The organism is Duganella guangzhouensis (assembly GCF_009674535.1).
In the GTDB taxonomy this organism is placed as follows: Bacteria; Pseudomonadota; Gammaproteobacteria; order Burkholderiales; family Burkholderiaceae_D; genus Rugamonas; species Rugamonas guangzhouensis.
The window spans coordinates 1-56,208 of sequence record NZ_WKJK01000018.1 but is presented as its reverse complement, the minus strand read 5'-3'; the positions used below and the strand labels follow the sequence as shown (position 1 = coordinate 56,208).

Sequence of the window (56,208 nt, the reverse complement as noted above, 5' to 3'; positions counted from 1 at the left end):
ACAAAGACCTGCTCGCGGGTCAGGCCGAAACGGCGCGCCACCGCATCCTTCAGCGCTGCGTTGGACGGGTCCGAATACTTGCGCAGGCCATCGCCGGCCGCTTCATGCATCGCTGCCAGCGCCTTCGGCGACGGGCCGTACGGATTTTCGTTGGTATTCAGCTTGATCAGGCCAGGCATCTGCACCTGTTCACCAGGAGTGTACGGCGTCAGGCCGTGTACCACTTCGCTCCAGAACTTACTCATTACATTTCCCCAAAGGCTCGCTCGATATCGGCGATTAAATCATCCACGTCTTCCAGGCCGACGTTAAAGCGTACCAGGATGCCCTGGTCCTGCCAGTTCTTGCGCATATGCTGTATGCGGTAAGGCATGACCAGACTGTTGGCGCCACCCCAGCTGTAACCGATCTTGAACAGCTTGAGCGAATCGACAAAGCGGTCGGTCTGCTGTTCGGTATAGCGTTCGTCGAAAATCACCGAGAACAGGCCGCCGGCACCGGTAAAATCGCGCTTCCAGGTCTCGTGACCCGGGCAGTCCGGCAGCGCCGGATGCAGCACGCGCTTGATTTCCGGCCGTGCTTTCAGCCAGAGTGCCAGCTTGCGCGCCGCCGCGTCGTGCGCGTCGAAGCGCAAACGCATGGTCGGCAGGCCGCGCGACACCAGATAGGCATCGTCCGCGCCCACGCCCATGCCCAGCCGCATATGCGCCATGGCGACACGGTCATGCAGCGCGCGGTCGCGCGTGATGACGGCGCCCATCAGCACATCTGAACCACCGGATTGGTACTTGGTCAGCGCCTGCATGACGATGTCCACACCCAGATCGAAACCGCGCAGCGCCAGGCCGGCCGACCAGGTGTTATCCAGCGCCACCAGCACGCCGTGTTCGCGCGCCACCTTGCAAATGGCCGGCAGATCCGGCACCTCCATCGACACCGAACCCGGCGCCTCGGTCCAGATCAGCTTTGTATTCGGCTGGATCAGCGCCGCAATGCCTTCGCCGATCAGCGGATCGTAGTAGCGCGCGGTGACGCCGAAATCTGCCGACAGCCAGCGTCCCAGCTCGCGATTCGGGTTGTAGACGTTATCCGGCAACAGCACATCGTCGCCGGACTTGAGCAACGCGAAATTAATCATGGCGATCGCCGCCAACCCGCTAGGGGCCAGCAAGCACTGCTCGCCGCCCTCGATTTCGGCCAGCCGCGCCTCCAGCGTGAACGTGGTGGGCGTGCCGTGCAGGCCGTAGGTATAGGCGTTCTTCTCTTTCCAGTCGCCCGAGCGCATGGCCGCCACGTTTTTGAACAGCACCGTGGACGCGTGATGAATCGCGCTCGGGAAGGCGGCGAAGCCTTCCGGCGCCTGATAATCCGGATGGATCAGCGCCGTCTGTGGAGACTTCTTTGTGCTCATCGCATATTGCCGGTATGGCCCAGCGAGTAGCGGCCCGGCTGCGGCCACACGGTCAGACCATGCGGCTCCTGCCCCACCTTGATCTGTTTGACGTCGCCGTTGCCGGTGTCGATGCGGTACACCACATCGTCAAAGCGGCCCGACAGCCACAGATACTTGCCATCGGCGCTGACGTTGCCCATATCCGGGCTACCGCCACCGGGAATCGCCCATTGCGCCACCACTTTTTCGGAGGCGAAGTCGATCACCGTCACGCGGCCCTTGCCTTTGCGCTTGCCGTGGATGGCATGGGTACCACGGTTGGCGACATACAGCTTGGTACCGTCGCGGCTCGGATACAGGCCGTGCGCACCAACGCCGGTCGGAATGAAGCCGACTTTGGTGAAGGTGGCGGCATCGACGATGTGCACGCCGTCGGCATCCATGTCGGCGATGTAGTAACGCTTGCCGTCCGGGGACACGCGTATGTCCTGCGGCATGCCCTTCTTCTTGCTGCACACCTCACTGGCCAGCAGCTGGTCGATCGGATCTTTTTCCGAGAAGCGCGTGGCCGGCATCGACAGTTTCAGATAGCCGTCCACCTTGCGTTCCTTCAGATCGATGCGCGCCACCGCGCCATCGAATTCGCAGGTGAACATGGCGTAGCGGCCATCCGGCGAGAAGTCGGCGTGGTTGATGCCGCCGCACTGCGGCACATCAATAGCGTACTGCACCTGCATGGTCTTCGGATCGCGGAAGTCCAGGCGGTGCAAGGCTTCCGCCACCACGATGGCCGATTTGCCGTCCGGTGAGAAGTACATATTGTAAGGATCGTCCACCGGCACCTGCGGGCCCGGCTTGCCGGTGCGTGGGTCAATCGGCGTCAGGCTGCCTTTGTTGGTACGCTCGGCGTTATTGGCCACCCACAGGGTTTGCAAATCCCAGGCCGGCACCACGTGCTGCGGGCCAACGCCCACCTTGAACTTGTCGACTACTTTCAGCGTTTCCGGGTCGATCACGTAAACGTCGTTGGAGCGCAGATTCGGCACATACACGCGCGTCAGCTGGTCGCGCACCGCCGGGCTCATATTGGCCGGGCCGATGCCGGCGTAGACGTTGGCTGGCGCGGTGGCCGCCGCAGCGGCGGCAGTCGGTGCGGCTTGCGCCGCCTGCGCGGTCTGCGAGTAGCCGACAGCCAGCAGGCTGCCCGCGCCGATCAGGCCAGCGGCGGCCAGCGCCGCGAATACGATGCGATTGTTAGCAGTTTTCATTTGGAGTCTTTGGTAGGGTTGGACGGCGCGCCATGCGCCGCAAAAGCAGTAATCGCGGCCACCGAGGCATCGACGATGCGTTGTACGCCCAGCTTGCCCAATTCAGCGGTGGCGCGGCGGGCGTCGCCGCGCACGCCTTCGGCCGGCGTCGGCGACGGGCCGCGCGCCAGTGCTTCGGTGCGCACCAGGGATTTATCGGTGGCCAGCATCAGCGCGGCGTCGGCCAGGCCGGCGTGCAGGCCGATTTCAGCCTTGCTGTAGCCGCGCTTTTCCAGATCGGCGATATAGGGTTCCTGCGTGACGTCGTAGTAAGCCAGCAGCGCCAGCGCGCTGGCCTTGCCGTCCTTGGCCCAGGCCTTGTTCAGCTTTTGCGCCACGCGGGTTTCGGACTTCTGGTAGCCGCCATGGTCGCCGATCAGGACGATGTGGCGGAAGCCGTGCTGGCGCAGGCTTTGCGCGGTGGCGGCCAGCAGGTCTTCAAACGTCGATTCAGGGATGGACAGGGTGCCGGCGAACTTCATGTGCCCGGCCGGCGGCGTGATGCTGCCCTCGGGGACGTAGGCCACCACCGGCGCCACCACCGCGTTGCCCAGCTTTTGCGCGATGATCCGCGCCAGCACGGTGGCGCGCACATTGTGCTTGCCGAGCGCGATATACGGACCGCTTTGTTCGGTGCCACCGATGGGAATGATGGCGGTGGTCGCGCCGGCGTCGATGCGGGCGCGCAGTTCGGTGCTGGTCATTTCTTCCAGCATCACCGGGGCTTCGGCAGCGGCTACGGGGCGCGCCAGCACGCCGATTAGCAGGCAGGCGGCCAGCGCCGCCGGGAATTTCAAATCACGCATAAGCATCAGTCGTAAAAAAAGGCGGACCGCGTAGAACGCTGGCCCGCCTTTATTATAGTAGACGAATGGCTTAAAGTGCCTCTCCCCACAGATCATGAGCGTCGGATGTCGTAATCTTCACATCGACGAACTGGCCAACCACCAGCTTTTTATGCGGTTCGAACGGCGGTTTGACGTACACCACGCCGTCGATTTCCGGCGCATCCGCAGCCGAGCGGCCGACGCCACCGGTACGGTTGACTTCATCGATCAGCACGCGCACGGTTTTACCGACTTTGGCTTTCAGGCGGCTTTTCGAGATTTCTTCCTGCAGCAGCATGACGCGGCCACGACGCTCTTCGCGCACTTCTTCCGGCACCGGGTTGGCCAGCTCGTTGGCGGTAGCGCCTTCCACCGGCGAGTAGGCGAAGCAGCCCAGGCGGTCGATCTGGGCTTCTTTCAGGAAGTCCAGCAGGTATTCGAATTCCGCTTCGGTCTCGCCCGGGAAGCCGGCGATGAAGGTCGAACGGATGGTCAGGTCCGGATTCATCTTGCGCCAGGCCAGGATGCGGTCCAGGTTCTTTTCGCCGCTGGCCGGACGCTTCATGCGCTTCAGCACATCCGGATGCGCGTGCTGCATCGGGATATCCAGGTAAGGCAGCACGTGCTCGCCCATCATCGGGATCACTTGATCCACGTGCGGATACGGATACACATAGTGCATGCGCACCCAGGCGCCGTAGGACTTGGCCAGCTCGCCCAGCGCTTCCATCAGCTGGGTCATGTGGGTCTTGATCGGACGGCCGTTCCAGAAACCAGTGCGGAACTTGACGTCGACGCCGTAGGCCGAGGTGTCCTGCGAGATCACCAGCAGTTCCTTGACGCCGGACTTGAACAGGTTTTCCGCTTCCAGCATCAGCTCACCGATAGGACGCGACACCAGGTCGCCGCGCATCGACGGGATGATGCAGAACGAGCAGCGGTGGTTGCAGCCTTCGGAGATTTTCAGGTAAGCGTAGTGCTTCGGCGTCAGCTTGATGCCCTGCGCCGGAATCAGGTCGATGAACGGCTCGTGCGGTTTCGGCAAGTGGTGGTGCACCGAGTCCATCACCTCAGCCAGCGCGTGCGGGCCGGTCACGGCCAGCACTTTCGGGTGCACTTTGGTGATCAGGTCCGAACCGTCGCTATCTTTTTTGGCGCCCAGGCAGCCGGTGACAATCACCCGGCCATTTTCGGCCAGCGCTTCGCCGATGGCGTCCAGCGATTCCTGCACGGCGGCGTCAATGAAGCCGCAGGTATTGACGATCACCAGATCGGCGCCGTCATAGGATTTGGCGGTCTCATAACCTTCGGCGCGCAGCTGCGTCAGGATTTGTTCGGAGTCCACCAGCGCTTTAGGGCAGCCGAGCGAAACGAAGCCCACTTTCGGTGCTGGCGCGCCGGCGGCTGGCTTGGGAAGACGGGAGAGTGGTTGCGATTGCATATGGTTGCTTAATACGTCACAAGAATGTCGAGCAATCGAGCATTATACCATGCTACGATACAGGCTTGAAGCGGCTTACCAGAGGAGATTGTGTGGCAACACTGAAAGACGTCGCAATACTTGCCGGCGTCGGCATGTCGACGGCATCGCGCGCCATCTCGGGCGCCGGCCCGGTGTCCGCCGAGTCGTTGAAAAAGGTGCAAGCCGCAATCGAACAGCTGAACTTCCGCCCGTCCTCCCTCGGCCGCGCACTGTCGGCCCAATCGCTGGGCATGATCGGCATCTTCGTCCCCTCCTTCTTCGGCGCCTACTACGGCACCATACTCAAACAGACTGACATCGAATTACGCGCCATGCGCCGCCATGTGGTGGTGGCCACCGGCTGCGGCGACGGCACGCCGCGCGAGGAAGCCATCGAGGCGGTGAAGTTCCTGATCGGCCGCGATTGCGACGGTATCGTGGTGCTGGGCCACGATCTGCTGGATGAGGACATGCAGATGCTGCACAAGATGCATCCCAAGCTGGCGTTTCTGAATCGGCGCAGCGCAACGCTGGAGGCGTCGTCGTTCTACCCGGATCATTATCATGGCGGCGAGCTGGCGGCGCAAACGCTGCTGGAAGCTGGACATCGCAAGCTGGCGGTGATTTCGGGGCCGGCCGGCACCTCCGACAACGAGGCGCGGCTGAATGGCTTTTTCGATGCGCTGGCGCGGCATGGCGTCGCGCGCGACGAGGTGCGGCTGGTTGCGTCGGACTTCTCGCGTGAAGGCGGTTTTGCCGCCGCCCAGCAGTTGCTCGACGACGGCGTCGATTTTACGGGCCTGTTCTGCGCCAATGACGAGATGGCGGTGGCGGCGATGGCTTGCTTGCATCGCGCCGGTTTGCGGGTGCCGGAGCAGGTGTCGATCGTCGGTTACGACGACGATTATTCGGCCGAGTATTCATCGCCCGGCCTGACCTCGGTGCATATCCCGATGCAGCAGCTGACGCAGAATGCGGTGCGCTGGTTGCTCAATCTTTGCTATGGCACCCAGCATGAAATCAGCCGCGATTTCCCGGTGACGGTGACGCGGCGCGGCTCGGTGGCCGCGCCGGCCCGCTAGTTGGCCCGCTACTCGGCCAGCTACTCGGCCCAGCCGCCCCCCAGCGCCTGGAACAGCGCGACCGTGTCGGCGTAGCGCGCCGTTTGCGCCTGCGCCAATCCCATCACCGCCTGGCGGTACGCTTGTTCGGCCTGCAGCACTGCGGGATGCCCCACCGCCCCCAGCTGCCACTGGCGTTGAGCGATCGCCAGGCTGCGCGCTGCGGCCTGCTCGGCGTTGGCAGAGGCGCGCAGGCCGCGCGCGTCAGCGTCGATGGCGTGCAGCGTGTCGGCCACGTTCTGGAATGCGGTCAGCACGGTGCAGCGGTACTGCGCGGCCGACTGTTCATAGCTGGCTTCCGCCGCACGCTGCTGATGCATCAAGGCGCCGCCATGGAATAGCGGCTGCACCAGGTTCGCGCCGATGCTCCAGAAGCCGGTGCCGGCGTTGAACAGCGTGCCGGTGGTCAGCGCGGAGCTACCCAGTGTCGCGTTCAGCGAGATGTCGGGCAGGCGCGCGGCCTGCGCGATGCCGATCGCCGCGCTGGCCGCGTGCAGTTGAGCCTCGGCGGCGCGGATATCCGGCCGCTGCTCGACCAGCCGCGCCGGCAGACTAAGTGGCAGTTGCTCCGGTAGACGCAGGCTGGCGAAGTCCAGGCGCAGGGCGGCGTGGCCGCCGTCGACCGCGTGCCTCGCTTCGCCTCCCGCTTCGCGCCCCGCTCCGTGCTCTGGGCTGCCCCCGTGGTCGCCCGCGCCCTCGCGGATAGCGTCCGCCTTGCTGCTGCGGTGCGCGGCGCCGTTGCCATCGTCATCGCCAGGCAGACGCCCGGTCAGCACGGCCAGCAGATTGCGCTGCTGCGCCAATTGCTTCTCCAGCGGCGGCAGGCCGGCTTCGGCTTGTGCCAGCAAGGCTTCTTGCGCCGCCACGTCGGCCGCGCCGAGCTGGCCGGCTTGTTGCTGCTTGCGGACCGCATCCATCTGCTGGCGAGCGCTGTCCGTCAGGCTACGCTGCAGGTCGAGCTGCGCGTGCAGCGAGGCCTCATTAATGGCGGCCAGCACCAGGTTCGAGACCAATGTCAGCCGGGCTGCATCGCGCTGGGCGCGGGCGACATCGGCTTGCGCATCGCCCTGCTCCACCGCCCGGCGCGTGCCGCCGAAGACATCCGGCGCGTAACCGATGTTCAGCTGCGCCGTGTGCAGCGTGTACAGATTGGTGCCGGACGCGGTGGGGCTGGACAGCGAATCGGCCACCTGCTGACGGCTCGGCGTCAATTGCAGATCGACGCTGGGAGCATACGCGCCCCGCTGCGCCGCTGCCAGTTCGCGCGCCGCTCGCAGGCCAGCTTCCGCCGCCTGCAAATCAGGATTGGCAGCCAGCGCGGCATCCACCAGCGCATTCAGCTCGTCGGAGCCGAACAGCGTCCACCAGCGGGACGGCACGTCCTGCCCGGCCACCAGCCGCTGCGCACCGCTATCGCCAGTCAGCGGCTCGACGGTGTAGCGCGCCACCGACGGCGCGGCGGGATGGACGAAATCCGGGCCAGCCGCACAGCCGCTCAACAGCACAGCTACAGCAATAGCGGAAAAATTCAGTTTCATCATGCGTGCTCTCCATCGACCGCATCCAGCGTCACCTTGCCTTCAACCGGCTGGCGACGCGCGTGGCGGTCTTCTATCAGATAGTACAGGGCAGGCAGCAGCACCAGCGTCAGCACGGTGGCGGTAACCAGACCGCCCACCACCACCGTCGCCAGCGGCCGTTGCACATCGCTGCCCAAGCCGTGCGCCAGCGCCGCCGGCACCAGTCCCAGCGCGGCCACGGTCGCGGTGGTCAACACCGGACGCACGCGCTCACGCGCACCGTTGATGACCGCCGAGCGCAAATCCTCAGGCAGCAGCTTGCGCCAGCGGTTCAAGTTCGCCAGCATCACCACCGCATTCAGCACCGATACGCCAAACAGCGCGATAAAGCCCACCGCCGACGACACATTCAGCGTCATGCCGCGCATCTGCAGCGCCACCAGCCCGCCCAGCAGCGACAGCGGCACCGCCAGCAAAATCAGGCCAGGCTGACGCAGATTGCCGAACTCCGAGAACAGCATCACAAACATCAGCGCCAGCACCGCCGGCACGATCACCGCCAGCCGCGCCTGCGCGCGCTGCTGATTCTCGAACTGCCCGCCCCAGGTAATCTGGTAGCGCGCATGGTCATACGGCACCTCATGCTCGATGCGCGACTGCGCCTCCGCCAGGAACGACGACAGGTCGCGGCCACGCAAATTGGTCCGCACCGTCAGGTGACGCCGGTTCATCTCGCGCGTGATGGTGGTCTCGCCCTCGGCCAGGCTGATATGCGCCACCTGCGCCAACGCCACATGCGCGCCGTTCGCCGCGTTCAATACCAGATCGCCGATGGCCTGCGGATTGTTGCGGGTATTGCCGCTGAAGCGCGCCGCCACATCGTAGCTGCGGTCATCCACGAACACTTGCGCCACCGGACTGCCGCCGATGCCGGTCTGGATCAGTGCCATCACGTCCGCCACATTGATGCCCAGCCGCGCGGCGGCGGCGCGATCAACGTCGATACGCACCTGCGGCAGCGGCGGCTCCTGGTCGATAATCACATCCTCGGCACCCGGTACGGTGCGCAACAGATGCTCCACCGCGCTGGCCAGCTTGCGAGTCTGGTGGAAGTCCTCGCCATACACCTTCACCACCAGATCGCTGTGCGCGCCGGCCAGCTTGTCCAGCACACCGTCGATCATCGGCTGCGAGAAACCGACATCGGTGCGTGGCAGCTCGCGGAAGCGCGCCGCCAGCTTGTCGATCAGATCCTGCTTGCTCATGCCCGACGGCCATTCGCTGTACGGATGCAGCGTCACCGCACATTCGATATGCGACGGCGTGAACGGATCGGTGCCCTCGTCATTGCGGCCCAGCTGCGTCACCACATGCGCCACCTGCGGCTCCTTCAGCGTTTCCTCGCGCAGCGCGTCGGCCATCTGGGTCGCCTTGGTCAACGAAATCCCCGGCGGCAGCGTCACCTGCAGCCAGATCGAGCCTTCGTCCAGCGTCGGCAGGAAGTCGCGGCCGATGGCACCGCCCAGCAGCACCACGCCGACCAGCGTGGCGACGGCCAGTGCCAGCACCAGCCGCGACTTGCCGACCAGCCGTTGCAGCAGGCTTTCGTAACGCGGCATCAGCCACTCCAGCAGCGGATTGTGGAAGATCTTGCGCGGCTTGCGGAATGCCCAGAAAGCCATGCCCGGTATCAGCATCATGGTCATCAGCAGCGCGCCAAGCAGGGCAAAGCCCACCGCGAACGCCATCGGTGAAAACAGCTTGTACTCGATGCGTTGGAACGCGAACAGCGGCAGATAAGCGATCATAATCACCAGCATGCCGAAGAACGTCGGCCGCATCACCTGCAGCGTCGCCTGCATGGCGGACTTGGCGGACATCAGACCATCCGGCTGTTCCTCGCGCTTGCGCAGGATCGCCTCCAGCACAAAGATCGCACCATCGACAATGATGCCGAAGTCGATCGCGCCCAGCGACAGCAGATTGGCCGGGATTTTAAAGTGATGCATCAGGATGAAGGCGATCATCAACGACACCGGAATCGCCGCCGCCGCGATCAGCGCCGCGCGCGGGCTGCCGAGGAACAGCACCAGCACCAGCGTCACCAGCACCACGCCTTCCACCAAAGTCTTGCCAACCGTGTGCACAGTGGCGTCCACCAGCGTGCTGCGGTCCATGTAGGGCACCACTTTCACATCCTTGGGCAGCAGATGATCGTTCAGATCCTGTACCGCCTCGTGCACGCCAGCGATCACGCGCGATGGATTCTCGTTCTTCAGCAGCAGCACGATGCCGGATACGGTGTCGGACACATGATCCTTGCCCAGCACACCGTGGCGCTCCTGCTGCCCCAGCGTGACGTTGCCCAGATCCTTGACCAATACCGGCACGCCATCCTTCTGCGTGACCACGATGTTACCCAGATCGTCCAGGTTATGAATCAGGCCGACGCCGCGCACCACCAGCCCCTGCTCGCCGCGCGTCAGCACACTGCCGCCGGCATTGGCGTTATTGGCGGAGATGGCCTGCGTGATCTGCGTCAGCGACAGGTTGTACTTGGACAGTTTGGCCGGATCGAACTCCAGCAGGAACTGGGTGGTGATGCCGCCGAAATTGCTGACATCGACCACACCGGCCGCCTGTTTCAGGCGCGGGATCACCTTCCAGCGCTGCAGCTCCGACAACTCGCGCAGGTCGCGCGTCTTCGATTCCAGCGTATAGCGGTAGATTTCACCGATCGGCGAGGTCAGAGGGTCCAGCGACGGCTGCGCGCCATACGGCAGGCTGACGCCGGCGATGCGTTCCTGCAGCCGCTGGCGCGACCAGTAATCCTCGGCGCCATCCTGGAACACCACGGTAATCAGCGACAGGCCGAAGGTCGACTTCGAGCGCATCACATGCATGCCGGGCGTGCCCATGATCTCGCGCTCCAGCGGAATGGTGATCTGCTGTTCGACTTCCTCGGCGGCCAGGCCGTTGACCTGGGTGACCACCTGCGAGGTGGTGTCGGCGATATCCGGATAGGCTTCCAGCGGCAGCTGGGTCCAGCAATAGCCGCCATACAGCGCCACCATCAGGAAGATCAGCGAGACAATGCCGCGCCGGTTAAAGCACAGGGTGACGAGACGTTCAATCATTCAGCAGCACTCCATCCTTGACCACCACGCGCTCGCCCGGCTTCAGGCCAGACAGCACTTCCACTTGCTCACCGATCTGCGCGCCCAGCTTCAGGTCGCGCGGCGCGAACTGCCACGGCTTGACCTCGACAAAGGCACGGCTGGAGAAACCGCTCTGTATCACCGCCGACATCGGCACCACAATGCCCGCATGCGGGCGCGCCTCGAGCGTGGCCTCGGCAAACATGCCGGGCTTGAGGCGGCCATCGCGGTTATCGAAAGGCAGGCGCACCTTGACCGTGCGGGTGTCCGCATCCAGCATCTCGCCCACGTAAGCCACCTGGCCTTTCAGTGGCGCGGGATAGGCGTCCAGCCGCACCGACGCCTGCTGACCGACGTACAGCTGCGCCAAATCCTTTTCCTGCGCATTGGCGCTGATATAGACTTTGGACAGATCGGCCACCGTCATCAGCGGCGCGGTGGCGTCGTTCCAGTAAGCGCCTTCGGTGGCAGCCAATGCCACCACGCGACCGGAGAGCGGCGAGCGCACCGCCAACTGGCCACCGCCCGCCGTGCGGCCGTCGGCTGCGGCACCGGCCCCAACGCCACCCGAGCCGCCGTGCGCTGCGCCGCCGGCCTGTGCCAGCCGTGCCGTCGCGCGGGCGGCCTCGCTGGCGGCCTGCTCGTAATCGCTCTGCGCCTGCTCGACATCGCGGCCGGCCGCGATATCGGAACGCGCCAGCTCGCGCTGACGCTCCAGATTACGGCGCGCCAGCAACAGCGCCGATTGCGCCTTGGCCGCATCCGCATTCGCCTGCGCGAAATCCGGTGCATCGATCACGAACAGCACCTCGCCCGCCCTGACCGCGTCGCCCAATTGCTTGTTGAGGCGGACGATGCGCCCGGCCAGCGGCGGCAGCACACGCGCCAGCCGCGCCGGATCGGCCTCCACCACCGCCGGCAGCGTAAACGGCACCGACACGCTTTGCTCAGGCATGGCCGCCACCACCAGCGACCGCCGCAACGGCGACCGCTCCGGTATGCGCAGCACTTCGCCGTCGTGCACCAGCGCGGCCACCGGTTCCGGCGCCGGCGCTTCCTTGGCGTGCAGGCCCACCAGACTCCAGCCGGTCAGCGCGACAGCGGCAATGGCAACGAGGCTGGGCAGATAAAAATTCTTCAGCGGGGTCTTGTTCATGGCAGTCCTCTCTTTTTACACAGCCGAGATGTTAAATTTTTATGCTGCACCGCATCCTGAATTCTTCTTCAGGAAAGGCCCGACGCGACGCTGCTATACTCGGGCCATGCACATTCTGTTGGTAGAAGACGATCACAAGGCAGCGCGGCTGCTGGCGCGGGGGCTGGAAGAAGAAGGCTTCGTGGTGACGGTCGCCCATTCGGCGCAGGAGGCGGCGCCGCTGCCGCTAGCGCAGTTCGACATGGCCATCCTGGACTGGATGATGCCCGGTAAGGACGGCGTGACGCTGTGCGCCGAATGGCGCCAGGCCGGCCACAACCTGCCAGTGCTGATGCTGACCGCGCGCGACGCCGTCACCGACCGCATTACCGGCCTGAATACCGGCGCCGACGACTACCTGACCAAGCCCTTCGTCTTCGATGAACTGCTGGCACGCGTGCGCGCCCTGCTGCGCCGCGCCGAACGCCTGCAGCCAGCGGCGTTGCAGGTGGCCGACCTGGTGCTGGACCCAGCCAGCCGCGCCGTCAATCGCGGCCGCGTAAAGCTCGACCTCACGCCCAAGGAATACGCCATCCTGGAACTGTTCATGCGCCACACCGGCGCGGTGGTCAGCCGCCAACAGCTGGCGGAACACGTCTGGCACGCCGACCTGATCGCCATCGACAACCTGATGGACGTGCATATCAAGAACCTGCGCCGCAAAGTCGATGAACCAGGCATGCCGGCGCTGATCGCTACCGTGCGCGGACGCGGCTTCCGCCTGGCGCTGCCGGAGGACGGCGATGCTTAGCCTGCGCCAGCGACTGATGCTGGTGCATTTGCTGGCGATCCTGCTCACGGTCGGCGCCACCGCCGCTGCCGGCTGGTGGTTGCTGTCGCAATCCGTGCATCGCCAGCTAGATGCCGCCCTGCTGGCGGTGGCGGAAGCCGAAGTGGCCATGCTGGCCGATGGCGACGGCGGCCCGGTAAGGGTGCACGAAGCGCCCACCGGCAGCGCGCCGCCATCGCTGACGCGCATCGACCGGCTGGTGCAGATCATCGATGGCAACGGCCACGCGCTGGCACGCAGCAGCAATCTCGGCTCGGAAAACCTGCCTGCGCCAGCGGCGCTGTTGGCACAACTGGCGGCCGGCGCCACCATCTTCGACACGCTGCCGGACACCAGCGAGGAGCCGCTGCGCATGGTGTCGGTGCCAACGCATGCGCACGGGCGCAGCTACGCGGTGCAGGTGGCTGGCTCGCTGGATGACGTCAACCATACATTGCAATCGGCCGCCTTCCTGTTCACCGGCATGGCGGTGGCACTGCTGGCGGCGCTGGGTTGGGCCGGATCGCGGTTGTCCAGAAAATTGTTTGTGGCGATCGAAAACATCGTCGACCAGGCACACCGCATCGGCGACAGCAATCTCCATCAACGCTTGCCGCACCCCGGCGACGACGATGAAATCGGCCACCTGGTGAATACCCTGAACGCCATGCTGGAGCGACTGGAACAGGGATTCGAGATGCAGCGCCGCTTCACCGCCGACGCCTCGCACGAACTGCGCTCTCCGCTATCCAGGCTACGCGCCGAAATCGAAATCACGCTGCGCCGGCCGCGCGAAAACAGCGATTATGTAGCCGCGCTGCGCTCCTGCCTGGACGAGGTCGAGCGCCTGACGACGCTGGTGGAAGAGCTGCTGATGTTGGCCCGCATCGATGGCGGCCAGGAACGCCCACAAGCCGAGCTGGCGTCGCTGGACAGTCTGGCCGCCGACGCGGTCAGCCGCATGGCGCCGGTGGCGCAGGATAAACAGGTTGCGCTGATGCTGGTGAATGAGCTGGTCGCTCCGGTGCAAGTGGATCGCGGCCCGCTGTCACTGGTGCTGCGCAACCTGCTGGACAACGCCATCAAGTTCTCGCCTGCCGGCGGCTGCGTCACGCTGCGCATGCTGGCGGACCACGACGGCACGCGCCTGACCATCACCGATCAGGGGCCGGGCATCGATGAAGCGGAAATGCCGTTCGTGTTCGACCGCTTCTTCCGTGGCAGCCGCCCACGCGCCGGCGAAGTGGATGGCTTCGGCCTTGGCCTGGCGCTGTCGCAGGCCATCATGCACGCCTATGGCGGCAAACTGGAAGCCGCCAACCAGCCTGGCGGCGGCGCCCTGTTCATCATGCGCTTGCCATCGCTTAGTACCGTTTGACGATCAGCGACACATTGCTGCCGCCAAAAGCGAAGGAATTCGACATCACCGCCTGCAGCGCCTGACCATGGCGCGCGTGCTGCGGCACATAATCCAGATCGCATGCAGGGTCGGTTTGATCAAGGAAGGCTGTCGGTGGAATCGAACCGCTGGTCAGCGCCTGCACCGCCAGCGTGAATTCCAGCGCGCCGGCCGCGCCCAGCGTGTGGCCGTGTACCGACTTGGTCGAACTGACCGCCAGCCGCCCGGCCGCCGCGCCAAAGGTCTGACGGATCGACTGCGTCTCCACCAGATCACCGGCCGCCGTGCCGGCGCCGTGCGCGTTGATGTAGCCGATGTCTGCATGCGCCAAACCAGAGTCACGCAAAGCCATGCTCATGGCACGTACCTGGCCATCCACATCCGGCTTGGTGATATGGCTGGCGTCATTGCTGGCGCCATAGCCCACCAATTCGGCCAGAATGGTGGCGCCGCGCCGTTGTGCCGATTCCAGCGATTCCAGCATCACCGCTGCCGATGCCTCGCCCAATACCAGGCCATTGCGGCCCAGCGAAAACGGCAGGCACGAGCGCGCCGGATCGTCACCGGCACTGGCCAGCACGCGCAAGGCATCCCATGCGCTGACCACGCCATAGCTCAGCATCGCTTCCGAGCCGCCAGCCAGCACCCGCTCGGCATAGCCATGGCGGATGTGACGATAAGCTTCACCGATGGCCTGCGCCGACGACACGCACGCGCTGCTGTAATTGTTGACGGTGCCCTTGAAATGCGCACGCAGCGCGATCTGCGCCGCCGCCGCGTTGCTCATGGTGGCCACCACGGTCATTGGACGCAAGCGATTTTTCCCGTCGGCGAACAGGTCGACATAGCCCGCTTCCAGCGTCAGCGCGCCGCCCATGCCGGTGCCCCAGAACACGCCGCTGTCCTCCGCCTGCGCCGGGTCCACTTCAATGCCGGCCTGCTGCAGCGCTTCGCTGGCGGCAGTCCAGGCCAGCAAAGCGTGACGATCGAACTGCGCCTGCTCCGACGTTTTGATCAAGTCCGGCAGCGGGAAGCGGATCTGTGCCGCCGGTATCCCCGGCCGCTGCCAGCGGCCGCCCAGTTCCAGCATGCCGATGCCGCTACTGCCAGCCAATGCGCGTTCGAAGTTGTTGCGGGCACCGAGGCCCAGCGCGGAAACCGTGCCCAGGCCGGTGATGACGACGCGCCGCTGGTTCATGGCGTCACGCCGCTGGCCGCCAGGTGGCGGTCGATCTGATCGGCGATGTCCTGCACCACCACCAGACTCGGACGCTCGTCGCCGACCTGAATGTTGAACTCTTCTTCCAGGTCGAAGATCAGTTCAACCACGGTCAGCGAATCGGCGCCCAGCGACTCCAGTTCGGTTTGGCCGGTGATCGATTCTTCCGATACTTCCAGGCTCTTGGCCAACAGTTTGATGACGGTAGGTAGCGAATTTGTCATGATATATCTCTCTTGATTAAGCAATTTTCAGTTTGATGCCGTAGCTGGCGGCGTGTTTGCCCAGGAAGGCAATCGTCTCGTCCGCGACGGTCTCTTTTTCGTTATCGAGGGTGATGATGTGGTAGCAGTCGTGCAGAATCAGCTTGCGCACGTAGTCCGAGCCGATGTTCTGCTCGACGAAATCAGCGCTGTGGGTGCTGGCGACATCGTCCTCCTGCGCATGCACGATCAGCGCCGGCGTGCGCACTTTCGGCAGGCCGCGCCGCACTTCCTTGATCAGCCGGTGCGCCTGGAAGATGCCTTCGGCCGACAGCCGCGAGGCGCCGGCCGCCGACGAACCGCTGTGCTTCATTTCGCGCGCGATCCAGCGTTGCAGGTTCTCGTTCTTCAGGCCATAGGGATGGCGCTCCTGGTAGGCATACAGATAGCGCGCCGGCGTGTAGTAGGCCAGCGGCAGCAGAAAGCGATACCAGGGCAGGCTCCAGCCGTCATAGGCCAGCGTGGTCGAGAGCAGCGACAAGGCGGCGATCTGGTCGCCACGATCCATCGCCAGCCGCAGCGCCAGCACCGCGCCGATGCACAGCCCCGCCACCGATACCGTTTTGTGGGTGGCGCGCAGTTGGTCGAAATGGCGCAGTACCTCGGCGTACCATGCCTGATAGTCGGTGGTGCGGTAGGACTGGCCGGCGCCGGTGGCATAGCCGTAGCCGGGAATCAGCGGGATCACCACCGTATAGCCGGCGCGTTGCAGACGCTTGCCGATGTACTGCATCTCCAGCGGATTGCCCAACAGGCCATGCAGTGCCAGTACGGCGTGCTCACCGCCCGGCAGGATGATTGTTTTCATGCTCTTTCTCACATCTCATTTAAAGCGGTAGCTCACGGCTACCAGGTTGGCGTCCAGCGTGGCGCGCCGCACCAGAGGACTACTGCGTATCGTCCGATCCAGCCAGGTACGGCGCAGATTGGCGTTCAAGTACCAGCTGCCGCCGAGGTGGCATTCGGCAAACAGCGCCGCATACGGATTGGTGGCGGCGTGACCGCTGACGCCATCGTAGTAGCGCACATAAGCCGACGAGCGGTATTCCGCCCCCAGTTGCGGGTACAGCGTCAGTTCGCCGGCGGGCAGCTCGGCGCCGTACATCAGGTCCGCCAGATTACCCCCCGATTTGCCAACGTCGTGATAGACGTTGGCCATCAGCGCGCCAAATGACGTCACTTGCAGCGTCCCCAGGCCCAAAGGCAGCGAATCACGGCGGTGCCCGCCGGCCGCCGCGCTGGCCGGCGTGTAACCATCCGACAGCACGCGCGTCAGCAGTTCGATGCTGCCAGCGCCGGCCGGCGCCAGCTTGACGCCGAAGGTATCGATGCGGGCAAACAACGGCCCCGCGTCAAAGTTCAGATAAGGGATCGCTGTGGTGCCATTGCCGCGCGCGTGCGCCGCCGTCGGTGTCGCGTTCACGCCGGCGCCGATATCGCCGTCGATGCGCCAGCCGGTATCGGCGCTTTGCTGCGCGTGCAGAGCGGCCGCCGGCGCCATCAGGCACACGACCGCGAGCTGCCGCAATGGACCAGCTGTCTTCATGGGCGCATTGCCTGCGGCGGTGTGCCGTCAATGTGTGCCAGCTTGCCGGCGGCGCAATCGGCCGGCCATACTTCGACCTGCTCGCCGTCGCGCAACGCTGCGCCAGCTGGCAGCTCGACCACCACCTCATGCTGCAATCGCGCCTGACTGTAGCGCACCCGGACAAAGTGGTGCGATGCCAGCTCGTTGGCGGGCAACCGGGCCATGCAGGCTGGCAGCGTATCGACCGGCTGTCCAGCCGCGTACTCGCCCACTACCCAACCGTGCCGCGCGCCCTGCTCCCAGTCGGCGCGGTTGACGAATGTCTTGCTGGCGCAACCGGATAGCAGCAACAGCGCCGCCAGCATCAGCTTAATGTTATTCATACTTTTCTCCTTCACTTCGATGCCACCAGCCGCCACCCAGCGCCTGGTACAAGGCGGCAGCGTCTTCCAGTTGGCCGGCCTTGGCCTGGGCCAGCGTCAACTCGGCCTGACGCTTGTTCTGTTCCGCCGCGATCAGTTCCATCCGGTCCACGGCGCCGTGTGCGTGCTGGCGCAACGCCAGTTCCAATGCGGTGCCGGCGGCGGTATCGGCTTCCTGTGCCGCCGCCAATACGGCGGCGTCGCTGTCGATCGCGTGCAGCACGTCCGCCACATTCTGGAACGCCGCTGCCACTGTCGAGCGATAGGTGGCGACGGCGCCTTGCAGCGCCTGGTCCGCCGCCTTTTCGCGGTGCTTCAGGGTGCCGCCGTCAAACAGGGTTTGCGTGACGTTGGCGGTCAGCTCGAAGAATTTACCGCTGTTCCAGAACATCTGACCAAACTGGCTGGCGGTGCCGCCGGCAGTGCCTGTGATGGCGAACTGCGGCAACCGCGCGGCGCGCGCCACGCCGACATCGGCGCTGGCGGAACGCAGCAGCGCTTCCGCAGCCCGCACATCGGGACGCTGCTCAACCAGCTGCGACGGCAATGTCAACGGCAGCTGTTCCGGCAGTTGGAAGCGCGCCAGCTCAAACGCCGGCACCTGCTGGTCGCTGCGGATACCGGCCAGCACCCGCAGCAGGTCGCGATTTTGCTCCAGCTGCTTTTGCAGTGGCGGCAACAGCTGGCGCGCCTGCGCCAGTGCGCCCTGCTGTGTCGCCAGCTCCTGGCGCGAAATGTATCCAGCGCGATGCTGGCGCTCGGCCAGCTCCAGCGCGGTCTGACTGCTGGCGATGATGTGCCGGGTGAGGTCGATCTGCTGGCGCAGCAAACCGTCCTGGAAGGCGGCGGCCACGATATTGGAAGCCAGCGTGATATACGCCGCCTCCAGCTGCAAGCCCTGCGCCTGGCGCTGCGCCTCCAGCGACTCCACCTGACGGCGGTTGGCGCCGAATACGTCCGGCGTATAACCCACCGTCACCTGGGCGGTGTGGAAGTTGTAGATCACCGGCGTGGCCTCTCCGGTACTAATCACCGAGCCATTGCCCTGAAGGCCAGGTGAGTTGCCACCCTGGTTGCCGGCCAGCTTGGTGCGTTGCGGCGTGTAACCCGCCTGCACCGTCGGCAGGAAGTAGCCCTGCTGCGCATAGACATTTTCCTGCGCCGCCCGCAGTGCCGCTTCGGCCGAGGCGATGCTCGGGTTGGCGCGCCATGCCTGTTCGATCAGGGCGTTCAGCTCATCCGAGTGAAACACCGTCCACCAGTTGTTCTGTATGTCCTGCAGCTGATAGTGCTGCTCCGGTTGCGCCACATAAGTTTGCGGCAGGTCCAGCGCTGGCCGGCTGTAGTCAGGGCCAACGGCACAACCGGTCAGCAGAAGCAGCATGGCGCCGCAGTAGATAGAATCACGCTTCATGGCTGCACCACGGCGCTATCGGCCGGCTCCGAGAAATTGGCGAATTGGCGCAATGCCAGCGGCAGCACCATCAGGGTAAACAAAGTGCCGGTGACAATGCCGCCAACGATCACGCAGGCGAACGGCCGCTGCGTCTCGCTGCCGATACCATGCGAAAGTGCCGCCGGCAGTAGTCCCATGCCCGCCATCAGCGCGGTCATCAGGATCGGACGCAGGCGCATGGCCGCGCCGTCCACCACCGCGCGCACCACCGTTGCTCCTTCACGCACGCGCTGCATCACCTCTTCCACCATGATCACGCCGTTTTGCACCGAGATGCCGGCCACCGCGATAAAGCCCACCGCCGCCGATACCGACAGATGCAGGCCGGCCAGGGCCAGCGCCGCCAACCCACCGATCATGGTAAATGGCACCATGCCCAGCACCAGCGCCGCCAGTCGCACCGAACGGAAGGCCCAGAACAACAGCGAGAACATCAACAGCACGGTCAGCGGAATGATCACCGCCAGCCGGCGCGCGGCGCGCTGCGAATTCTCGAATTGTCCGCCCCAGCTGATCTCATATCCCGGCGGTAGTTTGACCGACTGCTGCACCAGCCGCTGTGCCTCGTCGATAAAGCTGCCCTGATCACGCCCCAGCAGATTCATTTTCACGATCACGCTGCGCGAACCGGATTCGCGCTGAATGCGCGACACGCCCTGGCGTAGCTCGATGTTGGCGACGTCGCGCAGCGCCACGCTGCCGGAACCATTGCCGACCTGGGTGCCGGGCACCGACAGCCGCAGGCTGCCGATGGCATCGATGCTCTGGCGGTTTTGTGGATTCACTTTCAGCACCACATCGAAACGCTGATTCTGTTCGTAGTAACTGGTGACGGCGTTGCCGGCCAGCGCCTCGTTCACCAGCGTATTCACGTCAGCGATACTGATGCCGTAGCGCGCCAGCCGGCCACGGTCTGGCGTCACCACCACTTCGCTCTGGCCGCCGATGCGGGTGGCCTCAACGTCGGTGGCGCCGGGGATACCCTGGATCACGTCCACCAGTTGTTGCGCCTTGCTCTCCAGGATAGACAGGTCATCGCCGCTGATCTTGGCGACGATCTCGCCACGGAAGCCGGACAGCGACTCCTCCACGTTATCCTGGATCACCTGCGAAAAATTGGTGTTCACGCCGGGGATCGAGGCCAGGCTGGAAGACATGCTGGCCACCAGCGCCTCCTTGTCGGCGAAGCGCCACTCCTTGCGCGGCTTCAGGTCGACCAGGGTTTCAAGATTGTTCGGTCCCTTGGGGTCGGAGCCATCGTCGGGACGGCCGGCCTGGCTGATGATGTGGGCCACTTCCGGATACTCCAGCAGTTTCGCGCGCATCAGGCGCTCCACCGATTTGGTGGTTTCCAGCGATGCCGATGTCGGCAAGGTGATGGTCAGCCAGATATTCCCTTCATCCAGCTTGGGCATGAATTCGCTGCCCAGCTGCGGCGCCAGCGTAAAGGCCACCACCAGCGGCAGCAGCGACAGCGACAGCACCGGTGTGGCGTGCCGCAGCGACCAGTCCAGCATTGCGTGGTAACGGTGCTGCAGCCCCTCCAGCCAGGCGCGTGGCGTTTCCACCAGCGGCCGGCGCTGGATCGCCCACGACAGCATGGATGGCACCAGCGTAAAAGTCAGCAGCACAGCCCCCAGCAGGGCAAACGACAGGGTCAGCGCCACTGGCGTGAAGATCTTGCCCTCCACCCGCTGGAAGGTGAAGATCGGCACAAACGCCAAAATGATGATGGCCTTGGAGAACAGCACCGGGTGCGACATGTCGCCCATGGTCCGGTGCAGCACGTGCATGCGCGCCGCCAGCGGGTTGGCGTCCTGAGTCGGCATCAACGCCATGCGCACCATCAGCGCCTCGACGATCACCACCGCGCTATCGATGATGATGCCGAAATCCACCGCGCCCAGCGAAATCAGGTTGGCGGAGACGCCGCGCGCGTTCATCAGGATGAAGGCAAACAGCAACGCCAGCGGAATCACCGTCGCCACGATCAGCGCCGCGCGCCAGCTGGACAGGAACACAACCAGAATCACAATCACCAGCAAAGCGCCGATCACCAGGTTTTCCACCACCGTGGTGACGGTGTGATGCACCAGCACCGTGCGGTCATAAATAGGCACGATGCTGACGCCGGCCGGCAGATGCTTTTGCAAAGCGGCGATACGGTCCTTCAGATCGGCGTTGATGCTGGACGGATTGCCGCCCTTGGTCATGGAGACGATGCCTTCGACCACACTGTCGCGCCGGTCGAAGCCGACGATGCCGAAGCGCGGGCGCTCGCCGACGTGTACCTGCGCCACGTCGCCAACCGTGATGGCGCGGCCGTCGCGGGCGCTGATCACCACACGGCGGATGTCGTCCAGACTGGCGTACAAGCCGGCCGAGCGGACCACCAGCGATGCATCGCCCAATTTCATCAAGCCACCGCCGGCGCTGCCCGAGCCATTGTTGATGGCCTGGCTCACCTGATCCAGCGTGACCTGGTATTTACCGAGCAGGAAAGGATCGGCATCGATCTGGTATTCCTTGATCGCGCCGCCGAAGCTGACCACATCCGCCACGCCCGGCGTCATGCGCAACGCCGGACGGATGGTCCAGTCCTGCAGCGTGCGCAGATCGGCTTCCGCCATGCCCGGCGCCTCCACCGCATAGCGATAGACCTCGCCCACCGCGGTCGACAGCGGCGCCAGTTGCGGCTGCACGCCGGTCGGCAGCGTGACGGTGGAGAGCTTCTCCGTCACCTGCTGGCGTGCGAAATAATTATCGGTGTCATCGTCGAAGGTCAGCGTGACGATGGACAGCCCGGTCATGGTGACCGAGCGCACGTTGATCAGGTGCGGAATGCCGGCTACCTCACGCTCGATCGGCAAGGTCACGGTACGCTCCATGTCTTCCGGCGCCTGGCCGGTCAACTGCGAAATCACCCGCACCTGCACGTCCTGCACATCCGGGAAGGCTTCGATCGGCAGATTGGACAGCGCATACAGTCCAAAGCCGATCAGCGCGCACACCAGCACCATCACAAACACGCGCTGGCGCAGCGCAAACACAATCACACGGTCAATCATTGCGCGCCACCGCTCATCTCTGCATCCAGCAGCAACGCGCCGGTGGTGACAATATTCTCGCCGCCACTCACCCCCTCACCCAGATAGCTGGCATCTTCGCCATGGGTCAACATGCGCACCTGGCGCCGCTGGAAATGGCCCGGCGCCGACTGCACGAACACATAGGTGTAGACACCGCGATTGACCAGCGCGCTGTTGGGCACCTTCACCGCCTGGCCGTGTTGCTGCAACAGCGTGCTGCGCACATACATTTCCGGCAGCAGCTTGCGCTCCGGGTTATCCAGCCGCGCGCGCACCAGCACCCGGCGGGTGTTCGGATCGACCACCTGTCCCAGCTGGGTGATCGTGGCCTTGAAATGCTGGCCGGGGAAAGCATCGCTTTCGACATCGACAGCGGCACCCAGCGTCACTTGCGCCAGCATGGTTTCCGGCACATCGATCAACAACCAAAGCTTGTTCGGATTGGTCAGCACGAATAGCGGCGTCGCCATGCCAGACGTGACTTCCAGTGATGGCGTCAGCGCGCGCTCGGCCACCACGCCATCAATAGGGCTGACAAGACTGATGCGCTGTCCCTGCACGCGGTCGCCATGTGGATTGATGTTGCGCACGCGCTGTTCGGCGCGCACGGTTTCGGCATGCGCCTGTGTGTAGTCGGCCTGCGCGGCCTCCTGGTCCTTGCCGGCGATGCCCTCGCCCGCTCCGAGCTGTTTGGCACGGGCCAGCGCCAGCCGCTTCAATTCTTCGTCGGCGCGTGCCTTGCTCACGTCGGCCAGCGCCGCGCCGAAATCGGGCGAATCGATTTCCGCCAGCGTCTGTCCGGCGCGCACACGGTCGCCCGGCGCCGCCTTGATTGCCGCCACGCGGCCAGCCACGCTGACGCCAAGCCGCACCGTCGCGTCTTCGTCATAAGCCACGCGCGCGTTCAGCGTTTCGCCAGCCGGCAGCGCTACCGATGGCAGTTGCTGCGCGCGGATCAGTGCCAGTTGCGCCGCGCCCTGCGGGTACTGCAAATCGTTCGGATGCGCCGGCGCGGCCGGCGCGGGCGGCGCCACGGCTGCCGTTGCAGCCTCCTGACGGAGCAATTGCGCGGCCGCGAACGCGGCTCCCGCCGCCAACAATACCGCTACAAAGACAGACTTGTTTTTCATATTCAGGTCGCTTACTGTGTCAGTTACAATTCCTGAACTGATCATACTCAGTCAACCTTGCCTGAACCTTGCCATGTCTATTTTGCTTGTAGAGGATGACCGCGAACTGGCGCACGGACTGCGCAGCTCACTGGCGCAATCCGACTATCGTACCGAGGTGGTGTTCGACGGCCAGTCGGCCATCGCCGCCTGCCGCCAGGACAGCTACGATCTGGTGATACTCGATCTTGGCCTGCCCGATATGGATGGCCTGGAAGTGCTACGCCGCCTGCGCAAGACCGGCCTGCGCGCGCCGGTGCTGATTCTGACCGCGCGCTTCGACCTCGATGACCGCGTGTCCGGTCTGGACGCCGGCGGCGACGACTACCTGGCCAAGCCATTCGCGCTGCCAGAACTGGAAGCACGCATCCGCGCGCTGCTGCGGCGCGGCGCGCCGCTGGAATCGCAGGTGCAGTTCTGCGACGTGGTGTTCGAGCCGACCGACAAGCACGCCAGCGTGCACGGCAAGGATCTGACGCTGACCGCAGCTGAAGCCTCGGTACTGGGACTGCTGCTGCGGCGGCCGGGCCGCGTGGTCAGCAAGTCGCAATTCGTCGATGAGCTGTACGACCACGCCGACGAAAAAAACCCGGCCATGATCGAAGTCTTTGTCAGCCGCCTGCGGCGCAAGCTGGCCGACGCCGAATCGCAGGTATCGATCCGCGCCTTGCGCGGCCTGGGCTACCGGCTCGAGGCACCGCAACATGAATAAGCCTCAACCAACCAGTCTGCGGCGGCAACTGCTGCTGCATCTGACCATCCCGCTGTTGGTGGTGCTGGCCTTGGGCGCGATCGGCGGCATCATCATCGCGCGCCAGGTCGGCCACGAAGTGCACGACCAGTGGATACTCGACTCGGCGCTGACGCTGTCCTCGCAGGTACGCTCCAACGACGGCCGGGTGACGCTGGAGCTGGCACCCGCCTCGGTGCAGATGTTCGAATGGGATGGCTACGACCATATTTACTGGGAAGCGTCGTCAACGCGCCAGGGGCGGCTGGCCAGCAACGCCGTACTGCCCTCACCGCCGGAGCGGTTGACGATCGGCCAGCCGCTGTTCTATGACACCGAACTCGATGGCGAAGCAGTACGCGTGGTCGCCATCGAGAAGCGTGCCCCCGGCAACGCGGCCGACACGGTGCGCATCCAGGTGGCGGAAACCAAGCATAAACGAGCACTGGTCGCCAGCAAAATCTTCTCGCGCTGGACGCCGCTGCAGATCGCGGTGATGGTGCTGGCCGGCGCCTTTATCTGGCTGGCCGTGACGCGCACACTGCGCAAGGTGGACAGCGTGGCGGCCCGTCTTGGCGCCTATGAGACCGATCGTTTGCAGCCGATCGCGGATGCGGAACAGATGCCGACCGAAATCGCACCGCTGATCAGCGCCATCAATCGCCTGCTGGCCAAGCTCAGTGCCGAGCAGGATACGCAGAAGCGCTTTATCGCCAATGCCGCGCACCAGTTGCGCACCCCGCTGGCCACACTGCAGGTGCAAACCCACCGCGTGCTGCGCGAGCGCGATCCGCTCAAGCACGACCAGGCATTGGGCGATGTGCACCGCGCCGTCACCCGCCTGCACCACGTCACCCAGCAGCTATTGACGCTGATGCGTTCGGAGCAGCAAAGCGAGAAGCATCTCAAGCTGGCACCGCTCGACCTGGCGCCGCTGGCGCGCGAGGAAGTCGAACGCTGGGCCGACGCCGCACTCGCCAAGGAAATCGATTTGGGATACGAAGGCCCGGAACACGGCATTACCGTCAATGGCGACGCCAGCCTGCTGCGCGAGTTGATGGGTAATCTGATCGACAATGCGATCCGCTACAACAGCCATGGCGGCACCGTGACGCTGACACTGGACAGCGCACCACTACGGATTCAGGTCGACGATGATGGTCCCGGCATCCCCGTGCACGAGCGCGAACTGGTGCTGGAGCGTTTTTATCGCGGCAGCAGCAGCGAGCAGGCCAGCGGCTGTGGTCTGGGTCTGTCCATCGCCTATGAAATCGCCGCCCGCCATGGTGCTCGGCTAAGCATCGAGCCGGGACAACCAGGCACCAGGATCTGCATCACCTTCGAGTAAGCGCCTAAAGCCGCTGTTCGCTGGCGCCGTCGAACAGGGAGATGCGGCCGGTGCGCAGCGAGAAGTCGATGCTGGCACCGCTCTCGATAGGCAGCGCCTGCTGCACAATGCCGGCCAGCTGTACGCCATGGAAGTCCAGCCACACCACACGATGTGCCCCCATGGCTTCGATCAGCGACACGTTCGCCCGCAGCGCGCCGTCGCCATGGCCGATTGCGACATCCTCCGGCCGCACGCCCAGCACGCATTCGCGCTTGCCCGTCAGCGGCTGCTGGAAGGCATAGCCGCTGACGTCCAGCGTCATGTGCGCGTTGCTGAATATGGCGCGGCCGTCCTGCTGCTCCAGCGTCCCCCGGAACAGATTCATGCCCGGCGAGCCGAGGAAGGTCGCCACGAACAGATTGGCCGGCCGGTTGTAGATCACGTCCGGGGTATCGAACTGCTGCACCACACCGCCCTTCATCACCGCCATGCGCTGCGCCAGCGTCATCGCCTCCACCTGATCGTGGGTCACGTAGATCATGGTGGCGCCCAGTTGCTGGTGCAGTTGTTTCAGCTCGCGCCGCAGTTCGGTGCGCAGCTTGGCGTCGAGATTGGACAACGGCTCGTCGAACAGCATCACATCCGCCTCGCGCACGATGGCGCGGCCGATCGCCACCCGCTGCCGTTGGCCGCCAGACAGATTGGCTGGCTTGCGCTTCAACAGCGGCCCCAGTTGCAGCATGTCCGAGGCGCGCGTGACGCGGCGCGCGATTTCCGCCTTCGGCGTGCCGCTGATGCGCAGGCCAAACGACATATTGGCTTCCACATTCATGGTCGGGTACAGCGCGTACGACTGGAACACCAGCGCGATGCCACGATCCTTGGGATCGGCCCAGGTCATGTCCCTGCCGCCGATTTCGATCTGGCCGCCGCTGGTATCGATCAGGCCCGCAATACTGTGCAGCAGCGTCGATTTGCCGCAGCCCGAAGGCCCGAGCAGCACCACGAACTCCCCTGCCTTCACATCCAGGTCCAGCGACTCGATTACCTTGTTGCCGCCCAACTGAATCTGCAAATTACGAATAGCTACGTTAGACATGTTTAACCCTTCACTGCGCCGGAGGCGATGCCGCGCACGAACCAGCGGCCGGAGATAAAGTAAAGCGCCAGCGGCACCATCGACGTCAAAATGGTCGCCGCCATATTGACGTTGTACAGGCGCTCGCCGGTGGTGGTGTTGATGATGTTATTCAGCTGCACCGTCATCGGCAGATGCTCGGAGCCGGCAAACACCAGCCCAAGCAGGAAGTCGTTCCAGATGCCGGTGACCTGCATGATGACGGCCACCACGATCACCGGCGTCGACATCGGCAGCATCAGCTGCAGGAAGATGCGCCAGAAGCCACCGCCATCGATGCGCGCCGCCTTGAACAGCTCCATCGGCAGCGCCGCGTAGTAATTGCGGAACAATAGCGTCATCACCGGCATGCCGAAGATGGTGTGGATCAGGATGATGCCCGGCAGGGAGCTGAATAAATTCACCGCCGCCAGCCCCCGCACCAATGGATAGATCATCACCTGCACCGGAATGAAAGCGCCCATCATCAGGATCGCGAACAACAAGCCGGCACCGCGTGGACGCCAGAACGACAGCGCATAACCGTTCACGGCACCGATCGCGATCGACAGCACGGTGCTCGGCACCACGATCGCCACCGAGTTCCAGAAGCCGCCGCGTATGCCATTGCATTCCAGCCCGGTGCAAGCCGAGGACCATGCCTGCGCCCACGGTTCCAGCGTGAAGTGATGCGGCAGCGCGAACAGCGTGCCGAGGCGGATCTCTTCCATCGGCTTCACCGAAGTCACTAGCATCACGTACAACGGCAGCAGGAAGAACAGCGCCGCGACGATCAGAAAGCCATAGACGCCGATGCGCGCCGGGGTCCACGCCAGGCTGCGGCGCGGGCGCGGCGCCGGGATGCTGGCGTCGTTGGCGGCGGTGGTGACAGGCGACGCGTCGGCCACCGGCGCCGTGGCGGCTTTATCGAGTTTGAACACTTGTCCCATCATGCCCCCAAGGCGGCGCGGCGATTGCGCACGTAGTACAACGGCGCGACGATGGCCAACACGGTCAGCAGCAGCACGATCGACGCAGCGGAGGCCAGCCCGATATTGGCGCGGCCGAATAGATAATCCATGATGAATTTGGCCGGCACCTCGCTGGCCGTGCCCGGACCGCCCTGGGTCATGGCCACCACCGCATCGAACACCTTCACCACCATCACGAACAGCAGCACGAAGGCGGTTGACACCGAAGGCTTCAGCATCGGCAGCACGATGCTGAGGTAGACCCGCCAGCGCGGAATGCCGTCGATGCGCGCCGCTTTCCAGATTTCCTCATCCACGCCGCGCAGGCCGGACAACATCAGCGCCATCACCAGCCCGGACGCCTGCCAGACGGTGGCGATGACGATGGTGTAGATGGCCATGTCCTGGTCGACGATCCAGTCGAACTGCGCCCCGCTCCAGCCCAGTTGGTGCAGCACTTCCTGGATGCCCAGTTCCGGATTCAGTATCCACTGCCAGATCAGGCCCGTGGCCACAAAGGACATCGCATACGGATACAGAAACACGGTGCGCAGCGCGCCTTCCGCCATCACCTTCTGGTCGATGAACACCGCCAGCAGAAAGCCGATCACCAGGCATAGCGCGATAAACAGCACGCCGTACACCGCTACGTTCTGCAACGACAGCAGCCAGCGCTCGTTGTTGAACAGGCGGACGTACTGCGAGGCGCCGACAAAATCGCTGGCCGGGAAGGTACGCGAACTGCTGACCGACACCCGCGCCGTCCACAGCATGGTGCCGAGGTAGGCCAGCAGCACGGTCAGCGCCATCGGCAGCATGGCGATATAGGCCGCGAAGGACACGCTCTGACGTTGCGCGCGCATCGCTCAGTCGCCCTTGAGGGCGCGGGCGAACGCTTTTTGCGCGTCTTCCGGCGACTGGTTCTTGTTCCAGTAGCTGGTCAGCACATCCTGCAGCGCGCCGGTGGTGTCGGGTGTGGCCAGCATCTCGGTGTTCGGCAGCTGACGCGACTTGTCCTTCATGATGGCCAAGCCCTGCTTCGCGCACAGGTCCAGCTGCGATTCATCGACATCGCCACGGATCGGAATCGCGCCCTTGCGCGCGGCGAACGCCACTTGGGCCGCCGGCGCCGTCACCACATTGGCCAGCAGCTTTTGCGCCTTGATGGCATTGGCGTCGTTCGTTTTCGGGAACACGAAGGCATCGCCGGCCACGATGTACGGCGCCTTCGGACCGAAGCCGGGGAAGCAGCCGAAGTCCTTGCCGGCCACCTGCTTGGCGGCGGCGAATTCGCCCTTGGCCCAGTCGCCCATGATCTGCACGCCGGCTCTGCCCTGCACCACCATGGCGGTGGCGTCGTTCCAGTTGCGGCCCGGCGCGCCGGCATCGACAAAACCTTTCAGCTTCTTGAAATCGACCAGCACCTGCTTGAAGGCCGGCGACATCACCGCTTTCTGATCGCGGTCGCGATAAACCTTGAGGTAAAGATCCGCTCCACCCACCATCGCAAAGATGGCGTCGAAGGTGATCTTCTCCTGCCACACCTGGCCGCCGAAGGCCAGCGGCACCACGCCGGCCGCCTTCAGCTTGCCCAACTGCTGCAGGAATTCGTCCCAGCTCTGCGGCTCGTTCGTGATGCCAGCTTTCTTGTACGCGGCCTTGGAGTAGAAGAACCAGGCCGGCATGTGGATGTCGACTGGCGCCGCATAGAAATGGCCGTTGATCTTGATCGCCTGCAGAATCGCCGGCGGCATGATCTGCTCCCACTTGCCAGCGGCGGCCACGTCGTCCACATTGTTCAGCAAGCCCTGTTCGACAAAGTCGCGGAACTGTTTGGAGGTGTTGAACTGGGCGGCGGTGGGCGCGTTGCCGCCGACGATGCGGTTGATGGTGGTGGCGCGCGACTGGTCGGCGCCGGCCACCGCCTGATCCACCCACTGACCGCCGGCCTTGTTATAGGCATCGGCAAACTGCTTGACGGCGGCGGACTCGCCACCCGAGGTCCACCAGTGAATCACGGTGGCTTTCAGCGGCGCCTGTGCATGTGCAGTGGCGCCTGCTGCCAGCGCCAGCGCGACGGCGCCGGCCAGCTGTGTGGCTTTGTACATTCTGTCTCCCTGAGGGCGTCGTGCGCCCCATTCTATCGGCCTGAATGATATGGATGATACCTAAAGCGGCGCGCCCGTAGCGCATGGAAACGCTTCCACATCGTCGTCAATATTAATGCGGATGCAATTCGGACGTCAACGAAATTCTGGGTTTTTTGTAACTCGTTTACAGAAACGGCACAGCCGCCGGGGCGAACTGTGCCGCACGCGCGCAGGCGCGATGTAAGGAAATTACTTTTTGTCGCTGCCCGGTGGTACCGGAACGAACGGGAAGGTACCGAACAGGTTCTTGCTCTGGCTCTGCATCTGCTCTTGCATCTGCACGAACAGGCTCTTGCTCTGGTCGATGTAATTGTTCATCATGCCCTGCATCATCGGCCCCTGGACGTTCATGAACTGGGTCCACATTTCCGGGCTGAATGGCTGGCCGCCGACGGCGGTGCTGGTGAACTTGCGCTGGATGTCGGTGAACGCCTGCACGTTCTTTTCCAGGTAAGAGCCCATCATGCCCTGCATGGCGTGGCCGTAAAAGCGGATGATCTGCGCCAGCACGTCGCTGGAGAACATCGGCGCGCCGCTGGCCTCTTCTTCCAGAATGATCTGCAGCAGGATGCTACGGCTCAGGTCTTCATTGGTCTTGGCATCGACAACGGTGAATTCCTCGTTGTCCAGCACCAGCTGCTTCACGTCGGTCAGCGTGATGTAGGAACTGGTCTGCGTATCGTACAGACGACGGTTCGGATATTTTTTGATCAGGCGGTCAGCATTTTTTTTCGCACTACTCATCACAAGTCCGTTTATTGCGCCGCAGCGCATGTCTCTTAAAAATCGGATAGAAAGCGGACTGGTGGTCCCCTTCCCGCGTGCCTACTTTACTTATTATAGAGGGGAAAAAGCCAGTCTTGCACAATCTGATATAAGTTTTGGTCTTTATTGCAACGCAACCAAATTTACATTCAGCCAATAATGGGCTTTTTCCCCTTCGGAAATTAATCCGCTTTCACTTTTACATAACGGCCAGGCGCAGGCTCGATCGCCTTGTAGCGGGCATTGCCCGGCTGGGCGCTGGCCTGGACTTTCTTGCCGCCGTGATCATTCAGGAAGGCGGACCATTCCGGCCACCAACTGCCGGCGTGCTCGGTGGCGCCGTTCAGCCAGGTGTCGGCCAGCGCCGCTTTGCCGCGCGCCGGCGCCTTGTCGTTGGTCCAATAGCTGCGCTTGTTCTTGGCCGGCGAATTGATGACGCCGGCGATGTGGCCGGACGCGCCCAGCACGAAGCGGTTGGCCTTGGCCTTGCCCGGATTCAGGATGTTCAGCGAGTCGAACGCCGATGGCCATGGCACGATGTGGTCTTCGCGCGAGCCGTAGATGAAGGCCGGCGCGTCGATTTTGGTCAGGTCCACGGTCTCGCCCGCCACCTTCAGCTGGCCGGTCTTCAGCTTGTTTTCCAGATAGGTATTGCGCAGATACCAGCAGAACATCGGTCCCGGCAGATTGGTGCTGTCCGAATTCCAGTACAGCAGGTCGAAGGCGGCCGGGTCATTGCCCTTCAGGTAGTTGGACTGCACGTAGTTCCACACCAGGTCGTTCGGACGCAGGCTGGAGAAGGTGCTGGCCAGGTCGCGGCCCGGCATCAGGCCGCCGTGGGCCAGTTGCTGTTCGCGCAGCGCGACCTGGGTTTCATCGACGAACACGTCCAGCACGCCGGTGTCATTGAAATCGAGGAAGGTGGTCAGCAAGGTCAGGCTGTTGGCGACTTGCTCGCCACGCGCCGCCAGCACCGCCAGCGCGGTCGAGACGATGGTGCCGCCGACACAGAAACCAAACATGTTCAGCTTGCTCTCGCCGCTGATGTCCTGCACCACACGGATCGCCTGGATCACGCCCTTGTCGACGTAATCATCCCAGGTGGTGCCGGCCAGCGATTTGTCCGGATTGCTCCACGAAATCAGGAACACGGTATTACCCTGCTCCACCGCATAGCGCACCAGCGAATTTTCCGGCTGCAGATCCAGAATGTAAAACTTGTTGATGCAAGGCGGCACCATCAGCAGCGGCGTCTGGTTGACGGTCTCGGTCTTGGGCTTGTACTGGATCAACTGGAATAGCGGATTTTCATACACCACCGTGCCTTCGGTCACCGCCAGGTTGCGGCCGACTTCGAACGCCGATTCGTCCGACAATGAAATATGGCCCTTGTTGATATCGCCGATCATATTGGCCAGGCCGCGGGTCAGGCTCTCGCCCTTGGTCTCGATCAGCTTTTGCTGCGCCTCGGGGTTGGTGGCCAGGAAGTTGGCCGGCGACATGGCGTCAACAATCTGCTGCACCGCAAAGCGGATTTTCTGCTTTTGCTGCGGGGTGCTGGTTTCCACCGTTTCCGCCATCGCCGCCAGGAACTTTCCGTTCAGCAGATAGGCGGCGGCATTGAAGGACGACATCGGATTGCCCTGCCAGGCGTCCGACGTGAAGCGGCGGTCCTTGATGGCGGGCGCCTTGCCGGCCAAAAAGTCTTGCCACAGCCCGCCGAACTCCTGCAGATAGTCATTCTTGAGCCGTTCCATCGCCTCCGGCTTGATGTGGGCGCCGACATCCTGCATCATGGCGGCCATTGGATTGGCCTCGGTGGCCGGCGCCATGTTGAACCAGGATTGCCACTGTCCCGGGTCGCTCATCTGTGACATCCAGGCGTTGGCAATGGCTTGAGGATCGGGCAAATTCATGTATGGTTCCCTAAAGTGAGTTGAACACGATGATGCTGATAGTTGCAGTTGCTTGGATTTACGTAGTCGGGCTGATGGCGCTGACGGAAACTTCCATCGTTGCGGGAATTGTAACGTTTTTGTTCTATTGCGTGCTGCCGCTGGGGACCCTGATGTATATCGCGGGCACCGGCAAACGCAAAGCGCGGCGCCGGGCGGCCGCGCTGGCGGCGCGGGAAGCCGCTCAACAAGACCAGGCTGCCCGCGAATAAGTTCATTTGATCCAGATCAGCGTGGCCTGACGGCCGGTGACGCCGTCGCGCCGATAGGAATAGAAACGGCCGGAATTGGACACGGTGCAGAATTCACCGCCATGCACTTCGGCCACGCCGGCGCGGTGCAGCAGATAGCGCGCCAGACCGTAAATATCGGCCAGGTACTTGCCCGGCTTGCCTTCGATGGTGCTGAACGCCGCCTCCACATGACGCACGTCGGACGGCGAGAACGCGCCGTTAAGAAAAGCCTGACGCACATCCGGCCCGACTTCGAACTGGTACTGGCCGATGGCCGGTCCCATCCACGCCGTGATCGCGCCTGCACCGGACGAGCGCATCGCCTGCACGGTATTTTCCAGCACGCCGGCGGCCAGCCCGCGCCAGCCGGCATGGGCGGCGGCCACGGTCTTGCCCTGCTTGTCGGCAAACAGCACCGGCAGGCAATCGGCGGTCATGATCGCGCACACCTTGCGCGGCGTGGTGGACAGCGCGGCATCGGCCTCGGGCACGGTGTCCGGCGCCACCGCCGCCACGTCGGCCACCACGGTACCATGCACCTGTGACAGCCAGACCGGCTCCTCCGGCAGCATCTCGCGCACAATCGCGCGGTTGCGGCTGACGTTGAGCGCATGATCGCCGACGTGGCTGCCCAGGTTCAGGCCGCCACTCCCCATGCCATCGTCATACGGCGCCGGGCTGACGCCGCCACGCCGGGTGGTGGACAGCACGCCCACATTGTCTGGCAAGCCCGGCCAGTGCGGGATCAACCACTGCGGATGGTTCGACATCAAATCTGTTCCGGTTCCTCAATGCCGGCGCGTTGCAGCAGCTCGGCAAAATCTTGCGCCAGCGGCACCAGCCACTCGCATGCTTCGCCCGTGGCCGGATGCACCAGGCCCAGGCGGCGTGCCTGCAGCGCCTGGCGCGGGAAATAATCGGCCAGATGCTGCTTGCCGTACACCGTGTCACCCACCAGCGGGAAGCCGATCGACTGCATGTGCACGCGGATCTGGTGGGTGCGGCCCGTTTCCAGACGGCACTGCACCAGACTGACCGGCCGGCCCTCGCCCAGCTTGCCGCTGCTGATCAGCTCATAATGGGTGATGGCCGGCTTGGAGCCCATGGCGGTCGACACCGCCATCTTGACGCGCTCGCGCGGGTGGCGGCCCATCGCCGCATCAATAGTACCGCTAATGCGCGGCGTGCCCCACACCAAAGCGAAATACTCGCGTTTCACGGTGCGCGCGGCCAGCTGGCGCACCAGATCGGTCTGGGCGGCCAGCGTCTTGCCGACCACCATCAGGCCGCTGGTATCCTTGTCCAGGCGGTGCACGATGCCGGCGCGCGGCACCCCGGCCAGTTGCGGGCAATGGTGCAGCAAGCCGTTCAGCAGCGTGCCGGACCAGTTGCCGGCGCCCGGATGGACCACCAGCCCGGCCGGTTTATTGACCACGATCAGGTGCTCATCTTCAAAAACAATGTTAAGTTCGATCGGTTCCGGCTTAAAAGCCTCGTCTTCCGGCTCCGGTTGGGGCAGAATGATGACCTTCTCGTCACCGTAGACGGTATCCTTGGTGCTTTTGGCCGGTTTGCCATCGACCGTGACAAAACCGTCGGTGATCCAGGTTTGCAGGCGGCCACGGGAAAATTGCGGCACCAGGCCGGAGATGACCTTATCGAGGCGCTGGCCGCAATGTTCAGTTTGCAGTTGCAATTCGATGGTCGCCAGACCGTCCTCGTCGTCGCTGAAATCGCCGTCATTGACCACCAGGTCGGTGTCGGCATCGTGTTCGGAGGAAGATTCGGCCAAATTCGGCTTTGCGTTTAATATCACGGTAATCCTATCGGCTATAATTAGCCTCGTAAAACTTTGGTTAAACAGTTTCTTGCAAAAGATATGCAAAAAAAATTATCGGTAGTCGCAGCAACAGTAGTTCTGCTTGGTTTGTCCGGTTGCGGCCTTTTCTCTGAAAAAGCCGACGAAACAAAAGGTTGGAGCGCATCGAAATTATACTCGGAGGCGAGCGAAGAACTGGACGGCCAGCACTACGAACGTGCAATTCAGTTGTACGAGAAGCTGGAATCGAGCTATCCGTTCGGCACTTACGCCCAGCAGGCGCAGATGAACATCGCCTATGCCTACTACAAATCGCAGGACCAGGCGCAGGCGCTGGCGGCGGTCGAGCGCTTCATCAAGCTGCACCCGAATCACGCCAACGTCGATTATATGTACTATCTGCGCGGCCTGATCAACTTCAACGACCAGATCAGCTTCCTGAACTTCCTGTACGAACAGGACGCCACCGAGCGTGATCCGAAAGCCACGCGCGAAGCCTATGCCGCCTTCAAGGAACTGGTGACCAAGTTCCCGAACAGCAAGTATACGCCGGATTCGCTGGATCGCATGCGTTATCTGCTGAACGCGATGGCCTCGTATGAAATCCACGTCGCGCGCTACTACTACCGTCGTGGCGCCTACTTGGCTGCGGCGAATCGCGCGATGGGCATCATGAGCGACTTCCGCGACACGCCGTCGATCGAAGAAGCGCTGTTCATCATGATCCGCAGCTACGACAAGCTGGGCATGACCGAGCTGAAAAACGACACCGAACGCGTCTTCAAGCTCAACTACCCGAACTCCAAGTTCCTGGACGAAGGCAAAAAAGCCCAGAAACAGTGGTGGCAGCTCTGGAATTGAAGTAAATCTGTGTAAAAACATCCGGGGTCAATCCTCCCAATCCAACACGGGCTCTGCCGTAGCGAACGCTACGGCAGAGCCCGTGTTGGATTGGGAGGATTGACCCCGGGTTTTATGCCGCTAGTTGGCGGCGGAACAGCCAGGTGTTTTCGTTCGATGCGTCGGGTACGTATTGGTAGCCGTCGATGTCGAAGTTTTTCAGTTGCTGCGGGTCGGTGATGTGGTTGACGGCGGCGTAACGTGCCATCAGCCCGCGCGCGCGTTTGGCGTAGAACGAGATGATTTTGTATTTGCCGTTCTTGTAGTCTTCGAATAGCGGCGTGATCACCGGGACGTTCAGCAATTTCGGTTTGACCGATTTGAAGTATTCCTCGGACGCCAGGTTGACCAGGGTTTCGGCGCCCTGCTCATCCGCCGTCTGGTTCAGCGCGCCGGTGATGGTTTCGCCCCAGAAGTCGTACAGATTCTTGCCACGCGCGGTGCTCAGGCGGGTGCCCATTTCCAGCCGGTGCGGATGGATCAGGTCCAGCGGCCGTAACATGCCGTACAGGCCCGACAGGATACGGATCCGCGCTTGCGCGTAATCCAGCTGTTTCGGCGCCAGCGTGCGCGCGTCGAGGCCGTCGTAGACGTCGCCGTTGAAGGTCATCACGGCCTGACGCCCTTCGCGGGTGTCCTTGGTCCACGAGACGTAACGCGCCACGTTGAGCGCGGACAGGTTGTCGGACAGGTCCATCAATTTGCCCAGCTCGACTGGCGACAATTCGCGCAGGCGGTCGATCAATTGCTCGGAATGGTCCAAAAACGATGGTTGGGTGTGCAACTGGGTGGTCGGCGGCGTCTCCAGATCGAGACTTTTTGCCGGGGAAAGCACTATCAGCATAAGATTCCAAAAAACATTTTACGTAACTAGCCTACATGATACCTGTTCCAAAGAAAGTCGTTATCGACACCAACGTTTGCCTCGATCTGTTCGTATTCAAGGATCCGCGCTGGGCCGTGCTGCTGGAGGCGATCGAAAGCGGCGCGGTGCAGGCGATCACGCGCGCCGATTGCCGCGATGAGTACAACATCGTGCTGCACTACAAGCATTTGCCGCTGGACGATGACAGCCGCCCGCTGGCCGCCGCCCGCTTCGATCAGCTGATTCAGGTGGTGGCGCCGCCAGTATCCGGCGTGCGCCTGCCGGTCTGCAGCGACAAGGATGACCAGAAGTTCCTCGAACTGGCGCGCGACGCCCAGGCCGACGTGCTGATCACCAAGGACAAGGCGCTGTTGAAGCTGGCCCGCCGCCTCGCCCGCGAGGGCATGTTCAAGGTGATGTTGCCTGAGAAGTGGACGCTGGAAGCCTGAGCACACCAAACCCGGCGCGCTGAGCTAGAATAGGCTATCAGCCAACTACTCCGCCGCCATGAATAGCCGCAGCCATCTGCCGATCACCCCTGCCCTGACCAGCCGCCTGCCGGCGGTCGGCACCACGGTCTTCACCCGCATGTCGACGCTGGCCGCCCAAGCGGGCGCGGTCAATCTCGGCCAGGGCTTCCCCGATTTCGGTTGCGAGCGCAGCCTGCTCAGTGCCGTCAACGACGCCATGCAGGCCGATTTCAATCAGTATCCGATGATGAGCGGCGCGCCGGTGCTGCGTAACGCCATCGTGGCCAAGATCGCCGCCATCTACGGCCATCAATACCACGCCGACACCGAAATCACCGTCACCGCCGGCGCCACCCAGGCCCTGACCACCGCCATCTTCTGCTGCGTGCATCCGGGCGATGAGGTGATCGTCATCGAGCCGGTCTACGACAGCTATGTGCCGGCGATTACGCTGGCCGGCGGCGTGCCGGTGGCGGTCGAGATGGAAGTCGGCGCCAACGGTTACACGGTGCCGTGGTCCAAGGTAGCGGCCGCCGTCAACGGCAAGACCCGGCTGATCATCATCAACACCCCGCACAACCCGACCAGCACCGTGCTGCGCGCCGCCGATCTGCAGGCGCTGAGCGATATCGTGCGCGGCACCGATGTGCTGATTCTGTCGGACGAGGTGTACGAGCACATGGTCTACGATGGCCATCAGCACGAGTCGGTCAGCCGCTATCCGGAACTGGCGGCGCGCGCGTTTGTGGTGTCCAGCTTCGGCAAGACCTACCACGTCACCGGCTGGAAGATCGGCTACGTGGCGGCGCCGGCGGCGCTGACAGCCGAGTTCCGCAAGGTCCACCAATACAATGTCTTCAGCGTGAATACACCGATGCAGCACGGCCTGGCCAGCTATATGGCCGATCCGAAGCCGTATCTGGAACTGCCAGCGTTTTACCAGCGCAAGCGCGATCTGTTCCGCGATGGGCTGAAAAACACGCGTTTCGAGTTGCTGCCGGCCGACGGTACCTACTTCCAGTGCGTGCGCTACGATAAAATATCGCAACAGACCGAGGCTGAGTTCGCGGAGTGGCTGACCACCGAGATCAAGGTGGCGGCGATTCCAGTCTCGGCGTTTTACCAGCAAGGCAAGGAGTCGGGCATTGTGCGCTTCTGCTTCGCCAAAAAAGATGAGACCCTGGCACTCGCCCTGGAGCGACTGGGTAAAGTTTAAGATCGGGATTAAAAATGTCCGAGACCACGCAATTGCAACCGCCGCTGGAGGCACCGGCGTTTGCCGCATCCACGCCTTCGGTGCTGCATCAGCTGAACCTGTGCAACCGCCAGCTGGAACGCCTGCTGCACAATCTGCGCAACGAGCACAACGCTGAGGGCGACATCCGCGAGATTGCGCGCGAGGTGATCGGCGCGGTGGCGCTCAATCCGGACGTGGCGCTGGCCTGCATCTTCCTCAGCCAGATCAACGGTATCTACGCGGTGCGGCACTGTATTGAAACCGCCGTGGTGACGGTGGTGATCGCCCGCAGCATGCAGATGGCGCCGGAGCAGGTGCTGACCGTGACCGCTGCGGCGCTGACCATGAATGTCGGCATGCTGCGCCATCACGAAACCTTCCAGAACAAGAACACCCCGCTGTCGCGTGAGGAAATGGCGATCGTGCGCCGCCATCCGGAGGAAAGCGTGGACATGCTGCGCTACATCGGCGTGGACGACGACGACTGGATTTCCTGCGTGCTGATGCACCACGAGAACGATGAGGGCAGCGGTTATCCGGCCGGCATCGCCAGCCCGGAGGTGACGCTGAACGCCAAGCTGCTCAGCTTTGCCGACCGCTATTGCGCGCAAGTCTCGGCGCGCAACTACCGCAAATCCATCCTGCCCAGCCTGGCGCTGCGCAATCTGGTGGATGACCAACAGGCACCGGTCGATCCGCATCTGGCGGCCTGCTTTGCGCGCGAGTTGGGTGATTTCCCGCCCGGCTGCCTGGTGCGGCTGGCGGGCGGTGAGATTGGCGTGGTCAGCCGTCGCCAGGGTTGCAGCAGCGGTTTGCAGGTGCATTATCTGCGCGACCCCGCCGGCGCCCTGCTGTCGCCGGCCCAGCCGCGCTGCATCGCTGATGGCGTGGTCATCAGCGAGGGCTTGAGCGAGGACCAGGCATCGACCCGCTTCAGCATGAAGCAGATCTGGGGCGCGCAAGCCAGTCTGTGATTAGCGCGACAGCTGGTCGAGCTTGCGGTCGATGAAGGTTTTCAATTCCGGCGTCAGGCCGCCCAGGCTGCGCGCCTGTTTGTAGGCTTCGCGGGCTTCCGGCAAGTGTTGGTCGGCTTGCAGGGAAATGCCCAGTCCCATCCACCAGACGGCGTTGTTAGGCGCAATCGACAGTGCGTCGCGGTAGTGCTGCGCTGCTTCGGTATGGCGCTGTTCGCGCTGCAGCACGCCGGCCAGGAAGGCTTGGTATTCGGCGCTGTTGGCGGCGTATGGCAGAGTGTTCAACAGCGTGTCGAGGGCTGGACCGCCTTTTTCCAGTTGCAATCGGGCCAAGACCATGGCGAGGCCGGGTTGGCGCGGGTCGATGCCGAGCGCCAGCCGCAGTTGGCGGATGGCGTCGTCGTTGCGCTTGTTTTCCAGCAGCAGGCTGACGTAGGTCTGGCGCGCGGCGTCGTTGCGCGGGTCGATTTCGACGGCTTTGTCGAGTTCGGTCAGGGCGGCGTTGACGCGGCCTTCCTGCAGCGCTTGCAACGCGCGGCGGTAGCTGTTTTCCGACATTTGCTTGGGCGTGACGTTGACGCCTTCGACGCCGTCGGCGGTAGTGGCGACGGCGCGGGCCGGCTTGCTCTGTTTTGGCTTGGCAGAAGATGACCCGTCCGCATCGCCATGCGCGGCCGATGCGGACTGCGCCGCAGCATGACCGGCGTGGGAGCCGGAAGCATCGCCGGGGAGCGGCGCGCCGCTGCGGCTAGCTGCCCGGGCACCGGATGCGCCGTTGCTGTCCGCCGCGCTTGCGACTGAGGCGGTGAGCCGGCCGTCAACGGCGTCGGCTGCGGGCTTGCCAGCGGGGACGCGCGCATCGGCGGGGGCGACGACGACGCTGCGATTATTCGGTGCGTGGCCGGCGCTGGGCACATCGGCGCGCTCGCTGGCGGCGTGGGCGCTCGCTGGCGCGTCGGCGCCGGACGCGATGGACACGGCATCGGCTGGGCTGGCTGGCGCGCTGCTGGCATGAGCGGCCAGTGCGTCGGCTGGCGCGGGGCCGGTCGGCACCGGGTCTTTGCGCGGACGATCGGGGATGCGGTTGTCCAGCACCTTGGGCACCGGCCCAGCCGGGGCGCTATGTGCCTGCCATGCCTGCCAGCCATACCAGCCACCGGCGGCCAGCACCAACACGCCCACCGCCACACCGCCCAGCAGCAGCGGCCGGCGATCACGTTCCCCCGCCGGCACCGCTTTCACGTCCTGCTGGCCAGCGCCCGCTTCGCCGCTGCCACCGCGCGCATCCAGGTCTTGCAGCATTTTATTAATCAAGCTCATTTGGTCAGCGCCCAGGTCAGGCCGCATGCGGCGATCAGCAAACTCACCCCGGCCGCCATCCACGGCCAGCGCAGCCCGCGCGACGGCGCCACCGTGTCGCTGGCGGCCAGATGCACATGGCGCCGCGTCACCTGCTGCTTGCCCTCGCCGTAGCACAGCATCAACGCCTTGTTGGCCATGATGTTGACCAGCCGCGGTATGCCGCCGCTGGCTTTGTACAGCCGCGCAATCGCGCCACGGCTGAACAGCCTGCTACCAGTGTAGCCCGCCACCCGCAGCCGATGCGCCAGATAATATTCCATGTCATCCCGCGACAGCGGCCCCAGGTGGTAATGGAAGGTGATGCGCTGCGCCAGCTGGCGGATCGCGGTCGCCTGCAAATGCTGGTTCAGCTCCGGCTGGCCGAACAACACGATCTGCAGCAGCTTGCGCTTCTCGGTCTCCAGATTGGTCAGCAGCCGCAAGGCTTCCAGGCTTTCGGTTGGAATCGCCTGCGCCTCATCCAGCAACAGCAGCACCTGCTTGCCCTGGCGCGCCAGGTCCATCAAGCGATGCGTGATCGATTTCAGCAACTGGTGCTGATCGACATCCTTCTCCAGCGCCACCTCCAGCTCATCGGCCAGCGCCAGCATCAGCGTGCGCGGCTCCAGGTAGGGATTTGGAATATAAGCCGTCACAAAATCCGGCCCCACCGTGGCAATGAACTTGCGGCACAACAGCGTCTTGCCGGTTCCCACTTCGCCGGTGATCTTGATGAAGCCCTCGCCGCTCTTGGCCGCCACCAGCAAAGTATTCAACGCCTCCTGCGAATGCGGGCTGGTGAAGAAGTAGCTGGTATCCGGCGTGATGCTGAATGGCGCTTCACGCAAGCCGAAGTGTTTGCTGTACATGATCAGTTCCGCCCTTTCAAGCGCGCCGGATCGAGCTCCTTGATGCGGCGCCCGCTGTCCAGCAGATCCTGATTCCAGTCCGACGAGGTTTCCACGATGGTCGGCTTGATCAGCACCACCAGCTCGCGCTTCTGCACCACCTCGCTCTTGCTGCCAAACAGCGCACCCAGCACCGGCACCTTGCTGGCGCCCGGCACGCCGGAGTCATCGGTGGTTGTGGCCTGACGCATCAGGCCGCCAATCGCCACCACCTGGCCATTCTGGCCGCGCACCATGCTATCCATCTCCGACGTGTCAGAGGCCGCCAGCGGCAGGTTGAAGGTGCCCAGTGAACCCAGATTCAGCGACTTGTTCACGGTCGACACCTTGCTCACCGATGGATGCACGTGCAGGATGATATTGCCCTCCTCATCGATCTGCGGCGTCACATCCAGCACCACGCCGGAGAAGAACGGCTGCAAAGTGAGATTCGGCGACACCGTGCCGTTGCCGGAACTGCTGGTGGTGGTGGTGGTGCTAATCCCGGTCACATAAAACTCATCGGTACCGATCTTCAGCAGCGCTTTCTGATTGTTCAGCGTGGCGATGCGCGGGCTGGACAGCACATGCACCGTGCCCTGCCCTTCCAGGAAGGAAATCAGCGCGGCAAAATTACTGGTCTGGAACGCCATGCCAAACAGCGAACCGGCCGCATCGCTGGACGCGCTCAGCAGGCTGCCAGCGGCGCCGCTGATGGCGGCATTACCGGCGCTGGTCAATGTGGTGCCTTTCGGCGCCAGCGTGCTGCCCGGTTGCACCGTGCCGATCGCGAAATTCTTGCCAAATGCCGCCCAGTTGACGCCACTCTGGTAGTCGCTGTTCAACTGCACTTCCAGGATCTTGGCTTCCAGGATCACCTGGCGGTCCACCGACAGCTGGGTCGCCTTCAGATACATGTCCACATTGCGCAGCTCGGCCGGCATGGCGCGGATCACAATCACGCCGGATTGCGGGCTGATGATCACGCTGCGGCCATCCTTGCCAGGATCGACCAGCGCGTCCAGCGCCGCTTTCAGCTCCAGCCAGAAATCGCTTTCTGACTGGGTGGCCACGCTGGCCGAATCGCGCTGGGTCGGCGTGCCGTTCGGATTATTCGGATCGCTGCTGCCGTTGTTATTATTGGTGGTGTTCGAGTTGTTGTTGCTCTGGCCGCCGCTGTTGCTGACGCCGGCAGTGCCCACCGAAGTGGACGACACCCGCAGGCTGGAACCGCCCTTGCGCACCGCCATCAGGTAATTGATCTTGAACATCTTGGTCTGCATGGTCAGCGGACGGATGTAGATGCGGGTACCCTCGATCTTGTAATCGTAGCCATACAGCTCGCGCACCGCGTCCAGCGCCTCGAACAGCGTCACGTCTTTGAGGTTGGCGGTGATGGTGCCGGTGACCTCGGGATTGATCAGCATGTTGTAGCGCGTGCCGGCCACCAGCGAGTTATAGAACTGCTGCACCGGCACATTGTTGAACGACACATTGAAGCGCTCATCCAGCACCGCGCGCGCCTTCGGCAACTGGTCGGCCAGCTGCGTCACCGGCGGCAGCAAGGCGCTGGACACGGCCTCGTTCGGCGTCACCACAGCCGGCTTGGCAGCGGCCGCGTTCACGTCGTTGGCGATCTTGTCGTAGGTGTCGCGAGTGGACGCGGTCTGGCAGGCGCTCAGCAATAGCGTTGCGGACAGCACGGCGAGGGTCAGGATGTTTTGCATAAGCGTTCTTCGCGTTTAATGAGCGGTCTTGTTCTTGGCTTCGTCCGGGAACAAGGTCAGCACCTGGCGGTGACGGCCGTTTTGCAGCACCACCGAATTCTTATTCACTTGCACCAGCGTGGCGCCGTTGAACTTCTCGCCCTTGCGCACGGTCTGGCCATCGATCACCGCCACCTCACGGCCGCGCGAGCCGATCAGCACCGATTGCAGCTGCGGGCCGCTATAGGCCGGCGTGTCCGACTGCGCGACCGGCAGCAGGCGCGATTCGGGCGGCGGCTGGGTTGGGTCGGCCAGCGTCTGCGCCGAGGCCGCGCTCCACCACAACAGGCCAAGCAGGCAAAGGCGTTTCATAATTTCATCCAGTTCTGATCCAGGCTCAGCGTGTACAGCGTCAGCGTCAGGCGTGAGTTCGGGTACTGCTGCGCATCCAGCCGCGCCTTGCCCCAGAACAGCTGCACCGGCAGCTTTTCCAGCGCGTCCATGTAGGTAATCATGTCCAGATAACTGCCTTGCAGCACGATCTCGACGCCGTGGCGATACAGCAGCTCGCGCGGCTTGGGTGCGGCGGCTGTGGCGCCGGCGGCTGGCGCAGTCGTGGTCAGCACGGCAGGCTTGGCCTCGGCCTGCGCCACCGCTTCGTTCAGGCCGGTCACCGGCAGCGTCTTCATCGACATCAGCTTCAGCTTGCCGTTACCGCGCAACAGCTGCTCCAGCAGCGGCGCGATCTTTTGCGGCGCCACCAAGCCTTTTTGCATCGCCATCAGGCCACTGCTGGTGGTGTCGATCTCATGCCGCACCGAGGCCAGCCGGTTGCGCGTGGCCGCGTCCGGATCGGACACGAAACCCTGCGCCTTGGCGGTGATCTCCATATCGATGCCGGCGATCTGGTTTTCCTGCTGCTTGATCTGCATCTGCAACAGCTTCTGCCGGTTCAGCAGCGGCTCCATCGCCAGGGTGTAAATCATGAACAGCACGATGCCGACCAGCGCCGCGAAGATCATGGCGCGCTCGCGCAAGGTCATCGCGTCCAGCTTGGTACTGAGCTTAATCCATTGTTCAATCAGCTGCTGTTTCATTTGGCAGCCTCCTGCACCAGCGTGGATTGCAGGTTGAACTCAACGAACGGCGGCGCCACCGGCGCGGCCGCGCCCTGCTGCTGCACCGCTTGCGTCTCCGGCCGGCCGATATCCAGGCTGGCAAAGGTTTTGCCGTGCATGACGCGCTCAGCGGTCAGGCGCGAGATGTAATTCGGAATCAGCGTGGCCTGCATGGCGCGGCCCTGCACACCGATATCGCTGCCGGCGCCGTTGATGCTGACGCCGGTCAGCCACAATCCGTTGACGTTCTGGCGCGAAAACGCGCGGAAGTATTCGGCATAGCCCTCGGTGTTGCCGAGCGCGCCACCTTGCAGCATCGACGACGCATCGTGCAGCGCCTTCAATTCCGCCTCGGCGCCGACCAGCTCGGCCTGCAGATGAGGATCGGCGCCGCGCGGCGCGTACAGGGCGTTGACCTTGACCAGACGCTGTTCGCGCGCCGCCAGTATGGTCTTGCCGACGTTGGCGGCCTGCTCCAGCTGGTTCACGCGATAGTTGGCGTACCAGCTCAGCAGCAGCACCCCGGCCACGATCACGCCCAGCGCCTCGGCCATCGGCACTGCGGTGAAGATCTTCTTCTGCTTGAGGAAGATGGGATTGAACAGGTTGATCTGCTGGCTCACAAATGCACCTCCTCGTGCCGCAAGGCCGCGCCCAGCGTCAGGAAGAAACGCTGCTGTTGCGCGGTGTCCTGCAATTCGGGGGCTTTGCTGAGGTCGAACACATCGGCCAGTTCCATCGCTTCCACCGGCGTGTACAGATTTGCGGCCAGGTGTTCGTGCAAGCCCTCGGCGCCGGTCGGCGCCAGCAGCAGCTTGAGCACATTCACAAACGAGAACTGACGGTCGAAGTGATCCAGCGAGCGTTGCAGCTCCAGCGTGATCTTGTCGAACTGCGCCTGCTGGCGGTCGGAATCGCGTTCCAGCAGCTGCTCCAGCGTGACATCGATGCGGCGCGACAGATACAGCTCAGTCTTGTAGGTGATGGTCAGCAGGCCGCCATCGGCGCCGAACGACAGCATGGCCAGGCCGCGTCCATCGGTCTCCAGCAAGGCCGAGATGTTCCGCTGCGCCATTTCGGGTATATCGATCACGGTCAGGTCCAGGCCGGATTCGCTGAATAGCGTCTGGCGCGACTGGATCAGCGAGTTACGGGCGGCGATCGCAAACATCTGCTGGCCGCGCGCGGCGGCGCTGGTGTCGGCCGGGATGTCCAGTACGTCGATGGTGGCGTCGTCGATGTGGAAGTCGAGCATATCCTTCAAGCGCCAGCGCACCGCCGTTTTCATTTCGTCCGGCGGAACGTTGGGACGCTCGACCATCAGCATCTGGTATTCGCCGCCGGCCAGCATGGTGCTGCAGCGGTAGTTGCCGGCCTTGACGTCCTTGTGCATGCGCTCCAGCGCTTCCGGCGACAAGCTGTGGTCTGCCGGGTAAAAAGAGGACAGTTCCACCACTGCCTTGGCGTCGCGCACGCGCTGCACACGGCCGGCGCAGACGCCGTCGCGCAGGAACGTGACTGTCAGCCAGCCATCGGATTTTTTTGCTTTTTTAAAGAAACCCATATGTCAGTGGAGGTATACGCGCTAGATGCTTGATTATATTCAACTTACACAGCTTTACATGCTCAAAATGGCAATCCAGCTGCAAAAATACACACATTTCCACATGGTTGCGACATTAAAGCTGCGCCCGGATCTTGCGTTGTACATAATCGGTGCCGGGCGAGCTGTTCGGACAGCCGTTCGCGCCGGGCTGATTGCAAGCGGTGACTTCGATCGCGAAGTGGCCGGCGGTCGAGTCGTTGGCGTCGTTGCTGCCCAAGCCGTCTATTCTCGGACCACATGTAACAGTGACGGTGAACTGCGACAACGTCGTCCCTGCCGGCATGGCAAACGTGGTACTGGCCTTCTGCCCTTGGCAGCCCAGGCGACCCGCAGCGTTGACGAGGGTTTTGTCGGTCGGGCTGCTTTCCAGCGCAACGTACAGTGCCCACTCCATGCCCGCTTTCGCCGCCTGATAGGCCCGCATGCCCTGCATGTCCTGCGCCGAGGCGGATTGCTGGCTGCTGCTGAGCGACACCGCCACCGCCGCCAGTCCGGCCACCGCCACCAGCAGGAAGATCGCGGTAACGATGGCCACCCCGCGCATCGCGCGCCGCGCCCGCAAACGCTGAAGCTTGTAGGTCGTCATGGTGTGTTATCCACGTGAATTTGCTGCGACAGCGTGACCGTCTCCAGCCCGCCGCTGTCCGGATTGGCGCGCGCCAGCGCAATCGACAGCCCGACCAGCGCGGTGTTTTGATTGGCGGCCTGCTGGGTCCAGAACTGGCAGCCGTAGACATTATCAGCCATCAGCGCGGTATAGCCGCCAGTCGGCACCGTCTGCGCACCGCTGGAAGGCAGCTTCGTCGCGTAACCCCACCTGCGCGTCAGCGTCCCCCTGCCGGTAGCGGCATCGTTGCTGCAAGCGAACGTCACTGGTGTCATCGCCACCTGAAAGCGCTTGCCGGGCGACGCATTGCTGAACTGCGTGGACGTAATCGACACCCGCTGGCCATTGACACTGACGACGGGGGCGACATTGCCGCCGGCGTAGGCGTCGGCATTGGTATAGCCGGCGCCGAGGTTGTAGACCACGATGTAATCATTAGCCGCGATCGCATAGGGTGCGGCCGGCATCGGGCCGACCACCTCGAACGCCGCCGTCGCGGCGGTAAAGCTGAGCGGCGGGTGCGCGGCCGGATCGGCGCCATCCTCGGCTGCCAGATAGATTCCGCCCCCCTTGGTGGGGATGAACTCCAAGTAGGACACATTTCCCACCACCATCCAGCGGATACTGTTCGGCAGCGCGCCGTGCAACTCACGCGCCATGCGGCGTAGCGCGATCTCGGCCACGTCCGCCATGTCGGCGCGCTCGGAGGTTTCGATATAACTCTGCACCGGACGGCGGATAAACAACACCATCACGCTGGCCAGAATCGCGGTCAGCACCATGACGATTATGGCCTCCACCAGCGTGAAACCGCGCGCGCGCTTGCCGAATCGAATGCTCAGCCGCCTCATCTTGCCCTCGGTGCGTAACGGGTGCGGTAGCCGTCCAGCCGCACGAAATCATTAGCGCCGCTGCCGTAGGTGACCACCAGCGTAATCTGCAGAATCGCCATGCCATCCTCAGTGGACGAACTGAGCGCGGTGCCGGTGCCCAGCGCATTGGCCGGATTGACCTTGCTGATCGACAGCGTGGTGGTGATGCCGCTCATCGACACATTGCCCAGCTTGCCGCCTACCGCATTCACGCCGAGCGCGTTGCCGGCCACATCGCGGTCAACCAGCGTGCCACTGCTGTCGGCCACGGCAAAAGCGCGTACCGCGCTGCCGCTGGCGTTCGGCACGTAGTCGTTCAAGTTGTCGAAGGGCCGGGTGTTGCCGGCTTCTGGGCCGAAGGCTTCCGGTATGCTGTTGCAGCCGCCGACGGCGGTCACGGTGGCGGCGTTGGCGTCGGCCGGATCGCAATAGGTCATCTGCGCCTGCTGCAATTCTTCCATGTAGGCTTCCGCGACCAGCATGGCTTGTTTGCGGCGCGCGGGGTCCGTGTTGTTGCGGTTGGTGAGGTTGATCACGCCCAGAATGCCGGCCGCCGCCACGCCGACGATGACCATGAAGATCACCAGTTCGATGATGGTGAGGCCGCGCAGGCGGCGCACGCGTGGCTGACTAATAGTGCGCATAGCCGGTTTCCGCTTCTATCGTCAGCCTCAGGCTGTTGCCGCCGCTGGCGAAGGTGAGCACCATGGAGGCCATGTCGGTACCATCGCGGTTGTAGGGTCGGCCCATGGCGTCGAAGAAGAAATAGCCGCCGCTGCCGAACTCGGGGCGCGAGGTATTCGAGCTGACCGTGACGGTGGATGGCCGGCCTTCGCACATCCACAACGCCGCGTAGCCGCCGGCTTGCTGGCAATAGGTTTTGGTGGCGCTGCTGCCGCTGTTGGTGCCGGCGGGAGTAGCGATGACCTCGCTGCCGCCGCAGGCGGCGCCAGAGCAGACGGCGAAGCTGTTGCCGTTCGATTGCACGAAGATGTTGCGGTTTTGCGCGATGGCCAGCTTTTGCGCGTAGCGGATGATGGTCTTGGCCTGGTCGGCGTAAGCGCGGTTATCGAAGGTGGTGTTGTCGTGGAAGCGCCCGACGGCAACCGCGCCCAGGATGCCCATGACGATGATCACCGTGACCAGCTCCACGATCGTGAAACCGGCCTGCAACGGCCGGAACGATGGGGAGCTCACGACAACGTCCGCCGGACCTGTTACCTGCAGTTGGTGTTGGTGAGGTTGGTGGTGACAATCACCGGTGCCGTATTCACCGCCGTCGATTCAGTGTAGGTAAAGTTGCAGTTGCTGTTGGTAGCCACGCTCGCCGGACGAATGGTGATCGTGGTGCCGCTGATGCTGGTCTGGTAATCGGCGGTATTCGTCAAGCCGGCCGCGTTGGCTATGCTGGCCACGGCTGGGAAGCCGTTCACCATATTAATGGTAACGCCTTCCATCGTGACCGTACCGGTCGCCGCAGACGCGGTGTTGCCGGCCAGGGCCGCGCCGTGGGTCATCGCGATAGCGGACCGGGTGGCGCCAACGGCAGCATTCAGCGAGGCGACGCGGGCATCGCCGCCCAGGTCGGAAAAACGTGGCAAGGCGGTGGCGGCCAGAATGCCGAGAATGACGATCACCACAATCAATTCGATCAGCGTGAAACCGCCTTGGGCGCCTTGACGGATTGCAGTGCGTGCTTGCTTGTTCATTACTTTCTCCAAATCGTCGAAAAATTCCTGCGCGGTTTGCGCTAGTCCTTTACTTGCTCAAAGGCCACACTTACGGGTTCCGGTGTGCCTGACGGCTTGGCGGGGCTATGGGGCAAGCGAAATAATTTTACCTTGAATTTCAAACGTTTCGTTTGAGCATCTCCAAAAGAATTTCGCTTATTTAACAAATAAATCAGAGTCTTGTCACCTCGGTCGAAACACCAGTTTCCGTTGCCGATGTCGTCATTACTAGGGTTGTACAATTCACCACTATAATTATTGGGCTTAACTTTTAGTAAATCCAAAGGATTTTCTTCGGTTAAAAAGGTTAAATCCTCACTTCGATCAAGCAATTTTAGTTGCGCCACCTTAATTTCTAAGGCAGTTCTCAGGGAGGCCACCGTGGACTCTACGGCCGCGCGCTCCGCTTCCCCTTGGTAAAAGAACACGCGGTTTAACAATACGGCCATCAAAATACCCAGCACGCAGACGCTCACCGCGAATTCCAGCAAACTCGCGCCCCGTTGTTTCCCCGATACACTAGTTATAAGAAAGCTCACCGTTGTTCAGATTTAGTGGTGCAGCGCCGCTTTGCCCAAATCCCAAATCGGCAGGAAGATGCCCAGCGCCAGGATCAACACCATGATGCCGAGGAACACAATCAGGATCGGCTCGATCTGCGACGACAAGGTCTTCAACTCGTAATCCACCTCGCGCTCATACATCTGCGCGATCTCGTCCATCAGCTCATCGATCGAACCGCTCTCCTCGCCCACCGCGATCATCTGCAGCACAATCGGCGTGAACACGCTGGCCGCCGTGGCCGTGCGCAGGATACTCTCGCCGCGCTCGACGCCATCGCGCATCTGCTCCACGCGCGCGGTCAGATAAGCATTGTCCACCGTCTGCGCCACCACCGACAACGCCTGCACAATCGGCACGCCGCTGCGGCTGGACAGCGAAAAACTGCGCGCAAAGCGCGCCAGCGTGGCTTTCAATATGATCTTGCCAGCCACCGGAATGCGCAGCTTGAACTTGTCCCACTGATACAGCCCACGCTCAGTGCCGGTCCAGCTGCGGAACAGCCACACCGCCAGCACCAGCCCGCCCGCCATCACCGGCCAGTAACGCACCGTAAAATTGGACGTGGCGATCAACACCCGCGTCATCAGCGGCAACTCGGCATTGAATTTGGCGAACACGCCAACAAAAGCCGGAATCACAAAAATATTCACGATCACCATCGCCACGATCATGGCCACCACCACAAAGCTCGGATAGCGCATCGCGGTCTTGACGCGTTCACGCATGTCGCGGTCGAACTCCAGGTGGTCGAACAGGCGCAGGAATACTTCCTCCAGCCGCCCGGTCATCTCGCCCACCCGCACCATCGACAGATAAAACGGCGTAAACACGGTCGGATGGCGCCGCATCGCGGCCGACAGTTCGCGCCCCGAATCCAGCGACTCGCGCAAATCCTTGATCACCTTGCCGAACGATTTGCTGACCGCCGATTCCTGCAAACCCGCCAGCCCGCGCATGATCGGCACGCCGGACTTCAACAAGGTATACATCTGGCGACTGAACAGCTGCACGTCCATCGACGTGACTTTCTTCTCCAGCAGCTTGGCCAGCCAGCCCTCGTCGCCATCGGTCACGGCTTTGGTGGTAACCACGATCTCGATCGGCGTCACGCCGGTGTTGAACAGCTGGTCGGCCACGGCGCCGCTGTCGGCCGCCTCCAGCACGCCTTGCATCAGCTCGCCGCGCGCGTTGCGCCCTTTGTATGCGAAGAAAGGCACGGCTTATTCCTCGACCTGGTTACTGATGCGCATGGCTTCCGAAATGGTGGTGCGGCCCTGCACCACCAGCTGCACCGCGTGCCGGCGCAGCGTCTCGCCGGCCATTTGCGCCGCCGCCACCTTGAGGAAGTGCGCCGGGTCCGGATCATTGGCGGCATCGACCACCGCGCGCGTCATCTCCAGCAATTCGTAGACGCCGGTACGGCCGCGATAGCCCATGCCGTTACAATGCGAGCAGCCCTTGCCATGAAAATAACGCGCTTTGTCGACCTTGTCGCGCAGCTCCAGGCTCAGCCACTCGCGCTCGGTCGGGGTCGGCTCGTACGGCGAGGTGCAGCTTTCGCAGATCATCCGCACCAGCCGCTGCGCCAGCACCGCCTGCAGCGACGACCCCACCATATAGCGCGGCACGCCCATGTCCATCAGCCGCAGCGGCGTGCCGAGCGCATCGTTGGTGTGCAGCGTCGACAGCACCAAGTGACCGGTCATGGCGGCGCGCAGGCCGATGGCGGCGGTTTCCTGGTCGCGCATCTCACCCACCAGCACGATGTCCGGGTCTTGCCGCAGCGCCGAGCGCAGCACGCGCGCGAAGTTGAGGTCGATCTTGTCGTTGACCTGCACCTGGTTGATGCCGGCCAGCCGGTACTCGACCGGGTCTTCGACCGTGATCAGCTTTTTCTCCACCGAGTTCAGCTCGGACAGCGCGCAATACAAGGTGGTGGTCTTGCCGGAGCCAGTCGGCCCGGTCACCAGCACCAGCCCGTTGGGACGCTGGATGATGGCGCGGAAGCGCTCCAGCAGTCCGCGCGGCATGCCGATCGCGTCCAGCCGCAGCTGGGTGCCGCCCTGATTCAGCAGTCGCATCACCACCGATTCGCCGTACTGGGTCGGCATGGTCGAAATCCGCACGTCGATGCGCTGGTTCTTCACGCGCGCCACGAAACGGCCGTCCTGCGGCAGCCGTTTTTCGGAAATGTCCAGGTCAGACATCAGTTTCAGCCGCAGCGCCAGCGAGGGGGCGATCTTGATATCGGCCTCGGTCTGCAGATGCAGCACGCCGTCGATGCGGAAGCGGATCTGCAGCCGACCTTCCTGCGGCTCGATGTGGATGTCGGAAGCGCGCACCTGGGTGGCGTCGTCAAACACCGACTGCAGCAGCTTGACCACCGGCGCCTCTTCCAGATTCGGATTGGCCGCCGCCAGCGCGCCAAAGTCGACCGAGGCGTCGCCGACGTCTTGCTCCAGCTCGCGCGCCAGGTCGGAAATATCCTCGGTGCGGCGGTAGATGCGGTCGATCGCCGCCATCACCTCGGTCTCGTTGACCACCGCCAGTTCGATATCCTGTTTGACGATGCGGGCGATTTCGTCATAGGCAAACAGGTCGGTCGGGTCCGACATGCCGACCAGCAGCGCGCCGCGACGGTCCTCCAGCACCAGCGCGCGGAAGCGGCGCGCCTGGGTCTCCGGCAGCAGCCGCACGATTTCCGGATTGATGTTGAAGAACTTCAGGTTCAGGTAAGGGATGTTGAGCTGGCGCGCCAGCGCGCCGGCGATCTGCTCTTCGCTGACGTAGCCGTTCTCGACAAACACGCGGCCCAGCTTGCGGCCGCTGCGCTTCTGGTCGGCCAGCGCCAATCCCAGCTGCTCTTCGGACAGCAGTTTTTGCTGTACCAGAATCTCACCAAGCCGGACTTTCTCTGGCCTCGACATACCCGCTCCCCGATCATTCTCACAAAAACTTGCGGCCATTCTATGCCAGATGTGTTTTTAGAGCGAGCGAAGGTGTCGCTTTCTTTGGACGAATGCGCTACAGTGTGGCTCGTTTCATTCGCCCACGTTGCATCCATGACCGTCCCCGCCCTGCGCTTTCAGCAAGTCGTCAAACGCTACGGCGCCGCCAGCGTGCTGCGCGGCGTGGATCTGGAACTGCAAGCCGGTGAATGCTTCGGCCTGGTCGGCGTCAACGGCGCCGGCAAGACCAGCCTGATCAAGTGCATGCTGGATTTCTGCGCGCTGGACGGCGGCAGCATCGACATCTTCGGCCAGCCGCATCACCAGCCGGCCACGCGCGCGCCGCTTGGCTTTCTGCCCGAACGCTTCACGCCGCCGTATTATTTAACGGGCGCCGACTTCATCCGTTATTTGCTAAGCTTGCAGCATCTGGACTATGTGCCGGCGGCGGTCGACGCCATGCTGGCGGCGCTGGACCTCGATCCGGCCGCGCTGCGGCGCACGGTACGCGGCTATTCCAAAGGCATGATCCAAAAACTCGGGCTGGCGGCCTGCCTGCTGGCGCACAAACGCTTATATGTACTGGATGAACCGATGAGCGGACTGGACCCGAAAGCGCGCGCCTTACTGAAAGAACAACTGCGCAACCGGCATCGCGCCGGCAGCACGGTGTTCCTGACCTCGCACGCGCTGGCCGATGTCGACGAGCTGTGCGACCGCATGGCGATCCTGCACGATGGCCAGATCCGCTTTGCCGGCACCCCGGCCGCATGCCGCGCCCAGTTCGGCGCGACCACCCTGGAACAAGCCTTCCTGGCTTGCATCGCGTGAGCGCCCCCATGTACCGCACCCACTTCGGCCTGCGCGAATCGCCGTTTCATATCACGCCCAATCCGGCCTTCTTCTATTCAGGCAATGCGCGCGGAGACATCCTCAGCGCCATGCTGTATGCGGTGACCAACGGCGAAGGCATCATAAAAGTCACCGGCGAGGTCGGGGTCGGCAAAACCATGTTGTGCCGCATGCTGGAACAACGGCTGCCGGCGCACATCGACGTGATCTACCTGGTCAACCCGAATCTGAATCCACTTGAAGTGCAACACGCGATCGCGGCCGAACTGGGCCTGCCGACCGCCGGCCTGCGCGCCGACGAAGTGCAGCGCAGCCTGCACGCCGAGCTGATAGCCAGGCACAGCGCCGGCCGCCAGGTGGTGCTGCTGGCCGAGGAAGCCCAGGCCATGCCGCTCGACACGCTGGAAGCGATCCGCCTGCTGACCAACCTGGAAACCGCCAGCAGCAAGCTGCTGCAAATCGTGCTGTTCGGCCAGCCCGAGCTGGACCAGAACCTGGAATTGTCCAGCATGCGCCAGCTGAAAGAGCGCATCACCCATAGCTTCCAGGTGCCGGCCCTGCAGGCCGAGCTGACCGGCGACTTCCTCGCGTTCCGCCTGCGCGCGGCCGGCCACGACGGTCCCAGCCTGTTCAGCCCGGCGGCGGCGCGGCTGATCGCAGACGCCTCGCAAGGCATCGTCCGCCGCATCAACATCCTGGCCGACAAGGCGCTGCTGGCGGCGTTTGCCGAGGATGCCGACACGGTCGAGGCCAGCCATGCGCGGCTGGCGATCCGGGAGTCGCCGTTCCGCCGTCACGGCCGTTGGCCGGGCCGGGCTGTTGTTATAGGGGGTGCGTTGCTGCTGATTGGGGCTATTTGCTGGGGCATCCTTGCAGTGGCACCCAATTTGTAAGATCATGTTGTTCATAATTGCAATTGCACAACAAAAACAGCCATTTACTGCATTTCCTGGGCCGGATAGAAACAATGACAAAACTCAGCTCCCCCTTCGTCCCTGTGGTGTGCAGCGTCTTGCTGAGTGCTTGCGCCAGCCATACCATTCCGCCCTCGCCACTGCATATCAGTGAGCCGGCGCCGGCCACCGGCAGTATTCCGGAGCCGGTACAGCAAAGTGTGGCGCTGCCGCCACCCAAGCCGGCCGCCAAGGTCGAGACCTTCAGCGTGACGGTGCACAAGGTACCGGTGCAGTCGCTGCTGTTCGCGCTGGCGCGCGACGCCGGCATGAATGTGGACGTCCATCCGGGCATCGATGGCATGGTGACGCTGAACGCGCTCGACCAGACCCTGCCGCAGCTGCTGAGCCGCATCCAGCGCCAGGTCGACATGCGCTATGAAATCAACGGCAACACGCTGCTGGTGCTGCCGGATACGCCCGAGTGGCGTAATTACAAGGTCGATTACGTCAATATCTCGCGCACCACCAACAGCAGCGTCAACATCGCCACCCAGATTTCCACCAGCGGCGCCAGCGACACACTGAGTCCGGCACAGAGCAGCAGCACGCAATCCAACAGCTCGTCCAGTAGTAGCAGCAATCAGTCGACCACTAGCAACAGCGGCGCCAACGGCACGTCTAACGGCTCCAACAACTCGACCACGGTGGTCAACAATCGATCGGAAAATAACTTCTGGTACAACCTGGAGAAGAATATCCGCGACATGCTGCGCGCCTCCACCGTCAGTGAGAGTCCAAGCGACCCGCTAGCCGCGCTGCAGCAGGCGCAAACGCCGCCGCAACCAGGCATGCAGCCGGCGGCGCCGTTGCCTCAGGCGTTCCAGCAGCAGAGTGGCGGCAACAATCAGCAAGCCAAGTCGGCGGTGATCGTCAATGCCGAAAGCGGCCTGATCGCAGTACGCGCGACCGCACGCCAGCATGAAAAAATCCAGCAGTTCCTCGATCTGGTGCTGGGCGCCGCCAAGCGCCAGGTGCTGATTGAAGCAACCATCGTTGAGGTCAAGCTGAGCGACAACTATCAGCAAGGGATTAACTGGGCCTCGGTGGGGGCCGGCGGCCTCAAACTGACCCAGGGCGCGGTCGGCACGCTGGCCAGCGGGGTGACTGTGGGCACTACGCCTGGCATGTTCGTGCTGAACTATACCAACTCGAACAGCCGCATCGGCAATATCGCCAGCACGATTCAGTTGCTGGAATCGTTTGGCAAGGTCAAAGTCCTGTCCAGTCCCAAGATCAGCGTGTTGAACAACCAGACCGCGATGCTGAAGGTGGTCGACAACAATGTGTTCTTCACCATCAAGGTGACGCCAGCCACGCTGAATTCCACCGGCGGCGTCAGTACTCCGGCCACCTATGAGTCCAAGCTGGAAACCGTGCCGGTGGGGATCGTCATGAGTGTCACGCCTCAGATTTCCGAAAGCGACGAAGTGACGCTGAACGTGCGGCCGACCATTACGCGCGTGGTCAGCTACGTCAAGGACCCCAACCCGACGCTGGCGGCCAGCAATGTCACCAGCAATATCCCCGTGATCCAGGCCCGCGAGCTGGAGTCGATCATGAAAGTGCCAAGTGGCCAGATCGCCGTCATGGGCGGCTTGATGCAGGATTCGGTCGACAACACCAAAGATGGGGTGCCGGTGCTGAGCAGCATTCCGCTGGTGGGCGAGCTATTCTCCTATCGCAACGAGACCAGCACCAAGACCGAACTGGTGATCTTCATGCGGCCGGTGGTGGTCAAGGACACCGGCATCAACGGCGACTACAAGGATTACCGTTACCTGCTGCCTGACCAAAAGCCCGACACCCAAGCGTATCCTGTTCCCAAGGCGAATGGATCATGAGTCTCTTAATGCAAGCGCTCAAGAAAGCCGAGCGCGCCAAACAAAACTCGGTCGCCGACGACGAGCTGGACAAGCCATCGGAAGCATTTGACGAATTGCTGGCACTGACGCCAACGCCGGCAGCGGCGGCCGAACCGGCGCGCGAATTCAACCTGGACGGACTGAGCCTGGAACCGATGGCGCCGCCGGTTGCCGCCGCCGACGAGCCACGCCCATCACCCAGTCCGCTGCCCAGCGACAGCGATCACAAGCAACCGGGCCAGACACTGGACCTGGCGCCCGATCCGGCCGCGCCGCCAGCCGCCGCCCCGGCGGCCGCAGCCGAGCCCCTGACGTTCACGCCGGCAGCCAGCAGCGCCGCGCCGCC

The 56,208-nt window shown here is 63.3% G+C and carries 53 protein-coding genes and 1 pseudogene (1 of these 54 only partly in view); 14 read left to right on the top strand and 40 right to left on the bottom strand.

From position 1 onward, the window contains the following. The 5 genes from hisC to rimO form a co-directional block, all read right to left on the bottom strand. Nucleotides 1-245 carry the beginning of a histidinol-phosphate transaminase gene (gene hisC, locus GJ699_RS26895; protein ID WP_154382219.1) on the bottom strand. 814 nt of this gene lie to the left of the window's left edge, so 245 of the gene's 1,059 nt are visible here — the first part of the coding sequence; its start codon is at nucleotides 243-245; the stop codon falls past the left edge of the window. Then, on the bottom strand, nucleotides 245-1,411 hold the full coding sequence (locus GJ699_RS26890; RefSeq protein ID WP_154382217.1) for a cystathionine beta-lyase: 1,167 nt from the start codon (nucleotides 1,409-1,411) through the stop codon (nucleotides 245-247). Before GJ699_RS26890 ends, hisC begins: the two co-directional genes overlap by 1 nt. After that, nucleotides 1,408-2,661 (bottom strand): YncE family protein, encoded by a 1,254-nt coding sequence (locus GJ699_RS26885; protein WP_154382215.1) that lies wholly within the window; start codon nucleotides 2,659-2,661, stop codon nucleotides 1,408-1,410. The genes GJ699_RS26890 and GJ699_RS26885 overlap by 4 nt, the downstream gene beginning before the upstream one ends. Then, nucleotides 2,658-3,506 (bottom strand): creatininase family protein, encoded by an 849-nt coding sequence (locus tag GJ699_RS26880; protein ID WP_154382214.1) that lies wholly within the window; start codon nucleotides 3,504-3,506, stop codon nucleotides 2,658-2,660. The genes GJ699_RS26885 and GJ699_RS26880 overlap by 4 nt, the downstream gene beginning before the upstream one ends. 70 nt (nucleotides 3,507-3,576) lie before the next feature. Then, complete coding sequence (rimO, locus tag GJ699_RS26875) at nucleotides 3,577-4,968, bottom strand: 30S ribosomal protein S12 methylthiotransferase RimO (protein ID WP_154382212.1); 1,392 nt, start codon at nucleotides 4,966-4,968, stop codon at nucleotides 3,577-3,579. Nucleotides 4,969-5,060: 92 nt separating this feature from the next. Between rimO and GJ699_RS26870 the strand changes: the two genes are divergently transcribed. After that, entirely contained in the window at nucleotides 5,061-6,071 is a 1,011-nt protein-coding gene (locus tag GJ699_RS26870; protein ID WP_371867681.1) for a LacI family DNA-binding transcriptional regulator, read from the top strand. Between the two features lie 20 nt (nucleotides 6,072-6,091). Here the strand turns inward: GJ699_RS26870 and GJ699_RS26865 are convergent, their stop codons facing one another. Genes GJ699_RS26865 through GJ699_RS26855 form a run of 3 tightly spaced genes read right to left on the bottom strand, consistent with a single transcriptional unit; the run spans nucleotide 6,092 to nucleotide 11,944 of the window. After that, the gene (locus GJ699_RS26865) at nucleotides 6,092-7,651 is read right to left on the bottom strand and encodes an efflux transporter outer membrane subunit (protein ID WP_154382210.1); all 1,560 of its coding nucleotides are present in this window, start codon (nucleotides 7,649-7,651) and stop codon (nucleotides 6,092-6,094) included. After that, the gene (locus GJ699_RS26860; RefSeq protein ID WP_154382208.1) at nucleotides 7,648-10,767 is read right to left on the bottom strand and encodes an efflux RND transporter permease subunit; all 3,120 of its coding nucleotides are present in this window, start codon (nucleotides 10,765-10,767) and stop codon (nucleotides 7,648-7,650) included. The genes GJ699_RS26865 and GJ699_RS26860 overlap by 4 nt, the downstream gene beginning before the upstream one ends. Beyond that, nucleotides 10,760-11,944, bottom strand: a complete 1,185-nt coding sequence (locus GJ699_RS26855; protein WP_154382206.1) for an efflux RND transporter periplasmic adaptor subunit — start codon at nucleotides 11,942-11,944, stop codon at nucleotides 10,760-10,762. The genes GJ699_RS26860 and GJ699_RS26855 overlap by 8 nt, the downstream gene beginning before the upstream one ends. 106 nt (nucleotides 11,945-12,050) lie before the next feature. Here GJ699_RS26855 and GJ699_RS26850 point away from each other — a divergent pair, with 106 nt between their 5' ends. Next, nucleotides 12,051-12,734: a response regulator transcription factor gene (locus tag GJ699_RS26850; protein ID WP_154382204.1), complete on the top strand. Its 684-nt coding sequence runs from the start codon at nucleotides 12,051-12,053 to the stop codon at nucleotides 12,732-12,734. Further along, nucleotides 12,727-14,130 carry a sensor histidine kinase gene (locus GJ699_RS26845; RefSeq protein ID WP_154382202.1) on the top strand — a complete coding sequence of 468 codons (1,404 nt, stop codon included), beginning with the start codon at nucleotides 12,727-12,729 and terminating at the stop codon, nucleotides 14,128-14,130. Before GJ699_RS26850 ends, GJ699_RS26845 begins: the two co-directional genes overlap by 8 nt. Here GJ699_RS26845 and GJ699_RS26840 read toward each other — a convergent pair. From GJ699_RS26840 to GJ699_RS26805, 8 genes are read right to left on the bottom strand one after another with little or no spacing between them, the layout of a single operon-like run. Continuing rightward, entirely contained in the window at nucleotides 14,117-15,349 is a 1,233-nt protein-coding gene (locus GJ699_RS26840; protein ID WP_154382199.1) for a beta-ketoacyl-[acyl-carrier-protein] synthase family protein, read from the bottom strand. The genes GJ699_RS26845 and GJ699_RS26840 overlap by 14 nt on opposite strands. Next, nucleotides 15,346-15,594: a phosphopantetheine-binding protein gene (locus GJ699_RS26835; protein ID WP_154382197.1), complete on the bottom strand. Its 249-nt coding sequence runs from the start codon at nucleotides 15,592-15,594 to the stop codon at nucleotides 15,346-15,348. Before GJ699_RS26835 ends, GJ699_RS26840 begins: the two co-directional genes overlap by 4 nt. Before the next feature lie 16 nt (nucleotides 15,595-15,610). Continuing rightward, nucleotides 15,611-16,441 (bottom strand): alpha/beta hydrolase, encoded by an 831-nt coding sequence (locus GJ699_RS26830; RefSeq protein WP_154382195.1) that lies wholly within the window; start codon nucleotides 16,439-16,441, stop codon nucleotides 15,611-15,613. 15 nt (nucleotides 16,442-16,456) lie between these two features. After that, entirely contained in the window at nucleotides 16,457-17,179 is a 723-nt protein-coding gene (locus GJ699_RS26825; protein ID WP_229262313.1) for a MipA/OmpV family protein, read from the bottom strand. Continuing rightward, nucleotides 17,176-17,544 (bottom strand): hypothetical protein, encoded by a 369-nt coding sequence (locus GJ699_RS26820; protein WP_154382193.1) that lies wholly within the window; start codon nucleotides 17,542-17,544, stop codon nucleotides 17,176-17,178. Before GJ699_RS26820 ends, GJ699_RS26825 begins: the two co-directional genes overlap by 4 nt. Continuing rightward, nucleotides 17,537-18,997, bottom strand: a complete 1,461-nt coding sequence (locus tag GJ699_RS26815; RefSeq protein WP_229262312.1) for an efflux transporter outer membrane subunit — start codon at nucleotides 18,995-18,997, stop codon at nucleotides 17,537-17,539. Before GJ699_RS26815 ends, GJ699_RS26820 begins: the two co-directional genes overlap by 8 nt. Then, on the bottom strand, nucleotides 18,994-22,107 hold the full coding sequence (locus tag GJ699_RS26810) for an efflux RND transporter permease subunit (RefSeq protein ID WP_154382191.1): 3,114 nt from the start codon (nucleotides 22,105-22,107) through the stop codon (nucleotides 18,994-18,996). The genes GJ699_RS26815 and GJ699_RS26810 overlap by 4 nt, the downstream gene beginning before the upstream one ends. After that, a complete protein-coding gene (locus tag GJ699_RS26805) occupies nucleotides 22,104-23,258 on the bottom strand; it encodes an efflux RND transporter periplasmic adaptor subunit (protein ID WP_154382189.1) in 1,155 nt (384 codons plus the stop codon). The genes GJ699_RS26810 and GJ699_RS26805 overlap by 4 nt, the downstream gene beginning before the upstream one ends. Nucleotides 23,259-23,331: 73 nt before the next feature. Between GJ699_RS26805 and GJ699_RS26800 the strand changes: the two genes are divergently transcribed. Continuing rightward, nucleotides 23,332-24,009 carry a response regulator transcription factor gene (locus GJ699_RS26800; RefSeq protein WP_154382187.1) on the top strand — a complete coding sequence of 226 codons (678 nt, stop codon included), beginning with the start codon at nucleotides 23,332-23,334 and terminating at the stop codon, nucleotides 24,007-24,009. Continuing rightward, on the top strand, nucleotides 24,002-25,375 hold the full coding sequence (locus GJ699_RS26795) for a sensor histidine kinase (protein WP_154382185.1): 1,374 nt from the start codon (nucleotides 24,002-24,004) through the stop codon (nucleotides 25,373-25,375). Before GJ699_RS26800 ends, GJ699_RS26795 begins: the two co-directional genes overlap by 8 nt. A gap of 4 nt (nucleotides 25,376-25,379) precedes the next feature. Here the strand turns inward: GJ699_RS26795 and GJ699_RS26790 are convergent, their stop codons facing one another. From GJ699_RS26790 to phaC, 6 genes are all read right to left on the bottom strand, one after another. Further along, entirely contained in the window at nucleotides 25,380-26,456 is a 1,077-nt protein-coding gene (locus GJ699_RS26790) for an ABC transporter ATP-binding protein (protein ID WP_154382183.1), read from the bottom strand. A 2-nt stretch (nucleotides 26,457-26,458) separates the two neighbouring features. Then, nucleotides 26,459-27,337, bottom strand: a complete 879-nt coding sequence (locus GJ699_RS26785; protein ID WP_371867687.1) for a carbohydrate ABC transporter permease — start codon at nucleotides 27,335-27,337, stop codon at nucleotides 26,459-26,461. Nucleotides 27,338-27,423: 86 nt separating this feature from the next. Beyond that, complete coding sequence (locus GJ699_RS26780; protein ID WP_154382181.1) at nucleotides 27,424-28,308, bottom strand: carbohydrate ABC transporter permease; 885 nt, start codon at nucleotides 28,306-28,308, stop codon at nucleotides 27,424-27,426. Nucleotides 28,309-28,311: 3 nt separating this feature from the next. Beyond that, the gene (locus tag GJ699_RS26775; protein WP_154382180.1) at nucleotides 28,312-29,553 is read right to left on the bottom strand and encodes an ABC transporter substrate-binding protein; all 1,242 of its coding nucleotides are present in this window, start codon (nucleotides 29,551-29,553) and stop codon (nucleotides 28,312-28,314) included. 231 nt (nucleotides 29,554-29,784) lie between these two features. Next, entirely contained in the window at nucleotides 29,785-30,339 is a 555-nt protein-coding gene (gene phaR / locus GJ699_RS26770) for a polyhydroxyalkanoate synthesis repressor PhaR (RefSeq protein WP_154382178.1), read from the bottom strand. A gap of 203 nt (nucleotides 30,340-30,542) precedes the next feature. Then, nucleotides 30,543-32,276 carry a class I poly(R)-hydroxyalkanoic acid synthase gene (phaC, locus tag GJ699_RS26765; protein WP_154382176.1) on the bottom strand — a complete coding sequence of 578 codons (1,734 nt, stop codon included), beginning with the start codon at nucleotides 32,274-32,276 and terminating at the stop codon, nucleotides 30,543-30,545. 29 nt (nucleotides 32,277-32,305) lie between these two features. Here phaC and GJ699_RS26760 point away from each other — a divergent pair, with 29 nt between their 5' ends. Beyond that, nucleotides 32,306-32,527: a hypothetical protein gene (locus GJ699_RS26760; protein ID WP_371867680.1), complete on the top strand. Its 222-nt coding sequence runs from the start codon at nucleotides 32,306-32,308 to the stop codon at nucleotides 32,525-32,527. Nucleotides 32,528-32,529: 2 nt separating this feature from the next. On the opposite strand, the gene pgeF is transcribed toward GJ699_RS26760, so the two are convergent. Both pgeF and GJ699_RS26750 read right to left on the bottom strand, forming a co-directional pair. Beyond that, entirely contained in the window at nucleotides 32,530-33,318 is a 789-nt protein-coding gene (pgeF, locus tag GJ699_RS26755) for a peptidoglycan editing factor PgeF (RefSeq protein ID WP_154382174.1), read from the bottom strand. Next, nucleotides 33,318-34,340 (bottom strand): RluA family pseudouridine synthase, encoded by a 1,023-nt coding sequence (locus tag GJ699_RS26750; protein WP_154382172.1) that lies wholly within the window; start codon nucleotides 34,338-34,340, stop codon nucleotides 33,318-33,320. Before GJ699_RS26750 ends, pgeF begins: the two co-directional genes overlap by 1 nt. 87 nt (nucleotides 34,341-34,427) lie before the next feature. Here GJ699_RS26750 and GJ699_RS26745 point away from each other — a divergent pair, with 87 nt between their 5' ends. Beyond that, on the top strand, nucleotides 34,428-35,228 hold the full coding sequence (locus GJ699_RS26745) for an outer membrane protein assembly factor BamD (RefSeq protein WP_154382170.1): 801 nt from the start codon (nucleotides 34,428-34,430) through the stop codon (nucleotides 35,226-35,228). Nucleotides 35,229-35,340: 112 nt separating this feature from the next. Here GJ699_RS26745 and yaaA read toward each other — a convergent pair whose 3' ends face one another. Next, a complete protein-coding gene (gene yaaA, locus GJ699_RS26740; protein ID WP_154382168.1) occupies nucleotides 35,341-36,111 on the bottom strand; it encodes a peroxide stress protein YaaA in 771 nt (256 codons plus the stop codon). Nucleotides 36,112-36,146: 35 nt separating this feature from the next. Between yaaA and GJ699_RS26735 the strand changes: the two genes are divergently transcribed. Genes GJ699_RS26735 through GJ699_RS26725 form a run of 3 tightly spaced genes read left to right on the top strand, consistent with a single transcriptional unit; the run spans nucleotide 36,147 to nucleotide 38,813 of the window. Further along, entirely contained in the window at nucleotides 36,147-36,581 is a 435-nt protein-coding gene (locus tag GJ699_RS26735; RefSeq protein WP_154382166.1) for a putative toxin-antitoxin system toxin component, PIN family, read from the top strand. Nucleotides 36,582-36,639: 58 nt separating this feature from the next. After that, nucleotides 36,640-37,818, top strand: a complete 1,179-nt coding sequence (locus GJ699_RS26730) for a pyridoxal phosphate-dependent aminotransferase (RefSeq protein ID WP_154382164.1) — start codon at nucleotides 36,640-36,642, stop codon at nucleotides 37,816-37,818. 14 nt (nucleotides 37,819-37,832) lie between these two features. Beyond that, a complete protein-coding gene (locus GJ699_RS26725) occupies nucleotides 37,833-38,813 on the top strand; it encodes an HD-GYP domain-containing protein (protein ID WP_154382161.1) in 981 nt (326 codons plus the stop codon). Here GJ699_RS26725 and GJ699_RS26720 read toward each other — a convergent pair whose 3' ends face one another. From GJ699_RS26720 to GJ699_RS26650, 15 genes are all read right to left on the bottom strand, one after another. Further along, nucleotides 38,814-40,133 (bottom strand): tetratricopeptide repeat protein, encoded by a 1,320-nt coding sequence (locus GJ699_RS26720; RefSeq protein WP_154382159.1) that lies wholly within the window; start codon nucleotides 40,131-40,133, stop codon nucleotides 38,814-38,816. Further along, the gene (locus GJ699_RS26715; RefSeq protein WP_154382157.1) at nucleotides 40,130-41,023 is read right to left on the bottom strand and encodes an ExeA family protein; all 894 of its coding nucleotides are present in this window, start codon (nucleotides 41,021-41,023) and stop codon (nucleotides 40,130-40,132) included. Before GJ699_RS26715 ends, GJ699_RS26720 begins: the two co-directional genes overlap by 4 nt. A gap of 2 nt (nucleotides 41,024-41,025) precedes the next feature. Next, the gene (gene mshL, locus GJ699_RS26710; RefSeq protein WP_154382155.1) at nucleotides 41,026-42,768 is read right to left on the bottom strand and encodes a pilus (MSHA type) biogenesis protein MshL; all 1,743 of its coding nucleotides are present in this window, start codon (nucleotides 42,766-42,768) and stop codon (nucleotides 41,026-41,028) included. Nucleotides 42,769-42,783: 15 nt separating this feature from the next. After that, entirely contained in the window at nucleotides 42,784-43,119 is a 336-nt protein-coding gene (locus tag GJ699_RS26705; RefSeq protein ID WP_154382153.1) for an MSHA biogenesis protein MshK, read from the bottom strand. Next, nucleotides 43,116-43,844, bottom strand: a complete 729-nt coding sequence (locus GJ699_RS26700) for a type II secretion system protein M (RefSeq protein WP_154382151.1) — start codon at nucleotides 43,842-43,844, stop codon at nucleotides 43,116-43,118. Before GJ699_RS26700 ends, GJ699_RS26705 begins: the two co-directional genes overlap by 4 nt. Next, nucleotides 43,841-44,488, bottom strand: coding sequence for an MSHA biogenesis protein MshI (locus GJ699_RS26695; protein WP_371867679.1), 648 nt, complete (start codon nucleotides 44,486-44,488; stop codon nucleotides 43,841-43,843). Before GJ699_RS26695 ends, GJ699_RS26700 begins: the two co-directional genes overlap by 4 nt. After that, nucleotides 44,485-45,429, bottom strand: a complete 945-nt coding sequence (locus GJ699_RS26690) for a type IV pilus biogenesis protein PilM (protein WP_154382149.1) — start codon at nucleotides 45,427-45,429, stop codon at nucleotides 44,485-44,487. Before GJ699_RS26690 ends, GJ699_RS26695 begins: the two co-directional genes overlap by 4 nt. A 115-nt stretch (nucleotides 45,430-45,544) precedes the next feature. After that, nucleotides 45,545-46,057, bottom strand: a complete 513-nt coding sequence (locus GJ699_RS26685; protein ID WP_154382147.1) for an agglutinin biogenesis protein MshP — start codon at nucleotides 46,055-46,057, stop codon at nucleotides 45,545-45,547. Further along, on the bottom strand, nucleotides 46,054-46,929 hold the full coding sequence (locus GJ699_RS26680; protein ID WP_154382145.1) for a type II secretion system protein: 876 nt from the start codon (nucleotides 46,927-46,929) through the stop codon (nucleotides 46,054-46,056). Before GJ699_RS26680 ends, GJ699_RS26685 begins: the two co-directional genes overlap by 4 nt. Beyond that, on the bottom strand, nucleotides 46,926-47,594 hold the full coding sequence (locus GJ699_RS26675; protein WP_154382143.1) for a type IV pilus modification PilV family protein: 669 nt from the start codon (nucleotides 47,592-47,594) through the stop codon (nucleotides 46,926-46,928). The genes GJ699_RS26680 and GJ699_RS26675 overlap by 4 nt, the downstream gene beginning before the upstream one ends. Next, the gene (locus GJ699_RS26670) at nucleotides 47,581-48,147 is read right to left on the bottom strand and encodes a pilus assembly FimT family protein (protein WP_195763658.1); all 567 of its coding nucleotides are present in this window, start codon (nucleotides 48,145-48,147) and stop codon (nucleotides 47,581-47,583) included. Before GJ699_RS26670 ends, GJ699_RS26675 begins: the two co-directional genes overlap by 14 nt. Nucleotides 48,148-48,167: 20 nt before the next feature. Then, nucleotides 48,168-48,659, bottom strand: coding sequence for a pilin (locus GJ699_RS35030; protein ID WP_154382139.1), 492 nt, complete (start codon nucleotides 48,657-48,659; stop codon nucleotides 48,168-48,170). Between the two features lie 41 nt (nucleotides 48,660-48,700). Then, nucleotides 48,701-49,171 (bottom strand): hypothetical protein, encoded by a 471-nt coding sequence (locus GJ699_RS26660; protein WP_154382137.1) that lies wholly within the window; start codon nucleotides 49,169-49,171, stop codon nucleotides 48,701-48,703. A gap of 60 nt (nucleotides 49,172-49,231) precedes the next feature. Beyond that, nucleotides 49,232-50,461: a type II secretion system F family protein gene (locus GJ699_RS26655; RefSeq protein ID WP_371867678.1), complete on the bottom strand. Its 1,230-nt coding sequence runs from the start codon at nucleotides 50,459-50,461 to the stop codon at nucleotides 49,232-49,234. Between the two features lie 3 nt (nucleotides 50,462-50,464). Then, nucleotides 50,465-52,171 (bottom strand): GspE/PulE family protein, encoded by a 1,707-nt coding sequence (locus tag GJ699_RS26650; RefSeq protein WP_154382135.1) that lies wholly within the window; start codon nucleotides 52,169-52,171, stop codon nucleotides 50,465-50,467. A 135-nt stretch (nucleotides 52,172-52,306) separates the two neighbouring features. Between GJ699_RS26650 and GJ699_RS26645 the strand changes: the two genes are divergently transcribed. The 4 genes and pseudogenes from GJ699_RS26645 to GJ699_RS26630 all read left to right on the top strand — a co-directional run. Further along, nucleotides 52,307-53,023 carry an ABC transporter ATP-binding protein gene (locus tag GJ699_RS26645; RefSeq protein WP_154382133.1) on the top strand — a complete coding sequence of 239 codons (717 nt, stop codon included), beginning with the start codon at nucleotides 52,307-52,309 and terminating at the stop codon, nucleotides 53,021-53,023. Between the two features lie 8 nt (nucleotides 53,024-53,031). Continuing rightward, nucleotides 53,032-53,937, top strand: a complete 906-nt coding sequence (locus tag GJ699_RS26640; protein WP_154382131.1) for an ExeA family protein — start codon at nucleotides 53,032-53,034, stop codon at nucleotides 53,935-53,937. Nucleotides 53,938-54,011: 74 nt separating this feature from the next. Continuing rightward, nucleotides 54,012-55,841 carry a pilus (MSHA type) biogenesis protein MshL gene (gene mshL, locus GJ699_RS26635; protein WP_154382129.1) on the top strand — a complete coding sequence of 610 codons (1,830 nt, stop codon included), beginning with the start codon at nucleotides 54,012-54,014 and terminating at the stop codon, nucleotides 55,839-55,841. Next, nucleotides 55,838-56,208 (top strand): annotated as a pseudogene (locus tag GJ699_RS26630) (tetratricopeptide repeat protein); the annotation flags it as partial. The gene mshL (GJ699_RS26635) and the pseudogene GJ699_RS26630, both read left to right, overlap by 4 nt.

Excerpts from the sequence above, each read along its gene's own strand:
- GJ699_RS26890 (WP_154382217.1), bottom strand. The coding sequence starts at position 1,411 with ATGAGCACAAAGAAGTCTCCACAGACGGCGCTGATCCATCCGGATTAT.
- GJ699_RS26885 (WP_154382215.1), bottom strand. The coding sequence starts at position 2,661 with ATGAAAACTGCTAACAATCGCATCGTATTCGCGGCGCTGGCCGCCGCT.
- GJ699_RS26880 (WP_154382214.1), bottom strand. The coding sequence starts at position 3,506 with ATGCGTGATTTGAAATTCCCGGCGGCGCTGGCCGCCTGCCTGCTAATC.
- rimO (WP_154382212.1), bottom strand. The coding sequence starts at position 4,968 with ATGCAATCGCAACCACTCTCCCGTCTTCCCAAGCCAGCCGCCGGCGCG.
- GJ699_RS26865 (WP_154382210.1), bottom strand. The coding sequence starts at position 7,651 with ATGATGAAACTGAATTTTTCCGCTATTGCTGTAGCTGTGCTGTTGAGC.
- GJ699_RS26860 (WP_154382208.1), bottom strand. The coding sequence starts at position 10,767 with ATGATTGAACGTCTCGTCACCCTGTGCTTTAACCGGCGCGGCATTGTC.
- GJ699_RS26855 (WP_154382206.1), bottom strand. The coding sequence starts at position 11,944 with ATGAACAAGACCCCGCTGAAGAATTTTTATCTGCCCAGCCTCGTTGCC.
- GJ699_RS26850 (WP_154382204.1), top strand. The coding sequence starts at position 12,051 with ATGCACATTCTGTTGGTAGAAGACGATCACAAGGCAGCGCGGCTGCTG.
- GJ699_RS26845 (WP_154382202.1), top strand. The coding sequence starts at position 12,727 with ATGCTTAGCCTGCGCCAGCGACTGATGCTGGTGCATTTGCTGGCGATC.
- GJ699_RS26840 (WP_154382199.1), bottom strand. The coding sequence starts at position 15,349 with ATGAACCAGCGGCGCGTCGTCATCACCGGCCTGGGCACGGTTTCCGCG.
- GJ699_RS26835 (WP_154382197.1), bottom strand. The coding sequence starts at position 15,594 with ATGACAAATTCGCTACCTACCGTCATCAAACTGTTGGCCAAGAGCCTG.
- GJ699_RS26830 (WP_154382195.1), bottom strand. The coding sequence starts at position 16,441 with ATGAAAACAATCATCCTGCCGGGCGGTGAGCACGCCGTACTGGCACTG.
- GJ699_RS26825 (WP_229262313.1), bottom strand. The coding sequence starts at position 17,179 with ATGAAGACAGCTGGTCCATTGCGGCAGCTCGCGGTCGTGTGCCTGATG.
- GJ699_RS26820 (WP_154382193.1), bottom strand. The coding sequence starts at position 17,544 with ATGAATAACATTAAGCTGATGCTGGCGGCGCTGTTGCTGCTATCCGGT.
- GJ699_RS26815 (WP_229262312.1), bottom strand. The coding sequence starts at position 18,997 with ATGAAGCGTGATTCTATCTACTGCGGCGCCATGCTGCTTCTGCTGACC.
- GJ699_RS26810 (WP_154382191.1), bottom strand. The coding sequence starts at position 22,107 with ATGATTGACCGTGTGATTGTGTTTGCGCTGCGCCAGCGCGTGTTTGTG.
- GJ699_RS26805 (WP_154382189.1), bottom strand. The coding sequence starts at position 23,258 with ATGAAAAACAAGTCTGTCTTTGTAGCGGTATTGTTGGCGGCGGGAGCC.
- GJ699_RS26800 (WP_154382187.1), top strand. The coding sequence starts at position 23,332 with ATGTCTATTTTGCTTGTAGAGGATGACCGCGAACTGGCGCACGGACTG.
- GJ699_RS26795 (WP_154382185.1), top strand. The coding sequence starts at position 24,002 with ATGAATAAGCCTCAACCAACCAGTCTGCGGCGGCAACTGCTGCTGCAT.
- GJ699_RS26790 (WP_154382183.1), bottom strand. The coding sequence starts at position 26,456 with ATGTCTAACGTAGCTATTCGTAATTTGCAGATTCAGTTGGGCGGCAAC.
- GJ699_RS26780 (WP_154382181.1), bottom strand. The coding sequence starts at position 28,308 with ATGCGCGCGCAACGTCAGAGCGTGTCCTTCGCGGCCTATATCGCCATG.
- GJ699_RS26775 (WP_154382180.1), bottom strand. The coding sequence starts at position 29,553 with ATGTACAAAGCCACACAGCTGGCCGGCGCCGTCGCGCTGGCGCTGGCA.
- phaR (WP_154382178.1), bottom strand. The coding sequence starts at position 30,339 with ATGAGTAGTGCGAAAAAAAATGCTGACCGCCTGATCAAAAAATATCCG.
- phaC (WP_154382176.1), bottom strand. The coding sequence starts at position 32,276 with ATGAATTTGCCCGATCCTCAAGCCATTGCCAACGCCTGGATGTCACAG.
- GJ699_RS26760 (WP_371867680.1), top strand. The coding sequence starts at position 32,306 with ATGATGCTGATAGTTGCAGTTGCTTGGATTTACGTAGTCGGGCTGATG.
- pgeF (WP_154382174.1), bottom strand. The coding sequence starts at position 33,318 with ATGTCGAACCATCCGCAGTGGTTGATCCCGCACTGGCCGGGCTTGCCA.
- GJ699_RS26745 (WP_154382170.1), top strand. The coding sequence starts at position 34,428 with ATGCAAAAAAAATTATCGGTAGTCGCAGCAACAGTAGTTCTGCTTGGT.
- yaaA (WP_154382168.1), bottom strand. The coding sequence starts at position 36,111 with ATGCTGATAGTGCTTTCCCCGGCAAAAAGTCTCGATCTGGAGACGCCG.
- GJ699_RS26735 (WP_154382166.1), top strand. The coding sequence starts at position 36,147 with ATGATACCTGTTCCAAAGAAAGTCGTTATCGACACCAACGTTTGCCTC.
- GJ699_RS26730 (WP_154382164.1), top strand. The coding sequence starts at position 36,640 with ATGAATAGCCGCAGCCATCTGCCGATCACCCCTGCCCTGACCAGCCGC.
- GJ699_RS26725 (WP_154382161.1), top strand. The coding sequence starts at position 37,833 with ATGTCCGAGACCACGCAATTGCAACCGCCGCTGGAGGCACCGGCGTTT.
- GJ699_RS26720 (WP_154382159.1), bottom strand. The coding sequence starts at position 40,133 with ATGAGCTTGATTAATAAAATGCTGCAAGACCTGGATGCGCGCGGTGGC.
- GJ699_RS26715 (WP_154382157.1), bottom strand. The coding sequence starts at position 41,023 with ATGTACAGCAAACACTTCGGCTTGCGTGAAGCGCCATTCAGCATCACG.
- mshL (WP_154382155.1), bottom strand. The coding sequence starts at position 42,768 with ATGCAAAACATCCTGACCCTCGCCGTGCTGTCCGCAACGCTATTGCTG.
- GJ699_RS26705 (WP_154382153.1), bottom strand. The coding sequence starts at position 43,119 with ATGAAACGCCTTTGCCTGCTTGGCCTGTTGTGGTGGAGCGCGGCCTCG.
- GJ699_RS26700 (WP_154382151.1), bottom strand. The coding sequence starts at position 43,844 with ATGAAACAGCAGCTGATTGAACAATGGATTAAGCTCAGTACCAAGCTG.
- GJ699_RS26690 (WP_154382149.1), bottom strand. The coding sequence starts at position 45,429 with ATGGGTTTCTTTAAAAAAGCAAAAAAATCCGATGGCTGGCTGACAGTC.
- GJ699_RS26685 (WP_154382147.1), bottom strand. The coding sequence starts at position 46,057 with ATGACGACCTACAAGCTTCAGCGTTTGCGGGCGCGGCGCGCGATGCGC.
- GJ699_RS26680 (WP_154382145.1), bottom strand. The coding sequence starts at position 46,929 with ATGAGGCGGCTGAGCATTCGATTCGGCAAGCGCGCGCGCGGTTTCACG.
- GJ699_RS26675 (WP_154382143.1), bottom strand. The coding sequence starts at position 47,594 with ATGCGCACTATTAGTCAGCCACGCGTGCGCCGCCTGCGCGGCCTCACC.
- GJ699_RS35030 (WP_154382139.1), bottom strand. The coding sequence starts at position 48,659 with ATGAACAAGCAAGCACGCACTGCAATCCGTCAAGGCGCCCAAGGCGGT.
- GJ699_RS26650 (WP_154382135.1), bottom strand. The coding sequence starts at position 52,171 with ATGTCGAGGCCAGAGAAAGTCCGGCTTGGTGAGATTCTGGTACAGCAA.
- GJ699_RS26645 (WP_154382133.1), top strand. The coding sequence starts at position 52,307 with ATGACCGTCCCCGCCCTGCGCTTTCAGCAAGTCGTCAAACGCTACGGC.
- GJ699_RS26640 (WP_154382131.1), top strand. The coding sequence starts at position 53,032 with ATGTACCGCACCCACTTCGGCCTGCGCGAATCGCCGTTTCATATCACG.
- mshL (WP_154382129.1), top strand. The coding sequence starts at position 54,012 with ATGACAAAACTCAGCTCCCCCTTCGTCCCTGTGGTGTGCAGCGTCTTG.